At 67.4% G+C, this 56743-nt stretch carries 49 protein-coding genes and 2 pseudogenes (1 of these 51 cut by a window edge); 17 read left to right on the top strand and 34 right to left on the bottom strand.

Going from position 1 to position 56743, the window contains the following annotated elements; all coding sequences use genetic code 11:
- From U4Z64_RS13765 to lnt, 4 genes are all read left to right on the top strand, one after another.
- A protein-coding gene (locus U4Z64_RS13765) for a gamma-glutamylcyclotransferase (protein WP_044846805.1) crosses the window boundary here: on the top strand, positions 1–280 show its final stretch. Its footprint begins 353 nt before the window's first position; the window shows 280 of its 633 coding nt (coding positions 354–633); the start codon falls outside the window, past its left edge; it ends in the stop codon at positions 278–280.
- Positions 281–374: 94 nt separating this feature from the next.
- Positions 375–497, top strand: a complete 123-nt coding sequence (locus tag U4Z64_RS13760; protein WP_321820344.1) for a hypothetical protein — start codon at positions 375–377, stop codon at positions 495–497.
- A 287-nt stretch (positions 498–784) separates the two neighbouring features.
- Positions 785–1672 (top strand): HlyC/CorC family transporter, encoded by an 888-nt coding sequence (locus tag U4Z64_RS13755; RefSeq protein WP_044846806.1) that lies wholly within the window; start codon positions 785–787, stop codon positions 1670–1672.
- Positions 1673–1724: 52 nt separating this feature from the next.
- The gene (gene lnt / locus U4Z64_RS13750) at positions 1725–3416 is read left to right on the top strand and encodes an apolipoprotein N-acyltransferase (RefSeq protein ID WP_321820247.1); all 1692 of its coding nucleotides are present in this window, start codon (positions 1725–1727) and stop codon (positions 3414–3416) included.
- 165 nt (positions 3417–3581) lie between these two features.
- Here lnt and U4Z64_RS13745 read toward each other — a convergent pair whose 3' ends face one another.
- Positions 3582–5219, bottom strand: a complete 1638-nt coding sequence (locus U4Z64_RS13745; RefSeq protein ID WP_321820246.1) for a tetratricopeptide repeat protein — start codon at positions 5217–5219, stop codon at positions 3582–3584.
- A gap of 344 nt (positions 5220–5563) precedes the next feature.
- On the opposite strand from U4Z64_RS13745, the gene glyQ reads away from it, so the two are divergent.
- The 5 genes from glyQ to U4Z64_RS13720 are packed head-to-tail and all read left to right on the top strand — an operon-like array spanning position 5564 to position 11018.
- Complete coding sequence (gene glyQ, locus U4Z64_RS13740; RefSeq protein ID WP_080294533.1) at positions 5564–6568, top strand: glycine--tRNA ligase subunit alpha; 1005 nt, start codon at positions 5564–5566, stop codon at positions 6566–6568.
- Positions 6569–6590: 22 nt separating this feature from the next.
- Positions 6591–8690 carry a glycine--tRNA ligase subunit beta gene (glyS, locus tag U4Z64_RS13735; RefSeq protein WP_044846809.1) on the top strand — a complete coding sequence of 700 codons (2100 nt, stop codon included), beginning with the start codon at positions 6591–6593 and terminating at the stop codon, positions 8688–8690.
- 10 nt (positions 8691–8700) lie between these two features.
- A complete protein-coding gene (gene gmhB / locus U4Z64_RS13730; RefSeq protein WP_124488623.1) occupies positions 8701–9264 on the top strand; it encodes a D-glycero-beta-D-manno-heptose 1,7-bisphosphate 7-phosphatase in 564 nt (187 codons plus the stop codon).
- Positions 9265–9307: 43 nt separating this feature from the next.
- On the top strand, positions 9308–10072 hold the full coding sequence (locus U4Z64_RS13725; RefSeq protein ID WP_044846811.1) for a lysophospholipid acyltransferase family protein: 765 nt from the start codon (positions 9308–9310) through the stop codon (positions 10070–10072).
- A 46-nt stretch (positions 10073–10118) separates the two neighbouring features.
- Positions 10119–11018 (top strand): SprT family zinc-dependent metalloprotease, encoded by a 900-nt coding sequence (locus U4Z64_RS13720; protein ID WP_321809330.1) that lies wholly within the window; start codon positions 10119–10121, stop codon positions 11016–11018.
- Between the two features lie 100 nt (positions 11019–11118).
- Here the strand turns inward: U4Z64_RS13720 and gloA are convergent, their stop codons facing one another.
- Complete coding sequence (gloA, locus tag U4Z64_RS13715) at positions 11119–11508, bottom strand: lactoylglutathione lyase (protein WP_044846812.1); 390 nt, start codon at positions 11506–11508, stop codon at positions 11119–11121.
- Positions 11509–11892: 384 nt separating this feature from the next.
- Here gloA and U4Z64_RS13710 point away from each other — a divergent pair, with 384 nt between their 5' ends.
- Positions 11893–12828 carry a DMT family transporter gene (locus tag U4Z64_RS13710; protein WP_321820245.1) on the top strand — a complete coding sequence of 312 codons (936 nt, stop codon included), beginning with the start codon at positions 11893–11895 and terminating at the stop codon, positions 12826–12828.
- A gap of 115 nt (positions 12829–12943) precedes the next feature.
- Here the strand turns inward: U4Z64_RS13710 and rsmA are convergent, their stop codons facing one another.
- From rsmA to U4Z64_RS13690, 4 genes are read right to left on the bottom strand one after another with little or no spacing between them, the layout of a single operon-like run.
- Positions 12944–13774: a 16S rRNA (adenine(1518)-N(6)/adenine(1519)-N(6))-dimethyltransferase RsmA gene (gene rsmA / locus U4Z64_RS13705; RefSeq protein ID WP_257773849.1), complete on the bottom strand. Its 831-nt coding sequence runs from the start codon at positions 13772–13774 to the stop codon at positions 12944–12946.
- A 49-nt stretch (positions 13775–13823) separates the two neighbouring features.
- Complete coding sequence (gene pdxA / locus U4Z64_RS13700; RefSeq protein WP_321820244.1) at positions 13824–14813, bottom strand: 4-hydroxythreonine-4-phosphate dehydrogenase PdxA; 990 nt, start codon at positions 14811–14813, stop codon at positions 13824–13826.
- 11 nt (positions 14814–14824) lie between these two features.
- A complete protein-coding gene (locus tag U4Z64_RS13695) occupies positions 14825–16183 on the bottom strand; it encodes a peptidylprolyl isomerase (protein WP_124488618.1) in 1359 nt (452 codons plus the stop codon).
- Between the two features lie 51 nt (positions 16184–16234).
- The gene (locus U4Z64_RS13690; protein ID WP_124521052.1) at positions 16235–18595 is read right to left on the bottom strand and encodes an LPS-assembly protein LptD; all 2361 of its coding nucleotides are present in this window, start codon (positions 18593–18595) and stop codon (positions 16235–16237) included.
- A gap of 223 nt (positions 18596–18818) precedes the next feature.
- Between U4Z64_RS13690 and U4Z64_RS13685 the strand changes: the two genes are divergently transcribed.
- Entirely contained in the window at positions 18819–19868 is a 1050-nt protein-coding gene (locus U4Z64_RS13685; protein WP_044846818.1) for an aminoglycoside phosphotransferase family protein, read from the top strand.
- Between the two features lie 31 nt (positions 19869–19899).
- Positions 19900–20622: an N-acetylmuramate alpha-1-phosphate uridylyltransferase MurU gene (gene murU, locus U4Z64_RS13680; RefSeq protein ID WP_044846819.1), complete on the top strand. Its 723-nt coding sequence runs from the start codon at positions 19900–19902 to the stop codon at positions 20620–20622.
- Positions 20623–20670: 48 nt separating this feature from the next.
- On the opposite strand, the gene U4Z64_RS13675 is transcribed toward murU, so the two are convergent.
- Positions 20671–22542: an ABCB family ABC transporter ATP-binding protein/permease gene (locus tag U4Z64_RS13675; RefSeq protein ID WP_044846820.1), complete on the bottom strand. Its 1872-nt coding sequence runs from the start codon at positions 22540–22542 to the stop codon at positions 20671–20673.
- Positions 22543–22717: 175 nt separating this feature from the next.
- Here U4Z64_RS13675 and U4Z64_RS13670 point away from each other — a divergent pair, with 175 nt between their 5' ends.
- A complete protein-coding gene (locus U4Z64_RS13670) occupies positions 22718–23113 on the top strand; it encodes an acyl-CoA thioesterase (protein ID WP_027789162.1) in 396 nt (131 codons plus the stop codon).
- Positions 23114–23153: 40 nt separating this feature from the next.
- On the opposite strand, the gene U4Z64_RS13665 is transcribed toward U4Z64_RS13670, so the two are convergent.
- Positions 23154–23636 carry a nitrate reductase associated protein gene (locus U4Z64_RS13665; RefSeq protein WP_044846821.1) on the bottom strand — a complete coding sequence of 161 codons (483 nt, stop codon included), beginning with the start codon at positions 23634–23636 and terminating at the stop codon, positions 23154–23156.
- A 114-nt stretch (positions 23637–23750) separates the two neighbouring features.
- On the opposite strand from U4Z64_RS13665, the gene fdhD reads away from it, so the two are divergent.
- Positions 23751–24581: a formate dehydrogenase accessory sulfurtransferase FdhD gene (gene fdhD / locus U4Z64_RS13660; RefSeq protein ID WP_135801060.1), complete on the top strand. Its 831-nt coding sequence runs from the start codon at positions 23751–23753 to the stop codon at positions 24579–24581.
- Here the strand turns inward: fdhD and U4Z64_RS13655 are convergent.
- From U4Z64_RS13655 to U4Z64_RS13545, 23 genes are all read right to left on the bottom strand, one after another.
- Positions 24566–25741 (bottom strand): fatty acid desaturase, encoded by a 1176-nt coding sequence (locus U4Z64_RS13655; RefSeq protein ID WP_044846822.1) that lies wholly within the window; start codon positions 25739–25741, stop codon positions 24566–24568. The genes fdhD and U4Z64_RS13655 overlap by 16 nt on opposite strands.
- 95 nt (positions 25742–25836) lie before the next feature.
- Positions 25837–26169 carry a cytochrome o ubiquinol oxidase subunit IV gene (cyoD, locus tag U4Z64_RS13650; protein WP_124488612.1) on the bottom strand — a complete coding sequence of 111 codons (333 nt, stop codon included), beginning with the start codon at positions 26167–26169 and terminating at the stop codon, positions 25837–25839.
- Positions 26170–26781, bottom strand: coding sequence for a cytochrome o ubiquinol oxidase subunit III (cyoC, locus tag U4Z64_RS13645; RefSeq protein ID WP_321820243.1), 612 nt, complete (start codon positions 26779–26781; stop codon positions 26170–26172). It abuts the gene before it with no gap.
- On the bottom strand, positions 26781–28793 hold the full coding sequence (gene cyoB / locus U4Z64_RS13640; RefSeq protein WP_321809323.1) for a cytochrome o ubiquinol oxidase subunit I: 2013 nt from the start codon (positions 28791–28793) through the stop codon (positions 26781–26783). Before cyoB ends, cyoC begins: the two co-directional genes overlap by 1 nt.
- Positions 28794–28796: 3 nt before the next feature.
- Positions 28797–29687, bottom strand: a complete 891-nt coding sequence (gene cyoA / locus U4Z64_RS13635; RefSeq protein WP_044846826.1) for a ubiquinol oxidase subunit II — start codon at positions 29685–29687, stop codon at positions 28797–28799.
- A 662-nt stretch (positions 29688–30349) separates the two neighbouring features.
- A complete protein-coding gene (locus U4Z64_RS13630; protein ID WP_044846827.1) occupies positions 30350–31117 on the bottom strand; it encodes an enoyl-CoA hydratase in 768 nt (255 codons plus the stop codon).
- Between the two features lie 90 nt (positions 31118–31207).
- A complete protein-coding gene (locus tag U4Z64_RS13625; protein ID WP_321820242.1) occupies positions 31208–32407 on the bottom strand; it encodes an acetyl-CoA C-acyltransferase in 1200 nt (399 codons plus the stop codon).
- A gap of 25 nt (positions 32408–32432) precedes the next feature.
- On the bottom strand, positions 32433–34868 hold the full coding sequence (locus tag U4Z64_RS13620; RefSeq protein ID WP_044846829.1) for a 3-hydroxyacyl-CoA dehydrogenase/enoyl-CoA hydratase family protein: 2436 nt from the start codon (positions 34866–34868) through the stop codon (positions 32433–32435).
- A 113-nt stretch (positions 34869–34981) separates the two neighbouring features.
- Entirely contained in the window at positions 34982–36769 is a 1788-nt protein-coding gene (locus U4Z64_RS13615; RefSeq protein WP_044846830.1) for an acyl-CoA dehydrogenase C-terminal domain-containing protein, read from the bottom strand.
- A gap of 57 nt (positions 36770–36826) precedes the next feature.
- Positions 36827–37426: a TetR/AcrR family transcriptional regulator gene (locus tag U4Z64_RS13610; RefSeq protein ID WP_006751498.1), complete on the bottom strand. Its 600-nt coding sequence runs from the start codon at positions 37424–37426 to the stop codon at positions 36827–36829.
- Positions 37427–37626: 200 nt separating this feature from the next.
- The gene (clsB, locus tag U4Z64_RS13605; RefSeq protein ID WP_321820241.1) at positions 37627–38901 is read right to left on the bottom strand and encodes a cardiolipin synthase ClsB; all 1275 of its coding nucleotides are present in this window, start codon (positions 38899–38901) and stop codon (positions 37627–37629) included.
- Complete coding sequence (gene nudB / locus U4Z64_RS13600) at positions 38898–39392, bottom strand: dihydroneopterin triphosphate diphosphatase (protein ID WP_044846843.1); 495 nt, start codon at positions 39390–39392, stop codon at positions 38898–38900. The genes clsB and nudB overlap by 4 nt, the downstream gene beginning before the upstream one ends.
- Positions 39393–39547: 155 nt before the next feature.
- A complete protein-coding gene (gene aspS / locus U4Z64_RS13595; RefSeq protein WP_044846832.1) occupies positions 39548–41350 on the bottom strand; it encodes an aspartate--tRNA ligase in 1803 nt (600 codons plus the stop codon).
- 67 nt (positions 41351–41417) lie between these two features.
- Positions 41418–42068, bottom strand: coding sequence for a DUF502 domain-containing protein (locus U4Z64_RS13590; RefSeq protein WP_027785397.1), 651 nt, complete (start codon positions 42066–42068; stop codon positions 41418–41420).
- A gap of 61 nt (positions 42069–42129) precedes the next feature.
- Positions 42130–42474, bottom strand: a complete 345-nt coding sequence (locus U4Z64_RS13585) for an FmdB family zinc ribbon protein (RefSeq protein WP_044846833.1) — start codon at positions 42472–42474, stop codon at positions 42130–42132.
- 95 nt (positions 42475–42569) lie between these two features.
- Positions 42570–43196: an SAM-dependent methyltransferase gene (locus U4Z64_RS13580; protein WP_321820240.1), complete on the bottom strand. Its 627-nt coding sequence runs from the start codon at positions 43194–43196 to the stop codon at positions 42570–42572.
- A 17-nt stretch (positions 43197–43213) separates the two neighbouring features.
- Positions 43214–44791, bottom strand: a complete 1578-nt coding sequence (gene ubiB, locus U4Z64_RS13575; RefSeq protein WP_044846835.1) for a ubiquinone biosynthesis regulatory protein kinase UbiB — start codon at positions 44789–44791, stop codon at positions 43214–43216.
- A gap of 12 nt (positions 44792–44803) precedes the next feature.
- Positions 44804–45430 (bottom strand): SCP2 domain-containing protein, encoded by a 627-nt coding sequence (locus tag U4Z64_RS13570; RefSeq protein ID WP_044846836.1) that lies wholly within the window; start codon positions 45428–45430, stop codon positions 44804–44806.
- A gap of 163 nt (positions 45431–45593) precedes the next feature.
- Positions 45594–46628 (bottom strand): Tim44 domain-containing protein, encoded by a 1035-nt coding sequence (locus U4Z64_RS13565; protein WP_321820239.1) that lies wholly within the window; start codon positions 46626–46628, stop codon positions 45594–45596.
- Positions 46629–46669: 41 nt separating this feature from the next.
- Complete coding sequence (ubiE, locus tag U4Z64_RS13560) at positions 46670–47401, bottom strand: bifunctional demethylmenaquinone methyltransferase/2-methoxy-6-polyprenyl-1,4-benzoquinol methylase UbiE (protein WP_044846838.1); 732 nt, start codon at positions 47399–47401, stop codon at positions 46670–46672.
- A gap of 52 nt (positions 47402–47453) precedes the next feature.
- Positions 47454–47867 carry a gamma-butyrobetaine hydroxylase-like domain-containing protein gene (locus tag U4Z64_RS13555; RefSeq protein WP_124488601.1) on the bottom strand — a complete coding sequence of 138 codons (414 nt, stop codon included), beginning with the start codon at positions 47865–47867 and terminating at the stop codon, positions 47454–47456.
- A complete protein-coding gene (locus U4Z64_RS13550) occupies positions 47864–48307 on the bottom strand; it encodes an HIT family protein (RefSeq protein ID WP_044846840.1) in 444 nt (147 codons plus the stop codon). The genes U4Z64_RS13555 and U4Z64_RS13550 overlap by 4 nt, the downstream gene beginning before the upstream one ends.
- Before the next feature lie 85 nt (positions 48308–48392).
- Positions 48393–52418 (bottom strand): DUF3683 domain-containing protein, encoded by a 4026-nt coding sequence (locus U4Z64_RS13545; protein ID WP_321820238.1) that lies wholly within the window; start codon positions 52416–52418, stop codon positions 48393–48395.
- Between U4Z64_RS13545 and U4Z64_RS37620 the strand changes: the two are divergent.
- The 3 genes and pseudogenes from U4Z64_RS37620 (at position 52404) to queF (ending at position 55360) form a co-directional block, all read left to right on the top strand.
- Positions 52404–52853, top strand: a pseudogene (locus U4Z64_RS37620) (hypothetical protein). The gene U4Z64_RS13545 and the pseudogene U4Z64_RS37620 sit on opposite strands and share 15 nt — an antisense overlap.
- Before the next feature lie 140 nt (positions 52854–52993).
- Positions 52994–54517, top strand: a complete 1524-nt coding sequence (gene ilvA, locus U4Z64_RS13540) for a threonine ammonia-lyase, biosynthetic (protein ID WP_044848605.1) — start codon at positions 52994–52996, stop codon at positions 54515–54517.
- Between the two features lie 12 nt (positions 54518–54529).
- Complete coding sequence (gene queF, locus U4Z64_RS13535; RefSeq protein ID WP_044848604.1) at positions 54530–55360, top strand: NADPH-dependent 7-cyano-7-deazaguanine reductase QueF; 831 nt, start codon at positions 54530–54532, stop codon at positions 55358–55360.
- 72 nt (positions 55361–55432) lie between these two features.
- On the opposite strand, the gene U4Z64_RS13530 is transcribed toward queF, so the two are convergent.
- The 3 genes and pseudogenes from U4Z64_RS13530 to U4Z64_RS13520 all read right to left on the bottom strand — a co-directional run.
- On the bottom strand, positions 55433–55870 hold the full coding sequence (locus U4Z64_RS13530) for a hypothetical protein (RefSeq protein WP_321820237.1): 438 nt from the start codon (positions 55868–55870) through the stop codon (positions 55433–55435).
- Positions 55864–56466, bottom strand: a complete 603-nt coding sequence (locus tag U4Z64_RS13525) for a peptidoglycan recognition family protein (RefSeq protein ID WP_321820236.1) — start codon at positions 56464–56466, stop codon at positions 55864–55866. Before U4Z64_RS13525 ends, U4Z64_RS13530 begins: the two co-directional genes overlap by 7 nt.
- Before the next feature lie 47 nt (positions 56467–56513).
- Positions 56514–56743, bottom strand: a pseudogene (locus U4Z64_RS13520) (DUF1493 family protein); the annotation flags it as partial.

Raw genomic sequence — 56743 nt, 5'->3', positions numbered from 1 at the left:
GTTGTGGAAACGCGAGATGCCGATGGGGTCGTACCGACCCGCGTGGCTGCCGTGTACGCTCGAGACCGGCGAACGCGTGAACGCGCTGGCATTCGTGATGCGCCGCGACGTGCCCACCTACACCGGCAAGCTGACCGACCCCGTCGTGAAGGAAGTGTTCAGCTGCGCGGCCGGCCGCTACGGCACGACGCTCGACTACGTGAGCCGCACCGTGGACGCGCTGCGCGCGAGCGGCATCCCCGACCGCGCGCTGGAAGGGCTGCTCGCGCGATGCCGGTGATGCCCGACCGGCCGGCTTGCGCGACACCGGCCGCCGCCCCCGTGCATTCGAAGGAGAATCCGCGCCGATGAACCCGTCACGCAGATCGCGCGTCATGCTGGCCGCGCTGCTCGTCGCCACGAGCGTCGCGCTGTCCGGCTGCGGCATGTTCGGTTGCGGCGGCGCCGCGACCAACGGCGCGGCCGCCGGCGGCTGTTCCGCCGGCATGCGCTTCTGAGGGTCCGGGCGCCCGCCCGGCCCGCCCTGCACGCGACAAAATGCCGCCGACGCCGACCGGCCGGCCGGTCGCCTCCGCTTTTTTTGCCGCCGTGCCCCGCCGCCCCTTTCTGAGATAGGATGGATACACAGGACGGCGTCGCGCCCGGCGCGGCCGTTCCCGAGCGGGGCTCGCGTGCGCCGCCTGCCCCTGGCCGGACGGCCGGTGTGACACGGCCGCGCCATGCCCTTGGTGTATCCTTGCCTACTCCGTGACCGCGCGCCCCGGCATGACCCGGGCGCACCACCATGAACGATTCGTATCCCAGTCGTAAGCTCACCGACAAACCGCAAGAAAAGCGCTCGCTGCTCGAGCGCCTGACCGACTTCATCTCGCCCGAGCCGGAATCCCGGTCCGAGCTGCTGGAAATCCTCCAGGACGCCCACGAACGCAACCTGATCGACGCCGATTCGCTGTCGATGATCGAAGGCGTGTTCCAGGTGTCCGACCTGTGCGCCCGCGACATCATGGTGCCGCGCGCGCAGATGGACGCGATCAACATCGCCGACAAGCCTGAAGACTTCATCCCGTTCGTCCTCGAGAAGGCGCACTCGCGCTACCCCGTGTACGAGGAGAACCGCGACAACGTGATCGGCGTGCTGCTCGCGAAGGACCTGCTGCGCTTCTACGCCGAAGAGGAATTCGACGTGCGCGGGATGCTGCGCCCCGCCGTGTTCATTCCCGAATCGAAGCGCCTGAACGTGCTGCTGCACGACTTCCGCGTGAACCGCAACCACCTCGCGATCGTCGTCGACGAATACGGCGGCGTCGCGGGCCTGATCACGATCGAGGACGTGCTCGAACAGATCGTCGGCGACATCGAGGACGAATACGACTTCGACGAGGAAGCCGGCAACATCATCTCGGGGCCGGACGGCCGCTTCCGCGTGCGCGCGCTCACCGAGATCGAACAGTTCAACGAGGCGTTCGGCACCGACTTCCCCGACGACGAGGTCGACACGATCGGCGGGCTGATCACCCATCATTTCGGCCGCGTGCCGCACCGCGGCGAGAAGCTGCAGCTCGGCAACCTCGTGTTCGAGATCCAGCGCGGCGATGCGCGCCAGGTCCACGTGCTGCTGGTGCGCCGCAACCCCCTCGCGAGCCGCCGCGCCGAAACCTCGCACGAAGACTGACCGTCTCGCGCCGGCCGCGTCTCCTTCAACCGCTCGCCCTCTTTCGCTTCACATGGACGATCCGATCCCGTCCCGCCCGGCTGGCGGTCTTCTCGCGCCGGCGCCCGGCCGCACGCTGCCGCGCTGGCACTATCCGGCCGCGCTGCTCGCCGGCGCGGCCAATACGCTCAGCTTCGCACCGACCCCGCACGGCGGCTGGCTGCAGCTCGTCGTATTCGTCTGGTTTTTCGCGCAGCTGACGCGCACGTCGAGCTGGCGCGGCGCCGCGCTCACCGGCGGCGCGTTCGGCTTCGGCAACTTCATCAGCGGCATCTGGTGGCTCTACATCAGCATGCACGTGTACGGCGAGATGGCCGCACCGCTCGCGGGCGGCGCGCTGGTGCTGTTCTCGCTCTACCTGTCGCTGTACCCGGCGTTCTCGGCGGGGCTCTGGTCGTTTTGCGCGGGCCATGCATGGCATCGCCGCGAACCCGATCCGCGGCCGTTCTCGCCGACCTGGCACGGCGCGTTCGCGTTCGCGAGCGCCTGGGCGCTCGGCGAATGGCTGCGCGGCACCGTATTCACCGGCTTCCCGTGGCTCGCGAGCGGCTATCCGCAGGTCGACGGACCGTTCGCAGGCTTCGCGCCGGTCGTCGGCGTGTACGGCATCGCCTGGGTGCTCGCGCTGTTCGCCGCGCTGGTCGTGCAGGCGCTCGTCGCCGCGCGCCGGGCGCCCGCATCCGAACGCGGCGCCGCCGGCAACGCGCGCGTGCGCATCGCCGCGCCGACCGGCATCGCCGTCGCGCTCGTCGCGGCCGGCATCGCGCTGTCGCAGGCCGCGTGGACCGTGCCCGCGAACGCGCCGCTCACGGTGCGGCTGCTCCAGGGCAACGTGAAGCAGGACATCAAGTTCGAGCAGGAAGGCATCGACGCGGCGATCAAGATGTACACGCAGATGATCGTCGAGAAACCGGCCGACCTGATCGTCACGCCGGAGACCGCGATCGCGGTGATGATCCAGGAGCTGCCCGAACCGTTCGCCGTCGCGATCCGCAAGTTCAGCGACACGACCGGCTCGGCCGTGCTGTTCGGCGCGGTCGGCGCATCGGTCACGCCGGACGGCCACTACGTCGACTACACGAACAGCCTGTACGGCGTAACGCCGCACTCGCGCGACATCTATCACTACGACAAGCACCATCTCGTGCCCTTCGGCGAGTTCATCCCGTGGGGCTTCCGGTGGTTCGTCGACCTGATGAAGATGCCGCTCGGCGACTTCGCGCGCGGCGCGCCAGTGCAGAAGCCGTTCCTCGTGCACAACCAGCCGGTGATGGCCGACATCTGCTACGAGGACTTGTTCGGCGAGGAAATCGCCGCGACGATCCGCGACAATCCGCAGCCGCCCGGCGTGCTCGTCAACGTGACGAACCTCGCGTGGTTCGGCGACACGATCGCGCTCGACCAGCACCTGCAGATCGCGCGGATGCGCGCGCTCGAAACGGGCCGGCCGATGCTGCGCTCGACCAATACCGGGATGACCGCCGCGATCGATGCGCGCGGCCGCGTGCTCGGCCAGCTCAAGCCGTTTACGATCGGCTCGCTCGATGTGCGGATCGAAGGCACGAGCGGCTTCACGCCGTACGTGACGAGCGGCAACAACATCGTGCTCGCGGTGTCGCTGGTGCTGCTCGCGTTCGGCTTCACGTTCGGGCCGGGCCTGCGCCGCCGCAACGGCGCGAAGGCCGGCGGAGACCGGCACGCCTGACGCATCGGGCGGCCGGCGCGCGCGGCGCGGCGCAGCCGCCGCCGTCGATGCGGCATGCGGACCGCCCTGCCCGCCGACGTTCGGCGCACGAGGCCGAGTCCGCACGACACCCCGGCAAGCCGCATGCAGGAAGCAACGACGCGCGACGGCGCGCCGGCCAGCCGTTCAGGCCGGCCGCTGCGCGGCCGCGGCCAGCCCGCGCAGATCCCGCCCGAGCGCTTCCAGCACCGGCGCCCATGCGCCGAACGTCGGCTGCCGGTACAGCGTCGCGGTCGGATACCACGGGCTGTCGGTGCGCTCGAGCAGCCATGGCCAGTGCGGATTCACGTCGAGCAGCACCCAGGTGCGTGCGCCGAGCGCGCCCGACAGGTGCGCGACCGACGTGCAGACCGTGATCACCAGATCCAGCGCGCCGATGAACGCGGCCGTATCGTCGAAACTCTCGAGTTCGCCGGTGAAGTCCTCGATCGCGAAACCGGCCGCGCGCGCCGCGGCGACATCCGCGTCCGCGCCCGGCTGCAGCGAGTAAAACGCGACGCCGTCGACACCGCGCAACGCATCGGCATAACGCTCGAGCCCGACGCGCCGCAACGGATTGCGCTGGTGCCCCGCGCTGCCCGTCCATACGAGCCCGACCTTCAGCCGGCCATCGCCCGCGAGCCGCGCTCGCCATGCGTCGCGCGCACGCGGATCGGCATGCAGGTACGGCACCGCCGCGCCGAGCGTCGACGTCTCCATCCCGAGCATCAACGGCAGGCCGATCAGCGGCACTTCGTAGTCGAATGCCGGCAGCGCGTCGACGCCGCCGCCCGCGCTGAACGCATCCGCGTGTGCGCCGAGGCTGCGCCGCATCAGCGTGCCCACCTGCGGAAACGTGTTCCACGCGAGCCGGCCGCCCTCGCGGTGCACGCGCTCGGCGAGCGGCGCGACGAAGCGCGCGAACTGCAGCACGTCGCCGAGCCCCTGCTCGCCCCAGACGAGCAGCGTCTTGCCCGCGAGCGGCTCGCCCTGCCAGCGCGGGCCGGGCAGCACCGGCCGGCGGCCGCGCAGCTCGCCGGCGCCGTCCCAGCGCGCCTCGTGGCCGCGCCAGCCGGCCGCGTAGTTGCCGCGCACGAGCTGGATGATCGCGAGGTTGAAACGGAACGACGCATCGTCGGGCGCGAGCTCGCACGCGCGCGCCGCATGACGCTCGGCGTCGTCCCAGCGCTGCGCCTCCTTCATCGCCATCGCGATGTTGTTCTGCGCGAGCGCATTGTCGGGCGCGATCTCCGCGAGCCGCGCCGCGCACGCGAGCGCGCCGTCGAGGTCCTGCGTCGCGAGCCGCGCGACGACCAGGTTGGTCCACACCTGCACGTCGTGCGGGTCGGCCGCCACGGCCGCGTCGAGCAGCGCGATTTCTTCGTTGCGGTCGCCGCCCGACAGCCGCAGCGCGATCGCCAGGTTGTTGCGCAGCGACGGCCAGCCCGGATCGAGCGCATAGGCGGCGCGGTACGACGCGACGGCGTCGGCGTGACGCCCGAGCATCTGCAGCGCATAGCCATGATTGAAACTCGCGCCGGCGCCCGGATGCACGCGCAGCGCGCATTCGGCCAGCGCGAGCGCGTCGGCGCCACGCTGCCGTGCGACGAGCACCGCGGTAAGCTGCGCGAGCGCGGCCATGTCGACGGCGTGCAGATGGCCGGCGGCGGCGAGCCAGAGCGCATGCGAGTCGCGCTCGCCGCGCGCGTGCGCGTCGGCGGCCTGCCCGAGCAGCGCAAGCAGCGGCGGCATCAGCGGAATGAGGAGGTCGTTCGAATCGTCCATGCGGTCCGGAGTGGGCAATCGGTCGCGCGGCAGGCGTCGCGCGCGCCGCAATACGCGCATCTTAACGCCCGCGCAAAGCGGCGCGGCAGGCGGAGCGAGCAGCGCATCGCGACACCGCGCGCGAGCGCACCACGCGCATCGACGACCCGCGCACAGGCCGCGCACGGCTCGCCCGAAACACCGCCGACGCCCCCTTCGTCCGCGTTCCGGCCGCATCCGGCCGCCGATCCGGTAAAATTGCACGTTTCAGCACACTAACAAGCCGCGCCGCCGCGCGAGCCGACCCTCCGGGCCCCGCCCGGAGCGCCGCCCGCAACGGAGCGCCAGCGCCACGAAGGCTCTTCATGCTTACGTTTCAGCAAATCATCCTGACGCTGCAGTCCTACTGGGACAAGCAGGGTTGCGCCCTGCTCCAGCCCATCGACATGGAAGTCGGCGCGGGCACGTCGCACGTCCACACGTTCCTGCGCGCGGTCGGCCCCGAGCCGTGGCGCGCCGCCTACGTGCAGCCGTCGCGCCGCCCGAAGGACGGCCGCTACGGCGAGAACCCGAACCGCCTGCAGCATTACTACCAGTACCAGGTCGTGCTCAAGCCGGCGCCGGAAAACATCCTCGACCTGTATCTCGGTTCGCTGGAAGCGCTCGGCTTCGACCTGAAGCAGAACGACGTGCGCTTCGTGGAAGACGACTGGGAGAACCCGACGCTCGGCGCGTGGGGCCTCGGCTGGGAAGTGTGGCTGAACGGCATGGAAGTCACGCAGTTCACGTATTTCCAGCAGGTCGGCGGCCTCGACTGCAAGCCCGTGCTCGGCGAGATCACGTACGGCCTCGAGCGCCTCGCGATGTACCTGCAGAAGGTCGAGAACGTGTACGACCTCGTGTGGACCGAATGGGAAGAGCAAGGCCCGAACGGCCCCGAGCTGCGCCGCCTGTCGTACGGCGACGTCTACCACCAGAACGAGGTCGAGCAGTCGACCTACAACTTCGAGCACGCGAACGTCGACCTGCTGTTCACGTTCTTCAACAGCTACGAAGCGGAAGCGAAGAAGATGATCGACGCGCAGCTCGCGCTGCCCGCGTACGAGCTCGTGCTGAAGGCCGGCCACACGTTCAACCTGCTCGACGCGCGCGGCGCGATCTCGGTCACGGAACGCGCGGCGTACATCGGCCGCATCCGCGCGCTGTCGCGTCTCGTCGCGCAGGCTTACTACGACTCGCGCGAGAAGCTCGGCTTCCCGATGCTCGGCAACCCGCCGGGCGTGCCGGGCCTCACCACCGACGCCCAGGACGCCGCCCAGCCGGCATGGGCGCCGCCGCTCAAGGTCGAACGCAAGATCGATCAGGACTGACGAGACGAGATTCAATCCACACATGACGCACAATCATCCCGCCCCCCTGCTCGTCGAACTGCTGACCGAAGAGCTGCCGCCGAAGGCCCTCGCGCGCCTCGGCGACGCATTCGCCGAAGGCCTCGCGCAACGCCTCGCGGCGCGCGATCTCATCGAAGGCGAACTCGTATTCGAACGCTACGCCACGCCGCGCCGCCTCGCGGTCGTCGTGCAGAACGTGCGCGCCGTCGCGCCTGAAAAGCAGGTCCGCGAAAAGGTCCTGCCGGTGTCCGTCGCGCTCGACGCCGAAGGCCGGCCGACCGCCCCGCTCGCGAAGAAGCTCGCGGCGCTCGGCCATCCGAACCTGTCGATCGCCGATCTCGAGCGCGCGCAGGACGGCAAGGCCGAAGCGTTCTTCGTCAACTACTCGGCGGCCGGCGCGACACTCGCCGACGGGCTGCAGGCCGCGCTCGACGAAACGCTCGAGAAGCTGCCGATCCCGAAGGTCATGACCTACCAGCGCCCGGACGGCTCCGACGTGAAGTTCGTGCGTCCGGTGCACCGCCTGACCGTGCTGCACGACGACCGCATCGTGCCCGTCACCGCGTTCGGCGTCGATGCCGGCGACACCACGCTCGGCCACCGCTTCCTGTCCGACGGCCTCGTCGCGATCCAGCATGCGCGCGCGTATGCCGACACGCTGCGCGACAAGGGCCGCGTGATCGCGCACTTCGCCGATCGCCGCGAAACGATCCGCACGCAGCTGAACGAACACGCGAACGGCGACACGGTCGTGATGCCCGAGTCGCTGCTCGACGAAGTGACGTCGCTGGTCGAATGGCCGGTCGTCTATCCGTGCCGCTTCGAGGACGAATTCCTGCAGGTTCCGCAGGAATGCCTGATCCTCACGATGCAGACGAACCAGAAGTACTTCGCGCTCACCGACGTCGCCGGCAAGCTGCGCTCGCGCTTCCTGATTGTGTCGAACATCGAGACGAAGACGCCGGGCGAGATCATCGAAGGCAACGAGCGCGTCGTGCGCCCGCGCCTCGCCGACGCGAAGTTCTTCTTCGAACAGGACAAGAAGAAGCCGCTGGCCGAGCGCGTGCCGCTGCTCGCGAACGTCGTCTATCACAACAAGCTCGGCTCGGCGCTCGCACGCGTCGAGCGCCTCGAGGCGCTCGCCGGCGAGATCGCGCCCGCGATCGGTGCCGACGCCGCGCACGCGAAGCGCGCCGCGCGCCTCGCGAAGGCCGACCTGCTGACCGACATGGTCGGCGAGTTCCCGGAACTGCAGGGCACGATGGGCACGTACTACGCGCGCCACGACGGTGAGCCCGACGACGTCGCGCTCGCCTGCGCCGAGCATTACCAGCCGCGCTTCTCCGGCGACGCGCTGCCGACCACGCCGGTGTCCACCGCCGTCGCGCTGGCCGACAAGCTCGAGACGATCGTCGGCATCTGGGGCATCGGCCTCGCGCCGACCGGCGAGAAGGATCCGTTCGCACTGCGCCGTCACGCGCTCGGCGTGCTGCGCCTGCTGCTCGAGAAACAGCTGCCGCTCGATCTCGTGTCGCTGCTGCGCACGGCCCATGCGCGCTTCGAAGGCGTGCCGGGCGTCGCCGAATCGACCGACGCGATCTTCGCGTTCTTCATCGACCGCCTGCGCGGCCTGTTGCGCGAGCGCGGCTACTCGGCCGGCGAAGTCGACGCGGTGCTGAGCCTGAACCCGACGCGTGTCGACGATCTCGTCGCGCGCCTCGACGCGGTGCGCGAATTCACGCGCCTCGCGGAAGCCGAAGCGCTCGCGGCGGCGAACAAGCGGATCTCGAACATCCTGAAGAAGTCGGAAGGCGGCGCGAACGGCACGGTGCAGCCGACGCTGCTCGTCGAGGCCGCCGAGAAGGCGCTGCACGAGCAGCTCGCGGCCGTGACGCCGCACGTACAGTCGCAGCTCGAGGCGCGTGCGTACACGGGCGCGCTGTCGGCGCTCGCCGCGCTGCGCGCGCCGGTCGACACGTTCTTCAACGACGTGATGGTCAACGCCGAGGATCCCGCGCTGCGCGCGAACCGTCTCGCGCTGCTGTCGGCGCTGCATCAGCAGATGAACTGCGTCGCCGACATCTCGAAGCTCGCCGCGTAAAGGCCGAACGATGCCGACCAGCCCCAACCGCAAGCTCGTCGTCCTCGACCGGGACGGCGTGATCAACGTCGATTCGGACGCGTTCATCAAGACGCCCGACGAGTGGATCGCGCTGCCCGGCAGCCTCGAGGCGATCGCACGACTCAACCACGCCGGCTATCGCGTGGTCGTCGCGACCAACCAGTCCGGCATCGGTCGCGGGCTGTTCGACATGGCCACGCTCAACGCGATGCATCTGAAGATGCATCGCGCGGCGGCCGCGGTCGGCGCGCGCATCGACGCGGTGTTCTTCTGCCCGCATACGTCGGAAGACCACTGCGACTGCCGCAAGCCGAAACCCGGCATGATGCAGATGATCGCCGAGCGCTTCGAGATCGATCCCGGTCACACGCCGGCCGTCGGCGATTCGCTGCGCGACCTGCAGGCCGGCGTCGCGGTCGGCTTCCGGCCGCACCTCGTGCTGACCGGCAAGGGCAAGAAGACGCTCGCCGCGGGCAACCTGCCGGACGGCACGCAGGTCCATGACGACCTGCGCGCGTTCGCACTCGACTTCCTTTCACACGAACACGAGTGATGCGGCCGCCGCGCGCATCCTCCCTACTGTCAGACCCACGCCGATGCGCTTCGTCCGCTCCCTGCTGCTGCTGATCTATTTCATCCTGTACACGGTGCCGTACGCCACCGCGTGCTTCATCGCCTTTCCGTTCATGCGCCCCGACGCCCGCTACTGGATGGCGGCCGGCTGGTGCAAGTCGACGCTGTGGGTCGTGCGCTGGCTGAACGGCATCCGCTACCGGATCGAAGGCTACGAGAACCTGCCCGACGGCCCGGCCGTGCTGCTGTCGAAGCACCAGTCCGCGTGGGAGACGCTCGCGTTTCCGGCGCTGATGCCGAAGCCGCTCTGCTACGTGTTCAAGCGCGAGCTGCTGTACGTGCCGTTCTTCGGCTGGGCGCTCGGGCTGCTGCACATGGTCAACATCAACCGCAAGGAAGGCAAGAATGCCTTCGTGTCGGTGATCCGCCAGGGCAAGAAGCGCCTGTCGGAAGGCGCGTGGATGATCATGTTCCCGGAAGGCACGCGCACGCCGGTCGGCAAGCAGGGCAAGTACAAGACGGGCGGCGCGCGCTTCGCGATCGAAACCGGCGCGCCGGTCGTGCCGATCGCGCACAATGCAGGTCGGGTGTGGCCGCGCAATTCGTTCACGAAGTTCCCGGGCGTCGTCACCGTGTCGATCGGCAAGCCGATTCCGGTCGAAGGCAAGACGCCCGACGTATTGAACTCGCAGGTCGAAGCATGGATCGAAGCGGAAATGCGCCGCATCGATCCCGATGCGTATCGCCAGCCGGGCAATGCCGGCACGCGCGATGCCGCACGCGTCTGAATCACCCGGATTGCAGCCGTTGCGTACGACGAAACGAAGCGAACTGATGAAAAAGCGTCCGCGGCCACGGCCTGCCATCGTGGCACTCGATCATCGCCAGATGGACCTGCCGCTCTTCGACGGGCCGGCAGCATCGCCGCCACCGTCGGCGCCCGCCGCGCTGCCGTCGCCGCCTGAAGCGGCTGTGGCTCCCGCGGTGCCGCTCGATCCGGGTCCCGCACCCGATCGCTCCCGCGTCCGCACGTTCGCACTCGACAGCCGCGTGCTCGAATATCGGTTGAAGCGCTCCGCGCGCCGCACGATCGGCTTCACGATCGACGGCAGCGGGCTGTCGATCACCGCGCCGCGCTGGGTCACGCTCGCCGACATCGAAGCGGCGATCGCCGAGAAGCAGCGCTGGATCTTCGCGAAGCTCGCGGAGTGGAAGACCCGCACCGAGCAGCGCGCGCTGCCGCAGATCGACTGGCGCGACGGCGCGCAACTCCCTTATCTCGGCAAGACGATCACGGTCGCGCTCGGCGCGGGCGCCGTCGCATTCGACGCCGATGCGCAACGGCTGTCGCTGCCGCTGCCCGCGCAGGCCGACATGCAGCAGATCAAGGATCGCGTGCAGGGCTGGCTGCAGGGCGAAGCGAAGCGGATCTTCGGCGAACGCCTGGCGGTCTACGCGGAACGGCTCGGCGTCACGTATTCGATGTATGCGCTGTCGTCGGCGGCGACGCGCTGGGGCAGCTGCTCGAGCGACGGCAAGATCCGGCTGAACTGGCGGCTGATCCACTTCCCGATGTCGATCGTCGACTACGTCGTCGCGCACGAGCTGTCGCACCTGCGCGAGATGAACCACAGCCCGGCCTTCTGGCAGACCGTCGAATCGATCTTCCCGGAATTCCGCGAAGCGCGGCACACGCTCAAGCATCACCCGCCCGAACTGCTGCCGGCGCTTTGACGCGATCGGCCGCACCAAAATACAAACGGGCGATGCGGATTCCACCACATCGCCCGTTTTTCCTGCCCGCGACGCACGTCGTGCGCCGCGCGCCCGGCGCTCAGTGCGCCTTCTTCTGAATGAACTCGATCTTGTAGCCGTCCGGATCCTCGACGAACGCGATCACGGTCGTGCCGTGCTTCATCGGGCCGGCTTCGCGGGTCACCTTGCCGCCTTGCGCCTTGATCTTGTCGCAGGCCGCGTACGCGTCGTCGACTTCCACCGCCAGATGGCCGAAGCCGTTGCCGAGATCGTAGGACGGCGTATCCCAGTTGTGGGTCAGCTCGAGCACGGTGCCCGCGCTTTCCGCTTCGTAGCCGACGAACGCGAGCGTGAACTTGCCTTCCGGATAATCCTCGCGACGCAGCAGCTTCATGCCGAGCAATTCGGTGTAGAACTTGATCGAGCGGTCGAGATCGCCGACTCGCAGCATCGTATGCAGCAAACGCATGTGTTGTACTCCTGTGGGGACTTTCCAGAAGCGGAAATTCTACCGGAGTCAGGTAAATCCCGCCGCCGGCGCCCCGTGCGCCGCCGGCCGATACCAGGCATCTGCACGGCGAGCGCGAAGCCCGTGCGGCGGTGGAAATCACCGCGCCCGACGGCCCCCGGCAAGTCCATCGATCGGGTAACATCCTCCCACTTCGCACCAAAAACGGGCATGCCGCCCGCAGCCAGAACGCGACCACCGCCTCATTCCAGCCACACAGCCTGCCGTGAGAAATCGCCGATTCGAGCGCGCCGGACGCGCCGTCCGTCCGCCGCTGACCATGTCTTTGCCCAAGTCTCTGCCCATGCCCCAGCCCGCTTCCCGCCGCATCGGCGAGGTGCGCCGATGACCGCGCTCGCCGGCACGCCGGTGCGACGCGCGCTCGACACGCGCGCCGTCGGCGTGATGCTGCTGCTGTGCGCGATCTGGGGCTTCCAGCAGGTCGCGATCAAGAGCACCAACGCGGCGATCCCGCCGATGTTCCAGGCCGGGCTGCGCTCGGTGATCGCCGCGCTGCTGCTGTGGGGCTGGGCACGCTCGCGCGGCACGCCGCTGTTCCGCGCGGACGGCACGCTCGGCGCGGGCATCGCGGCCGGTGCGCTGTTCGCCGGCGAGTTCATCTGCGTGTTCTTCGGGCTCACGCTGACGAGCGCATCGCACATGGCAATCTTCCTGTACACCGCACCGTGCTTCACGGCGCTCGGCCTGCACCTGTTCGCGCCGGGCGAACGGCTGCAGCGCGCCCAGTGGGCCGGTGTCGGCCTCGCGTTCGCCGGCATCGCGCTCGCATTCGCGGACGGCTTCCTGACGCCGCGCGCGCCCGGCGCATCGGTGCTGGCCGGGCTCGCCGGCGACGCGCTCGGGATCCTCGGCGGCGCGATGTGGGCCGCGACGACGGTCGTCGTGCGCTCGACGTCGCTCGCGCGCGCCAGCGCGAGCAAGACGCTGTTCTACCAGCTCGCGGTGTCGGCCGTCGTGCTGGTCGCGCTCGCCGCGCTGCTCGGCCAGACGTCGTTCGCGCGGGTCACGCCGATCGCGCTCGCGAGCCTCGCGTACCAGTCGGTGATCGTCGCGTTCGTCAGCTACCTGTCGTGGTTCTGGCTGCTGACGCGCTACAGCGCGTCGCGGCTGTCGGTGTTCACGTTCCTGTCGCCGCTGTTCGGCGTCGCGTTCGGCGTGCTGCTGCTCGGCGAATCGGTCGGCTGGCGCTTCATGTCCGCCGCCGCGCTGGTGCTGACGGGAATCGCGCTCGTCAACGCGCCGCCGCGCCGGCGCGCGTAACGCGACGCGGACGCGGTCCGGCAGCGACGAAAGCGGCGCGAAAAAAAAGCTGCCCGCTCAGGGCAGCCTCGTCGATCTTGTTCGGGCAGGCGCCAGGTGCGACGCCCGCATGCCGCTACTCCGCGGCCTTGCGCACCGCTGCAAGCGCCTGCGCGACGCCGACATATTCGGCCACGCTGACATCCTCCGCGCGTCGCGCGAGATCGAAGCCGAGCCCGTCGAAATCGATCGTCTCGCGGTAGTCGCCGAGCGTATTGCGCAGCATCTTGCGGCGCTGCGAGAACGCGGCGGTGACGACTTCGCCGAGCAGCGCGGGATCGACGTCCGGCAGTTCGTGCGGCTCGTACGGAATCATCCGGACGATCGCCGAATCGACCTTCGGCGGCGGCTGGAACGATTCCGGCGGCACGTCGAGCATCTTCTCCATCACATAGCGGTACTGCAGCATCACCGACAGTCGCGAGAACGCCTTCGTGCCGGGCTCCGCGACCATCCGTTCGACCACTTCGTTCTGCAGCATGAAATGCTGGTCGATGACCGCGTCGGCGAACGTCATCAGGTGAAACAGCAGCGGGCTGGAAATGTTGTACGGCAGGTTGCCGACGATCCGCAGCGACGGCTTGTCGCCGGGTGCCGCGAGCGAGCGGAAGTCGAACGCGAGCGCGTCGCCCGCGTGCAGCTCCAGCAGCGCGCCGAAGCGCTGCTGCAGGCGCCCGATCAGGTCGCGGTCGAGCTCGACCGCATGCAGCGGCGACTCGGGCGTCGCGAGACGCGCGATCAGCGGCTCGGTCAGCGCGCCGAGGCCGGGGCCGATCTCGACCATCCGCTGGCCGCGCGCGGGGCCGATCGTCGCGACGATCGAGTCGATCACGCCGTGATCGACGAGGAAGTTCTGCCCGAAGCGCTTGCGCGCGAAGTGGCCTTGGTGCTGTCTGCTGTTCGACATCGACTGAGAAAAACGAAAAATACGACGAATGAGGTCAGGCTCGTGCGTGTCAGGACGCGCGGCGATGGCGCGCCATCGTGACGGCCGTGTCGAGCGCGGCGACCATGCTGCCCGGATCCGCGCGGCCCGTGCCGGCCAGATCCAGCGCCGTGCCGTGATCGACCGACGTGCGGATGATCGGCAGCCCGAGCGTGACGTTGATGCCCTCGCCGAAGGTCGCATACTTCAGCACGGGCAAGCCCTGATCGTGGAACATCGCGAGCACGCAATCGGCGCCCTCGAGATGGCGCGGCTGGAACAGCGTGTCGGCCGGATACGGGCCGCGCGCGTCGATGCCCTGCGCTTGCGCGCGTGCGAGCGCCGGCGAGATCACGTCGATCTCCTCGCGCCCGAGATAGCCGTTCTCGCCCGCGTGCGGGTTCAGCCCCGTCACGAGGATGCGCGGCGCCGCGAGACCGAAGTCGCGCCGCAGGTCGCGATCGACGATCGCCAGCGTCTCGACGAGCCCGTCGATCGTCAGCGCGGCCGACACGTCTTTCAGCGGCAGGTGCGTGGTCGCGAGCGCGACGCGCAGCGGCCGCTCGCCCGTGCCTGCCAGCATCATCACGACGCGCGGCGTGTGCGTGCGTTCCGCAAGGTATTCGGTATGGCCGGTAAACGGCACGCCGGCATCGTTGATCGTGCTCTTCTGCAGCGGTGCGGTGACGATCGCGTCGAACCGGCCCGCCACCGCGCCGTCGATCGCGGCATCGAGCAGCCCGAGCACGTAGCGGCCGTTGGCCGCGTCGAGCTTGCCCGCCTGCGCGGGCACGGCGAGCGGATGATGCTCGACCGACACCGGCTCGCCGCCGGCGAGCACCGCCCGGTCGGCACCGACGGCCGCCGCGCGGGCGTCGAGCAGCGCGGCATCGCCTAGCACGGTGAAATGCGCGCCGGGCCAGCGCCGCGCGGCATCCTGCAATGCCTGCACGGTCAGCTCCGGGCCGACACCCGCGGGTTCGCCGGTCGTGATCGCGATCTGCAGCGCGGATGCCGTCATGCGAAGCTCGCTCAGTTCGCCGGGCCGACGCCGCCGATCTTGTACTGCACGTACGACGAATCGCGCAGTTCACGCAGCCAGTCGGCGTACGCCTGCTCGGCCTTGCGCTGGCCGATCGCCTGGCGCGCGATATCCATCTGCTGCTGCACCGAGCCTTCCGCCTCGCGGCGCTCGACCACCTGGATCAGGTGGTAGCCGTACTCGGTACGAATCGGCTGGCTGATCTGGCCGGCCTGCAGGTTGTTCATCGCGCGCTCGAATTCCGGCACGGTCTCGCCCGGGCTGATCCAGCCGAGATCGCCGCCCTGCGACGCCGAACCGTCCTGCGAGTAGGTGCGCGCGAACTTCTCGAAATCGCCGCCGGCCTCGACCTGCTTGCGGATGTCCTGCAGTTGCTGGCGTGCCTGGCCCTCCGACTTGCCTTCGCCGACGCGCAACAGGATGTGGCGCACGTGCGTCTGGACGATCTTCGGTGCCGCGGCGGTCGCGCCCTGGCTCTGGCGGCGGTCGACGAGACGCACGATCTCGAAGCCGTCCGGCACGCGGATCAGCGTCGGGTTGACCTGGCCGGGGCGGAGCTTCGACGCGGCTTCGACGACGTCGGCCGGCAGCGCGGACGGCGCCTTGAAGCCGAGGTCGCCGCCCTTCTTCGCGTCGTTCGCTTCCGAGTTGTTCTTCGCGAGCTTCTCGAAATCGGCGCCCGACGTGGCCTGCTGCAGCAGCGCGTCGGCCTTCTTCTGCGCGGCTTCGATGTCGGCTTGCGGCGCGTTGGTCGGCGCCTTGATGAAGATGTGCTGGAAGCGCAGGTCCTGCTGCTGCGATGCGCTCGGCCCGCGCTGGCTCGCGATGTAGTTCGCGACCTCGGCGTCCGACACGGTGATCTTGCCGTCGACCTCGCGCTCGCGCAGCTTCGACAGCATCAGCTCGGTGCGGGCGTCGCTCGTGAACACGCTCCAGGGCACGCCTTGCGCGACGATGCGCGCGCGGTACTGCTCGAGCGTCATCCCGTTCGCCTGCGCGAGGCGCTGCAGCGTGGACTGCACGGTGGCATCGTCGATGCGGATCCCGTCGTCCTTGGCCTTCTGCACCTGGATGCGTTCGAGCACCATCTGGTTCAGCACCTGCGCGCGCAGCTGGTCGGCCGGCGGCACGGGCGCGTTCTGCTGCTGCAGCCGGCGCGAGATCAGGCCGACGCGCTGGTCGAGTTCGCGGCCCGTGATCACGTCGTTGTTGACGACCGCGACGACTTCGTCGGCAAGCTGCGCGCCATGCGAACCAAGCGCCTGCGCCGCGGCCGGCGCAGCGGCGAGCAGCGCGGCGGCGGCGGCGAGGCTGGACACGACTGCCGCGAAACGAAGGGTTTTCTTCATTGCCACTGATACTCCATTGAAATCGTGCTGACCGGTGCAGACAAGCCGGCGTTACTCGTAGTTGCTGAAGCGGGACATCGGCGGCGGCGCGGACGGCAGCGGCGTGTAGCCCGGCACCCCGGCGCGGAATGCGGCCACGAGACCGTTGTCGACGCTCGACAGCCCCTTCAACGTCAGCTGCATCATGAAGCGCGTCGACGAATTCTGCTGCCCCGACGTGTTCACGCCGTTCGCGTACCGCTGGACCCCGACCCCGAGCGCCCAGCAATCCGCGTCGTATTGTAAGCCGAGCAGACCGTCGACGACCCGGTCGGCGGCCAGGTCGTAGTTGAAGCGGCCGATCGCATACAGGCGGCGCGTGAGCGGCCACTGCGCGGACACCAGGAACTGGTTGATCGGCTGGTTGTCGAGCGTCGTGTTCGCACGCGTATAGCGGTAGCCGACGTTGATCACGCGGCGCTCGCCCGGGCTGAAACCGAAACCGATGCTCGACTTCACGAGCTGGTTGTTGTTCTGGTTGTACTGGAACGCCGTCTCCGACATGAAGCCTGAGCCGAGTTTCAGCGCGGCGCCGACGATCAGGTCGGAGTGGCGCGCCAGCACGGCGCTCTGGCCGGAGTTCAGCGTGACGCGCTGGTCGGCGAAATAGTACTGCTGCGCGACCACGAAGCGCGCGCGCTCGTCGCCGGTGCGCGGATCGATGAAGCGCGACGTCAGGCCGGCCGTGATCCGGTTCGCATCGGCGATCCGGTCGTTGCCGACGAACGTGTTCGGCTGGTAGATCTCCGCGAGGCCGAAGTCCGATTCCGCGGTGTCGAACAGCGGCGCGTTCGACTGGTCGCGATACGGCGTGTACACGTAGTACAGGCGCGGCTCGAGGGTCTGGATGAAGTCCTGGCCGAACAGGCGCACCGAGCGGTCGAAGATCAGGCCCGAGTCGAAGCTCACGGTCGGGATCGACTCGGTGAAGTGCTTCGGGCTGTTCGGCGTACTCGACGACAGGTGGTTCAGGTCGTAAGACGCGAAGTGGTACTGGACCTTCGGCACGGCGAAGTAGCCGGGGCCGTACACACCGTACGCGATATACGGGTTGAAGACGATCCGGTCGCCTTCGGTCATGTCGGCGGTCGTGATGCGGAACCGCGAATAGTCGGCTTCCGCGCCGAAGTCGAAGCCGCCGACGTTGTACTTCGTGTACTTCACGTTCAACTGCGGCTCGCGGCTGTACGGCGCGATCGACGGCGGCAGCGTCTGCCAGTGCTGGTAGCGCGCGAGCACCGACCACGGGCCGTTGTTGTACGTGAGGCCGGCTTCCTGCTGGTACAGCGTCTGCGTCCCGTTGATGAACTGGTTCATCGACCCAAGGTCTTCGGGATACGTGTTGTCCGAGACCTTGTTGTAGTAGACGTAGCCGCCGAAACCGCCGCCGAAGTTCTGCTGGTGCTGCCAGTAGATCGCGTAGCGGTTGCGGTGCGCGAGCCGGTCGTCCGGCAGGTAATTGGCCGTAAACGTGCCCGAATACGACGGCGACAGGTAGCGGAACGTCGCTTCGGTCTGCACGCCGCGCCGCGAGATGATGCGCGGCGTGATCGTCAGGTCGCGGTTCGGCGCGATGTTGAAGTAGTACGGCAGCGACAGCTCGAACCCGTTGTTCGAGTTCATCGAGAACGTCGGCGGCAAGAGGCCGCTGCGCCGCTCGCCCGACAGCGGGAACGTCATCCACGGGCTCGCGAAGATCGGCACGCCCTGGAAGAACAGCACGCCGTTGCGCGCGGTGCCTTCGTCGGCGCCGGTATCGAAGTCGAAGCGGCTGCCCTTGATGTACCACGCGGGGTTCGTCGCGCACTGGCACGCGGTGTAGGTGCCGTTGACGAACACCGAGCGCTCGCTGTCGAGCAGGTCGACGCGCTCCGCGCTGCCGGAGCCGCCCGTCACGTTGAAGTGGTACTTCGGCGCCGTCATGAAGCCCTGGTTCGCCTCGACCTTCAGATGCGCCTCGGGGCCCGCGAACGACGTGCCGCCGTTGACCACCTTGACCTGGCCGTACGCGTCGGCCATGTCGGTATCCTGATCGTAGTGGAGCGCGTCGGCCTTCACGACCGCGTCGCCGCGGCGCAGCTCGGCCGAGCCCTTCGCGGCGAGGTCCTGATCGGCCGTGCCGCTCGTATGGTCGGCAATCACGAAGGTGGCCGGCTTCGCGCCGTCCTTCAGCGGATGATCCTCGAGCTGCGGGGCGAGACGCAGGTCCCACGGCGAGTCGAGCGGCTGCGGCTGCGCGGCCGCGCCCGACAGCTGCGCGTGCGACACGGCCGGCACGAGGCCGGGCACGGCCAGGAGCGCGAGCGCGAGCCGCCGTTTGCGCGGCGCCCCGTCACCGGGGAAGACATTCGGGAATAGCGGTTTGGGCGGCATCTATCGTTTGGCGAATCGCCCCTTGTCAACCGCAGCTGCACGGCACATTCGCGCGCGGCGGGCCGCACCGTCGCACCGCGACTGCGGCTGAGCGCAAACCGGGGAGGCGATCGGGCGGACGGCGCGACAGGCGGCGGGCCTGCACGGCGGAAGCTGACGCGGGGCGCGTCAAAAAAGTCGTGGGGTATTATATGGCAAGACGTTCCCCCCTCCGCCGAGTTTCATGACGCCCCCATCCGCCGCATCCCAGCCCGACGCCCGCCTCGAAGCCCTGACCGCGTGGCTGCGCCCGCTCGCCGAGCGCTTCGCCCTCGACCTGACGACCGTCGCGCCCGCGTCGTCGGACGCCAGTTTCCGCCGCTATTTCCGTGTCGCGTCGGCCACGAGCCCCGGCGGCACGCTGGTCGCGGTCGACGCGCCGCCGCCCGAGAAGTGCCGCGAATTCGTCCAGGTCGCGCAGCTGCTCGCCGCGGCCGGCGACCATGTGCCGGACGTGCTGGCCCACGATTTCGACGCCGGCTTCATGCTCGTGACCGACCTCGGCCGCACGTCGTACATCTCGGTGCTCGATCCGGCCGACCCGGTCGCCGCGCGGCCGCTGATGCGCGACGCGCTCGACGCGCTGATCCGCTTCCAGCTCAGCTCGAAGCCGGACGTGCTGCCCCCGTTCGACGAGGCGTTCCTGCGCCGCGAGATGGAGCTGCTGCCCGAGTGGTTCGTCGGCCGCCATCTCGGCAAGCCGGTCACCGACGCGATGCGCGGCACGCTCGACCGTACCTTCGCGCTGCTGGTCGCGAGCGCCCATGCGCAGCCGCAGGGCTTCATGCTGCGCGATTTCATGCCGCGCAACCTGATGGTGTGCGAGCCGAACCCGGGCGTGCTCGACTTCCAGGACGCCGTGTACGGGCCGCTGACGTACGACGTCGTGTCGCTGCTGCGCGACGCGTTCATCAGCTGGGACGAGGAGTTCGAGCTCGACTGCTTCGCGTACTACTGGGAAAAGGCGAAGAAGGCCGGCCTGCCGGTCGATCCGGACTTCGGCGAGTTCTACCGCCAGCTCGAATGGATGGGGCTGCAGCGCCACATCAAGATCCTGGGGCTGTTCGCGCGCATCAACTACCGCGACGGCAAGCCGCACTACCTGAACGACCTGCCGCGCTTCCTGAATTACGCGCGCAAGGTCGCGCTGCGCTACCGCCCGCTCGTGCCGTTCGCGAAGCTGCTCGACGAGCTCGAGGGCAAGGGCGCGGCCGACGTCGGCTATACGTTCTGACCGCCCTCACCGTCCTTCCCCTCAGCCGAACATGAGCACTACCCTGACCACGGCGATGATCTTCGCCGCCGGCCGCGGCGACCGGATGCGCCCGCTGACCGACACCCGCCCGAAACCGCTGCTCGAAGCCGGCGGCAAGCCGCTGATCGTCTGGCAGATCGAGGCGCTCGCGCGTGCGGGCATCGAGACGATCGTGATCAACCACGCGTGGCTCGGCGAACAGCTCGAGGCAACGCTCGGCGACGGTTCGCGCTGGGGCGTGCGGCTCGCGTACTCGGCCGAAGGCGACGCGCTGGAAACCGCCGGCGGGATCGCGCAGGCGCTGCCGCTGCTCGAACGCGACGGCCGGCCGACGGTGTTCGCGGCAGTCGCGGGCGACGTGTACTGCGCGTTCGACTACCGGACGCTCGCGCCGCGCGCCGCGCAGATGGCCGCGCTCGACGCGCCCGCGATGCATCTCGTGATGGTGCCGAACCCGCCGTTCCATCCGGACGGCGATTTCGTGCTCCGCGACGACGGCCGGCTGGCGCTCGCCGGCGCCCCGCGCGTCACGTTCGGCAGCATCGGCGTGTACGACACGCGGATGTTCCGCGACATCGTGCCCGGCACGCACCGGCCGCTCACGCCCTACTTCAAGGCGACCATCGAGGCCGGCCGCGCGAGCGGCGAATTGTATGAAGGAATCTGGGAGAACGTCGGCACGCCCGCCCAGCTCGGCGAACTCGACGCGCGGCTGCGCGCCGCCGCGGGCTGATCGTTTCGCGGCTGACCGCGCCCGGGCCACCCGGCGCGGCAGCCACGCTCACGCGGCCTCGGCTGCTTCCCCGCCCGCCGCCGCGCGCTGCTGCTGCAGCGCCCACATCTGCGCATACAACCCGTCCGCGCGCACGAGTTCGTCGTGCGTGCCGCGCTCGACGATCCGCCCGTGATCCATCACGAGAATCTGCTGCGCGTGCACGACCGTCGACAGCCGGTGCGCGATCACGAGCGTCGTGCGGTGCCGCGCGATCTGGTCGAGCTCGTGCTGGATCGCGCGCTCCGAGCGCGAATCGAGCGCCGACGTCGCCTCGTCGAACAGCAGCACCGGCGGATCCTTCAGCAGCGTGCGCGCGATCGCGACGCGCTGCTTCTCGCCGCCCGACAGTTTCAGCCCGCGCTCGCCGACCGGCGTGTCATAGCCCTTCGGCAAGGTCTCGATGAAGTCGTGGATGTGCGCGGCGCGCGCGGCCGCGATCACTTCGTCGCGGCTCGCGGTCGGCCGGCCGTACGCGATGTTGTAGTAGATCGAGTCGTTGAACAGCACGGTGTCCTGCGGCACGATCCCGATCGACGCGCGCAGCGAGTCCTGCGTGACGTCGCGAATGTCCTGGCCGTCGATCCGGATCGCGCCGCCCGCCTGCCGGTCGAGATCGTAGAAGCGGAACAGCAGCCGCGACAGTGTCGACTTGCCGGACCCGCTGTGGCCGACCACCGCGGTCGTCGTGCCCGCGTCGATCGTAAACGTCACGTCGTGCAGGATCTGCCGCGACGCTTCGTACGAGAAGTTCACGTGCTCGAAGCGCACCTGCGCGCCGGCCACCGCAAGCGGCCGCGCGTCGGGCGCATCCGCGACTTCCTTCGCCGCCGACAGCAACCCGAACATCCGGTCCATGTCGGTGAGGCTCTGCTTCAGCTCGCGATACACGACGCCGAGAAAATTCAGCGGAATGTAGAGCTGCAGCATGAACGTGTTGATCAGCACGAGATCGCCGAGCGTCAGCTTGCCGGCCAGCACGCCCTGCGTCGCGCGCCACAGGATGAACACGAGCCCGGTGCCGATGATCGCCTGCTGGCCGAAGTTCAGCACCGACAGCGAGTTCTGCGAACGGATCGCCGCCTTGCGGTAACGCTTCAGGTTCTCGTCGTAGCGCTGCGCCTCCCACTCCTCGTTGCCGAAGTACTTCACCGTCTCGTAGTTGATCAGCGAATCGATCGCCCGCGAGTTCGCGCGCGAATCGAGTTCGTTCATCGTGCGGCGAAAGTGCGTGCGCCAGTTGGTGACCTTCACGGTGAACACGATGTACGTGACCAGCGCCGCGAACGTCACGTACGCGTAGTACGCCTCGTACTTGACCACGAAGAAGCCGAGCACGAGCCCGACCTCGACGAGCGTCGGCAGGATGCTGTACAGCGAATAGGAAATCAGTTGCTGGATGCCGCGCGTGCCGCGCTCGATGTCGCGCGACATGCCGCCCGTCTGGCGTTCGAGATGGAAGCGCAGCGACAGCCCGTGCAGATGCCGGAACACCTGCAGCGCGAGCTGGCGCACCGCGCTCTCGGTGACCTTCGAGAACAGGATCTCGCGCAGCTCGGTGAACAGCGACGTCGACAGCCGCACGAGCGCATAGGCGATGACCAGCAAACCGACGCCGCCCGCGAGCACGATGCCGGCCGACTGCTCCGCGCGGCCGAGCGCGGTGAGCTGCTGCACGGCGGACAGGTGATCGACGATGCGCTTCATCACGACCGGCACGCCGAGGTTCGCGACCTTCGCGCCGATCAGGCAGCCGAGCGCGAGCGCGACGCGCCATTTGTAGGTGGCCAGGTACGGCAGCAGCGACCGGATGGTCTGCCAGTCGTTGCGGGGCCCGGTCGGAGCCGGCGCGGGCTCGCCGGAAGCGGAATATCGGCGCATGGGGATCAGGATCGGCGGCGGTGCCGGACGCGTGCCACGGCGGCCGACTCGCCCGCTTTCTCGTACAATTTGCGAACGTTGTATTGTCGCAGAAGCCGCTACGCGCCGCTGCCGGCGCCCTCGCCGGCCGGCCTGCGCGCGGCGGCGCATTTATTACAGGATGAAAGCCCCCGCCATGACCGATTCGACCCTCGAACTCCCGCAAAAGCAGCCCGCGCTGCGCGTCGTCCCGCAACCGCACGACGCGAACGTCCACGGCGACGTGTTCGGCGGCTGGATCATGTCGCAGGTCGACATCGCCGGCTCGATCCCCGCGAGCCAGCGCGCGAACGGCCGCGTCGCGACGGTCGCGGTCAATTCGTTCGTATTCAAGCAGCCGGTGTTCGTCGGCGATCTGCTGAGCTTCTACGCGACCATCATGCGCACCGGCAACACGTCGATCACGGTCGACGTCGAGGTGTACGCGCAGCGCATGCGCCTGATGGGCGAAATCGTGAAGGTCACCGAAGCGACGCTCACCTACGTCGCGACCGGCCCCGACCGCAAGCCGCGTCAGCTGCCGCCGCTGTAACGACGCATGCGCGCCGCGCGGCGGCGCCGCATCCGGCCCGTCAGTGCGTGGCCGTCAGCCCGAACTCCCGCATCGCGGGCACGAAGTCGTGATTGAGCTTCGGCTTGCGCGACAGCTTCACCAGCACGTAGCGCTGGAACGGCGCGAGCCGCTGCCACTGCGCGAGCGCGGGCGCCGGCAGCCCGGCCAGCGCGCTCTGCTGCACGAGCGCGTCCGGCACCGAGTCGGTCGCGCGCCAGCTCGGCTGCTCGTCCGGCTGAAACCACGACGGCTCGAGGTCGGCATGCGTGCGCAGCATTTCGAACAGCGCGTGATCGAAATTGGGCTCGATCGCGGTGTCGTCGTCGGCCGGAAAGCGCGCGAGCAGCTTGCGGTCCTCGAGCGGCAGCAGTTGCCACTGCTCCAGCGAAATCCGCAGACCGAAACGGTCGAGATTGAAACGCACGATCATCGGGATGTACGTGAGGTTTTCCGACGAATCGTGTTCGAAATTGAATAGCAGCGGAGCGTCGCTGAGTCCCATGGTCGTTACCTGAGTGGCGGATGCCGGCGCGGCCGGCCTGCCTGAGGTATTTTAGAACCTCTGCGCGCGAGCGGCGGACCCGATCGCCGCCGCCCCTGCCTCGAATCAACGGGAGTGCTCGTGAATCCGACCGAAACAGAAGAGCCGCGCGGCGCGATCGAGCTGTCCGTGCGCCGCACGCGCGGCGGCGCCGTCGAAACCGCGCACGACTACGTCGGCCAGGAATGGCCGGTCGCGCTGGTCTTCAACGGCATCTCGCACGCGGTGATGATGTGCACGCCGCGCGACCTCGAGGCGTTCGCGGTCGGCTTCGCGATCTCGGAAGGGATCGTCGAGCGCGGCAGCGACATCAAGGACATCGACGTGATCCTGCACGCCGACGCGCCGCTGCCGCACGCGGAGGTGCATCTGGAAGTCGTCCAGCAGGCGTTCGCCGCGCTGAAGGACCGGCGCCGCGCGCTCGCGGGACGTACCGGCTGCGGCGTGTGCGGCATCGAAAGCATCGACCTGCTCGACCTCGCGCCCGAACGCGTACCCGACACCGGTTTTCTCGCGCGCCTCGCGCCCGACGCGCTCGCGCGCGCGGCCCACGGGCTGCCGGCGCACCAGGCGCTCACGCAGCTCACCGGCGGCCTGCATGCGGCCGCGTGGTGCGACGCAACAGGCGCGATCCGGATGGCGTTCGAGGACGTCGGCCGCCACAACGCGCTCGACAAGCTGATCGGCGCGCTCGTGCTGGCGCGCGCCGATGCGACCGACGGATTCGTGTTCCTGTCGAGCCGCGCGAGCTACGAGCTCGTGCGCAAGTCGGCGCGGGTCGGCATTCCGATGGTCGCGACGATCTCCGCGCCGTCGTCGCTCGCGATCGAGATCGCGAAGGCGGCCGGCCTGCGGCTCGTCAGCTTCTGCCGCGAAACCGGCCACGTCGATTACGGCACCGCCTGAGCGGTCGCGGCGGGCGCGTTGCCCGCGGCTTCGGGAACCGCCCCCTGCCGCGCGCCCGCCGCGGCCGGCGCGCGCACCTCGGGTGCCGCCTCGCTCGTCACGTTTCCGCGATAGTCGGTCCAGAGCTTGCGGTCGGTGTCGTAGAGCTTGCAGCGGCGGGCCGTGTCGAAGTACCAGCGCCAGCCGAAGCGCTGCACGACGATCCGCCCGGGCAGCATGTCCTCCAGCTTCGCCTGCGCCGGCTTGAGCCGGTACAGCGGCACGCTCATGTCGACGTGATGCGCCGTGTGCTCCATGATGTGGTGTAGCAGGCCGCCGATACCGAACGGAAACGTCAGGTGCAGCGTGGTCGACACGAACGGTGCGGCATTCGACCATTCGGCGCGGTTCGCGTGCCATGCGATGCGCGGGTCGGTATGGTGGACATACACGACGAAGCCGATCATCGAGCACCAGAACAGGAACGGCACGAGCACGCCGGTCGCGAGCAGCAGCGCGACGGATTGCTGCGTCTCGATCGCCACCCCGACGACGGCGGCGATCCACACGGCCGCGAAGCCCGTCACCAGCAGGCAGTCGCGCCGGAATACCGGCCGCGACGCACCGATATAGCCCCGGGTCGGGAAATACATCCGCAGCCACCAGATTTCGACGAGATAGTAGAGGCCCGGCGCCCATCCGCTCCGGTAGACGCGATCCAGCCACCGCCGCGCCGGCGACAGCGCGGCGAATTCCGCCGGCGTATGCGGCGCCCACACGAAATCGAAGCCCTTCAGGTTCGTATAGCCGTGATGCACGACGTTGTGCCCGACTTCCCACAGGCTGTAAGGCGTCAGCGACGGCAGGAAGGCGATGCGGCCGAGCCAGCGGTTCAGCCGGCGGTCGGGCGTCAGGCTCTGATGGCACGCATCGTGCCCGATGATGAACAGTCGCCCGGTGATGAACCCGGCGGCCATCCCGCAGGCGATCTTGCCGACCGTCGACGGAATCAGCAGCGCGCCGGCGAACGCCGCGAACAGCAACAGGTAGTCGAGCACGAGCAGCAGGATCGGGCGCACGATCTCGCGCGTGGCGAACGGCACGAGCCATGCGCGGATGACCTTGCGGTGCGGGATCGGCTCGTCGGCGCGAACCGGTGTCTGGGAATCGTTGTTGACCATGATGCAGAAAGGCATGCGATTCGCACGCCCGAAAGAAAAGGAGCCGTGCGGCACGCACGGCGCAGCGGGACGGGACGGACCGCGCCCCGGGCCGGTTATCGCGACATCATGTTCATGCTGACGTTGTGCATCACCCACAGCGTCCCGACGATCAGGATCAGCGCGGTCAGCACCGTATAGCTGAACGCCATCACGTTCCAGCGCTGGCTGGACGACGCGTTCATGTGCAGGAAGCAGACGAGATGCACGACGATCTGCACGAATGCGAGCCCCGCGAGCGCGATGATCGCCGCCTTCGGCGCCAGCATGCCGCCCATCACGAGGCCGAACGACGCGGCCGTCAGCAGCACCGACAGCACGAAACCGACGAGGTAGCCGCCGGCCGTGCCGTGCGCGTCATCGTGGTGGATGAGTTCCGAATGGGCCATTTAGATCACGCTCGCGAGATAGACGAAGGAGAACACGCAGATCCAGACGATGTCGAGGAAGTGCCAGAAGAGGCTCAGGCAAGTGAGGCGCCGGAAGTCGCGCTCCGTCATGCCGGGGCCGCGGGCGATCTGCACGACGAGCACGACCATCCACAACAGGCCGACCGCCACGTGCAGCCCGTGCGTGCCGACGAGCGCGAAGAACGCCGACAGGAATGCGCTGCGCTGCGGACCCGCACCCTCCGCGATCAGGTGCGAGAACTCCCGCAGCTCCATCGCGAGAAACGCGGCGCCCAGCACGAACGTCACCGCGAGCCACACGAACACCGTGCCGCGCCGGCGGCGCTGCGCGCCGAGCATCGCGAACCCGTACGTGATGCTCGACAGCAGCAGCGCCGCCGTCTCGAGCGCGACACCCGGAATGTCGAACAGGTCCTTCGCGGTCGGACCGCCGGCGAACTGATTGCCGAGCACCGCGAACGTCGCGAACAGCGACGCGAAGATCACGCAGTCGGTCATCAGGTACAGCCAGAAGCCGAACACCGAATGCGACGGCGGATGATGGTGCGCGGCCGGATGACGGGCGGCGCCCGCGAGAGATTGATACGACATCAGTTCGTCTCCAGTTCGACTTCCGGCGCCGGCGTGCCGATCCGCACGCCCGCGCGTTGTTCCTCGATCTTGCGGACGGTATCCGCCGGAATGTAATAGCCGTCGTTGTCCTGTGCGCTGTACAGCACCACCGTCGCGACGATGCCGACGAGCGCGGCGATCGCGAGCCACCAGATGTGCCAGACGAGCGCGAAACCGAGCAGCAGGCTGAAGATGCCGACGAAGAAACCCGCGCTCGTGTTCGACGGCATGTGGATGTCCTCGTACCTGACGTTCTTGCCGAGGCCGAGCCCGAGGCCCTTCGCCTTGCGATAAGCGAGTTCGTCGAGTTCGTGCACGTTCGGGAGCACCGCGAAGTTGTAGACGGCAGGCGGCGACGACGTCGCCCATTCGAGCGTGCGGCCGTTCCACGGGTCGCCCGTCGCGTCGCGATACTGCGGTTGGTTGCGATTGCGCCAGCCGACCCACACCGATGCGACCTGGCACAGCACGCCGATCGCGATCAGCGCGACGCCGCACGCGGCGGCCACCAGCCACGGATGCCATGCCGGGTTGTCGTAGTGGTTCAGGCGGCGCGTCATGCCCATGAAGCCGAGCACGTACAGCGGCACGAACGACGCGTAGAAGCCGAGGAACCAGCACCAGAACGCGCGCTTGCCGAACTTCTCGTCGAGCCGGAAGCCGAACACCTTCGGGAACCAGTAGTGAACGCCCGCGAAGTAGCCGAACACGACGCCGCCGATGATCGCGTTGTGGAAGTGCGCGATCAGGAACAGGCTGTTGTGCAGCACGAAATCCGCGCCCGGAATCGCCATCATCACGCCGGTCATCCCGCCGAGCGTGAACGTGACCATGAAACCGATCGTCCACAGCACCGGCGCCGTGAATTCGATGCGGCCGCGATACATCGTGAACAGCCAGTTGAAGATCTTCACGCCGGTCGGGATCGCGATGACCATCGTCATGATCCCGAAAAACGCGTTGACGTCGGCCCCCGAGCCCATCGTGAAGAAGTGATGCAGCCACACGAGGAACGCGAGCACCATGATCACGCACGATGCATAGACCATCGTCCGGTAGCCGAACAGCGGCTTCTTCGCGAACGTCGCGATGACTTCCGAATAGATGCCGAACGCGGGCAGCACGAGGATGTATACCTCCGGATGCCCCCACGCCCAGATCAGGTTCAGGTACAGCATCGCGTTGCCGCCGGCTTCGTTGGTGAAGAAATGCATGTCGAGGTAGCGATCGAGGCCGAGCAGCGCGAGCGCGACGGTCAGGATCGGGAACGTCGCCATGATCAGCACGTTCGAGCAGAGCGCGGTCCACGTGAACACCGGCATCTTCATCAGCGTCATGCCCGGCGCGCGCATCTTGATGATCGTCACGAAGAAGTTGATCGACGTGATCAGCGTCCCGACGCCCGAGATCTGCAGTGCCCACAGGTAGTAGTCGACCCCGACGCCCGGGCTGAACTGCAGCTCCGACAGCGGCGGATACGCGAGCCAGCCCGTCTGCGCGAATTCGCCGATCACGAGCGAAACGTTCATCAGGATCGCGGCGACCGCCGTCATCCAGAAGGAGAGCGAATTCAGGAACGGGAACGCGACGTCGCGCGCGCCGATCTGCAGCGGCACGATCAGGTTGAAGAACGCGACCAGCAGCGCCATCGCCATGAAGAAGATCATGATCACGCCGTGCGCGGTGAAGACCTGGTCGTAGTGATGCGGCGGCAGGTAGCCGGGGCCGTTGTACGCGAGCGCGAGCTGCAGGCGCATCATCACGGCGTCCGCGAAGCCGCGCAGCAGCATTAGCACCGCGACGACCAGGTACATCACGCCGATCTTCTTGTGATCGACGGACGTCAGCCATTCGCTCCACAGCCATTTCCACCGGCCCGCGACCGTCAGCGCGGCGACGATGCCCAGCACGACGAGCCCCATGAAGGCGCTCGCCCCCATGATGATGGGCTGATCGAACGGGATCGCCGAAAGAGTCAGTTTTCCGAACATGCGTTACCCCTTCGTCGTGCAGGCGGCGTCCTTCGGGTCGAGGACGTGGCCGTTGTTGTATTTCGCGATGATGTTGTGGAACAGCTTCGGGTCGACCGACGAGAAATAGCGCACGGGCGCCTTCTCGCCCGGCTGCGCGACCGTGCCGTACGCGGTCATGTCGAGCCGGTCGGACGACGCCTTCACCTTCCGCACCCACGCGTCGAACTGCTCGCGCGGCTCGGCGAGCGTGCGGAACTTCATGTCGGAGAAGCCGCGGCCGCTGTAGTTGGCGGACACGCCTGCGTAGTCGCCCGCCTCGTCGGCGATCAGGTGCAGGCGCGTCTGCATGCCGGCCATCGCATAGACCTGGCTGCCAAGCTGCGGGATGAAGAACGAGTTCATCACCGAGTCGGACGTGATGCGGAAATTCACCGGCGTGCCGACCGGAATCGCGAGCTGGTTCACCGACGCGATGCCGAGTTCCGGATAGATGAACAGCCACTTCCAGTCGAGCGCGACGACCTCGACATTGATCGGCTTGACCGACGATTCGATCGGCTTGTACGGGTCGAGCTCGTGCGTCGTCCGCCACGTGAGCACGCCGAGGAACAGGATGATCAGCGTAGGCACCGTCCAGATCACGACCTCGATCGCGGTCGAGTGCGACCAGTTCGGCGCGTAGGCGGCGTTGCGGTTCGATGCGCGGTAGCGCCATGCGAACCACAGCGTGAGCAGGATCACCGGAATGACGACGATCAGCATCGCCCACGTCGCTGTCGCGATCAGCGATTTTTCCGCGACGCCCACCGCGCCCTTCGGATCGAGCACGTGAAGGTCGCTGCATCCGGCGAGTCCAGCCAGCAGCCCGATGACGGGTGCCGCACGCGCCCCGCCGGTGATTCGTCCGATCATTGTTCGTTCGCCTGATTGTCGTTGAGAAGAACCGCTGGCCGCACGCCGCCATCGCGCGACGCATCCGGCCGCGGCGACCTGTGCGCGAACTGTACGGAAAATTGCCGCAGTGCAACTTGACGGGGGACAAGGTTTGCCGAGGTGAGTCGGAACTGCCCTGAGGGGGTGGGCGCTGAGGCTAGGCTGGGCTAGGCTGAGGCTGAGGCTGAGGCTGAGGCTGAGGCTGAGGCTGAGGCTGAGGCTGAGGCTGGGGCTGGGGCTGGGGCTGGGGCTGGGGCTGGGGCTGGGGCTGGGGCTGGGGCTGGGGCTGGGGCTGGGGCTGGGGCTGGGGCTGGCCTGCGGCAAAACGGCCACCGGGCCTTCGCTCAGGCGTCGCGGATAGCAGGCACTAACGGGCCGGAAAGCGGGACGGCGCTGCGCCGCAACATGAGGAGCGCCGGCGCGAATTGCGCGGCTGTCTCGGCGGCGGATGCGGGGAACGCGGAACGCCACGCGAACGCATGGCGATTCAGGATCGAGCCGACCCGCCGGTTGATGCGTCGGCCACGAGGACCGAACGCACGCCACGCGACGAGCGACGAGCGACGAGCGGCGTGCGGACGCAAGCGTTGCCGCCCCGGCCAACGAAGGAACCGGGCGCGACGAAGCGCCTGCGCCCCGTATCAGTCGAACTGACGGAAATCCGGCTTGCGCTTCTCGAAGAACGCCGTCATCGCCTCGCGCGCTTCCGGCGCGCGCAGCATCGCGGAGAAATGGCCGGCTTCCTCGCTCATCCGCGCGGCCACGGCCACCCCGCCCGTCTCCTTCAGCAGCGCCTTCGTCACGCGCAGCGACGACGCCGGCAGTGCCGCGAGCTTCGCGGCCTGCTTCGCCGCGAATGCGTCGAGTTCGGCGGCCGGCAGCACGCGATTGACGATGCCGATGCGATGCGCTTCCAGCGCGTCGAACGCTTCGCCGAGCAGCAGCTTTTCAGCAGCGACCTGATGGCCGGCCAGCCGCGGCAGCAGCACGCTCGATGCGGCTTCCGGGCACAGCCCGAGCTGCGCGAACGGCAGCGAGAACGTCGCGGTGTCGGCCGCGTAGACGAGATCGCAGTGCAGCAGCATCGTCACGCCGACGCCGACCGCGACGCCCGGCACCGCGGCCACGATCGGCTTGGTCGCGCCGCTGATCCGCGCGAGGAACTGGAACACCGACGCGTTCTCGTCCTTCGGCGGCGTCTTCAGGAAATCCTCGAGATCGTTCCCCGCGCTGAAGTTGCCGTCGCTGCCGCGCAGCAGGATCACGCGGATCGCCTTGTCTTCCTGCGCGTCGGCGAGCGCATCGGCCATCGTCTGGTACATCGCCGCCGTCAGCGCGTTCTTCTTCGCCGGGCGCGCGATCGTGATCGTCAGCACGCCGTCGGCGCGTTCCACTTGAATTTCGGCCACAACCGTCTCCTTTGACTTTCCTCTTCCGGAATGAAAAACGGTGCGCAAGCTCGTGGCTCGCGCACCGTGATTGCTACTGTCCCGCTCCGCTTACAGGCGTTCGATGATGCCCGCCGCACCCATGCCGGTGCCGACGCACATCGTGACCATCCCGTACTTCAGGTTGCGGCGGCGCAGGCCGTGCACGACGGTCGCCGCGCGGATCGCGCCGGTCGCGCCGAGCGGATGGCCGAGCGCGATCGCACCGCCGACCGGGTTGACCTTCGACGGGTCGAGGCCGAGATCGCGGATCACCGCCAGCGACTGCGCGGCGAATGCCTCGTTCAGCTCGATCCAGTCGAGATCGTCCTGCTTCAGGCCCGCGGCCTTCAGCGCGGCCGGAATCGCTTCCTTCGGCCCGATGCCCATGATTTCCGGCGGCACGCCGCGCACCGCGAAGCTCACGAAGCGCGCGAGCGGCGTCAGGTTGAATTCCTTCAGCACCTTCTCCGACACGACGAGCAGCGCGCCCGCGCCGTCCGACGTCTGCGAGCTGTTGCCGGCCGTGACCGAGCCCTTGTTCGCGAACACCGTGCGCAGCTTCGCAAGGCCTTCGAGCGTCGTATCCGCGCGCGGACCTTCGTCGAGCCTGATCTCGCGCGTCTTCACGTCGATTTCACCGGTCGCGAGGTTCGGGAAACGCTCGGTGATCGTGTACGCGGCGATTTCGTCGCCGAACTCGCCGGCCTGCTGCGCGGCGAGCGCCTTGCGGTGCGATTCGACCGAGAACGCGTCCTGGTCTTCGCGGCTCACCTTCCACTGCTCGGCGACGCGCTCGGCGGTCAGGCCCATCCCGTAGGCGATACCGAAGTCTTCGCTGCGATCGAAGATGTGCGGCGACATCGACGGCTTGTTGCCCATCATCGGCACCATGCTCATCGATTCGCAGCCACCTGCGAAGATCGCGTCCGATTCGCCGACGCGGATGCGGTCGGCCGCCATCGCCAGCGCGGTGATGCCCGACGCGCAGAAGCGGTTGACCGTCACGCCGCCGACCGTCTGCGGCAGGCCGGCGAGCAGCGCGCCCATGCGGGCGACGTTCAGGCCCTGCTCGGCTTCCGGAATCGCGCAGCCGATGATCGCGTCCTCGATCAGCTTCGTGTCGAAGCCGGGCACCTGCGCGACCGCCGACTTGATCGCGTGAACCAGCAGCTCGTCGGGGCGCGTGTTCTTGAAGACACCGCGCGGGGCCTTGCCGATCGGGGTGCGGCTGGCGGCGACGATGTATGCGTCTTGCAGTTGTTTGCTCATTTCAGACTCCTTGTCGTCTGCTCGCTCAGTTACGCACCGGCTTGCCGGTCTGCAACATGCCCATGATCCGTTCCTGCGTCTTCTGCGTGCCGAGCAGCTCGACGAACGCGCGACGCTCGAGCGCGAGCAGCCACTCTTCGTCGACGAGGCTGCCGGCTTCGACGTCGCCGCCGCACACGGCTTCGGCGATGCGGCTCGCGATCAGGTAGTCGTGGTCGCTGATGAAGCGGCCGTCACGCATGTTGACGAGCGATGCCTTGATCGTCGCGATCGCCGAGCGGCCTGCGACCGGCACGTCCTTCGCGCGCAGCGGTGCGCGGTAGCCGACGGCGGCCAGCGCACGCGCTTCCTTCTTCGCGGTGTCGAGCAGTTCGAACACGTTGAAGACGATCGTGTCGGACGGCTTCAGATACCCCATCGCGCGCGCATCGTGCGCCGACGACGACACCTTCGCCATCGCCGCGTTCTCGAACGACTTCGTGACGAACTTCAGGATGTCGGTGGTCGCGTTCGCGGCCGTGGCCGCCTCCGCCGCGCGCAGCGCCGCTTCCTTCAGGCCGCCGCCCGCGGGCACGAGGCCGACGCCCACTTCGACGAGACCGATGTAGCTCTCGACGTGCACGACGCGCTTCGCGCTGTGCAGCATCAGCTCGCAGCCGCCGCCGAGCGCGATGCCCGATACGGCCGCGACGACCGGCACGTTCGCGTACTTCACGCGCAGCATGCCTTCCTGGAACTTCTTCACGAACGGCTCGATACCCTTCGCGCCGCCCATCATGAACGCGGGCATCGCCTCTTCGAGGTTCGCGCCGGCCGAGAACGGGCCGCCCGGCGTGCCGAGCTTCAGCGACGTCGGCTGCCAGATCACCACGCCCTTGTAATCCTTCTCCGCGAGTTCGATCGCCTGCACGAGGCCGTCGATCACGCTCGGTCCGATCGTGTTCATCTTCGACTTGAACGACACGATCACGACGTCGTCTTCACCGGCACGATCGTCGACCCATGCGCGCACCGCGTCGGTTTCGAACAGCGTCTTGCCGTACGTCTTCGGATCGGCGCCGGCTTCGCCGACGAGCGGCGCGCGGAACACCTGCTTGCCGTAGACGGCCAGGTCCGAGCGCGGCACAAAGCGCTTCGACGCCGGCGCCCACGAGCCTTCGGCCGTGTGCACGCCGCCCTTCTCCGCAACCGCGCCTTCGAGCACCCACGACGGCAGCGGCACGTTTGCGAGCGCCTTGCCGGCCGCGATGTCTTCCTGCACCCACTCGGCGACCTGTTTCCAGCCGGCGGCCTGCCAGCCTTCGAACGGGCCTTCGTTCCAGCCGAAGCCCCAGCGGATCGCGAGGTCGACGTCGCGCGCGTTGTCGGCGATCGACTCGAGATGCACGCCGATGTAGTGGAACACGTCGCGGAAGATCGACCACAGGAACTGCGCATGCGGATGGTCCGTCTCGCGCAGCAGCTTCAGGCGTTCCGCCGGCGGGCGCTTCAGGATGCGGCCGACGGTTTCGTCCGCCTTCGCGCCCGAATCCACGTAGGTGCCCGTCTTCGCGTCGAGCACCTTGATCGCCTTGCCTTCCTTCTTGTAGAAGCCGCCGCCCGTCTTCTGGCCGAGCGCGCCCTGCTTCACCAGTTCGGCGAGCACGGCAGGCGTCTGGTAGACCGGGAAGAACGGATCGTCGGCGAGGTTGTCCTGCATCGTCTTGATCACGTGCGCCATCGTGTCGAGGCCGACCACGTCCGCGGTGCGGAACGTCGCCGACTTCGCGCGGCCGAGGCGGCTGCCCGTCAGGTCGTCGACTTCGTCGAAACGCAGGCCGAACTTCGCGGCCTCGGTGATCACCGCGAGGATCGAGAAGATGCCGACGCGGTTCGCGATGAAGTTCGGCGTGTCCTTCGCGCGCACGACGCCCTTGCCGACGATGCTCGTCAGGAAGGTTTCGAGCTGGTCGAGGATCTCCGGACGCGTATGCGCGGTCGGGATCAGCTCGACGAGGTGCATGTAGCGCGGCGGGTTGAAGAAGTGCACGCCGCAGAAGCGCGACTTCAGCTCGTCCGAGAATCCTTCGGACAGCTTGGTGATCGACAGGCCCGACGTGTTGGTCGCGAAGATCGCGTTCGGTGCGATGTGCGGCGCGACCTTCTTGTACAGGTCGTGCTTCCAGTCCATCCGCTCGGCGATCGCCTCGATCACGACGTCGCACTCGGCGAGCTTCGCGATGTCGTCCTCGTAGTTCGCGGCTTCGAGGTATTTCGCGTCGTCCTTCACGCCGAACGGCGCGGGCGACAGCTTCTTCAGGTTCTCGATCGCCTTCAGCGCGATCGCGTTTTTCGGGCCTTCCTTGGCGGGCAGGTCGAACAGCAGCACCGGCACGCGCGCGTTGACGAGGTGCGCGGCGATCTGCGCGCCCATCACGCCGGCGCCCAGCACGGCGACCTTGCGAATCAGGAAATTGCTCACGGGATGTCTCCGGATAGTGTCGTGCAGCGCGGGTTGTGAGGGCTGCACGGCGAAGTGAGTACCAGGAACCGTTGGGTTCGGGCAGTGCGCGGCGCGCACCGCCCGGACTCGCGTCAGAACAGCGATTCGTCGACTTCCATCAGCGTCTTCGAACCGGCGCGCGCGGCGCGGATCGTCGCGGCCGTTTCAGGCAGCAGACGCGCGAAATAGAAGCGGGCCGTCGCGAGCTTCGACTTGTAGAACGGGTCGCCCGACGCTTCCTTGTCGAGCGCGAGACGCGCCATGCGCGCCCAGAAGTACGAGAACACCAGGTGGCCGACGGTGCGCAGGTACGGCACGGCGGCGGCGCCGACTTCGTCCGGGTTCTGCATCGCCTTCATGCCGATTTCCATCGTCAGCTTCTGCACCTTGTCGCCGATGTCGGCGAGCGGGTTGATGAACTCGGCCATCTCCGGCTTCACGCCTTCGGCTTCCGCGAATTCGGTGACGAGCTTGCCGAACTTCTTCAGCTTCGCGCCCATGTCGCCGAGCACCTTGCGGCCCAGCAGGTCGAGCGACTGGATCGAGTTCGTGCCTTCGTAGATCATGTTGATCCGCGCGTCGCGCACGTACTGCTCCATGCCCCACTCGGAGATGAAGCCGTGGCCGCCGTAGATCTGCATCGCGTGGTTGGTCGACTCGAACGCGTTGTCGGTCAGGAACGCCTTGATGATCGGCGTGAGCAGCGCGACGAGGTCGGCCGCTTCCTTGCGCACCGCTTCGTCACCGTGCGACAGCTCCTTGTCGATCTGCAGCGCGGACCAGTACGTGAACGCGCGCGCGCCTTCCGCGTAGGCCTTCTGCGTGAGCAGCATGCGGCGCACGTCCGGGTGCACGATGATCGGGTCGGCCGGCTTGTCCGGTGCCTTCGGGCCCGTCAGCGAGCGCATCTGCAGGCGCTCCTTCGCGTACGTCAGCGAGTTCTGGTACGCGACTTCCGTGAGGCCGAGGCCCTGCATGCCGACGCCCAGACGCGCGGCGTTCATCATCACGAACATTGCGTTCAAGCCCTTGTTCGGCTCGCCGACCATCCAGCCCTTCGCGTTGTCGAGGTTCATCACGCACGTCGAGTTGCCGTGGATGCCCATCTTGTGTTCGATCGAGCCGCACTTGATGCCGTTGCGCTCGCCCGGCTCGCCCGCGGCGTCCGGAATGAACTTCGGCACGATGAACAGCGAGATCCCCTTCGTGCCTTGCGGCGCGTCCGGCAGGCGCGCGAGCACGAGGTGGACGATGTTCTTCGACATGTCGTGCTCGCCGCTCGAGATGAAGATCTTCGTGCCGCTGATCGAGTACGAGCCGTCGCCGTTCGGTTCGGCCTTGGTGCGCAGGATGCCGAGGTCGGTGCCGCAGTGCGGCTCGGTCAGGCACATCGTGCCCGTCCATTCGCCCGACACGAGCTTCGGCAGATACTGTTTCTGGAGCTCCGGCGCGCCGTGCGCGTGCAGGCATTCGTACGCGCCGTGCGACAGGCCCGGATACATCGTCCATGCCTGGTTCGCCGAGTTCAGCATTTCGTAGAGCGCGTTGTTCACGAACGCGGGCAGGCCCTGGCCGCCGTAGTCCGGATCGCAGCCGAGCGCCGGCCAGCCGGCCTCGACGTACTGCCGATACGCTTCCTTGAAGCCGGTCGGGGTCTTCACGACGCCGTCGCCTTCATACGTGCAGCCTTCGCGGTCGCCGACCTGGTTCAGCGGGAACAGTACCTCGGAGCAGAACTTGCCCGCCTCCTCGAGGACCTGGTTGATCGTGTCGGCGTCGAGGTCCGCATGCCGCGGCATTTGCTTGACCTCGGCCTCGACATTCAGAAGCTCGTGCAACACGAATTGCATGTCGCGCAGCGGCGCGGCGTACTGTCCCATGACTCTCTCCAAAGGTGGGCAAACGGCTCGAGCTCCTGGCGGGCGGATCACGCGCCGCTAACGGCTCTCGCTCTGATACGAAACGATCGTCTTTTCCAGCGCGGCCCACGTGAGGCGCACGGCATCCGGCGAATGCAGGAATCGTGCGTCGTGATGCAGGCCGAGCGTGAAGCTGTACAGCTCGAAGAGCATCAGGTCCGGATCGGTATCCGCACGCAGATGGCCTTCTTCCTTCGCCTGCGAAATGGCACGCAGCATCGCGGCACGCCAGGCCGTCACGCTCGCGATCAACTGCTCGCGCACGGGGCTGTCAGGCCGGTCGTCGTACTCGACCGCACCGCTGATGTAGATGCATCCGGTCGTCACCTCCTGGATGCGCTTCTCCGTCCAGCGGGCCAGCATCGCCCGAAGGCGCGGCAAGCCTCGCGGCTCGCGCAGGCTCGGAAAGAACACCTCGTTCTCGAAACGATGGTGATACTCGCGGACGACCTCGACCTGCAGGTCCTCGCGCGATCCGAAGTGCGCGAACACACCGCTCTTGCTCATCTGCATGCGCTCGGCCAGCAGGCCGATCGTCAGCCCCTCCAGCCCGTCACGGCTGGCGAGGTCCAAAGCAGCTTCGAGTATCGCGGCACGCGTCTGTTCGCCTTTTCGCATAGCTATTTCTGTAACCGTTCGGGGGTTCGAATAAAATCGAACGGCCGTACTATTATTGAGTGCGGCCGCTCGCGAAAACAAGGAAATTATTAGAAACCGGTGTCTAACCGAGCCGCTATTTTGCGCGATTCCGGCGGGGCCGGAGCGGCTTTTCCGCACGAACGTGCGGACAGATTGATGAAGCGAATGCTGAATCCGTGTCAGTCGTAACCGCCGACCGTCAGCGCCTTCATCACGAGGCGGTACGTGTTGTATGCGAGCCAGCTCAGCATACGCTCGATGCGCGGCCGTGCGGCGTACCGGGTGGCATCGATTTCGCGGCCTTCGGAGAAGGCGGCCGCGATCGCGTCGCGCAGCTGGTTCGTGACCGCATCGTAGCGCACCAGCACGACGTTCGCCTCATTGTTCAGCATCAGGCTCAGCGCGTCCAGGTTCGACGAGCCGACGGTCGCCCAGTTGTCGTCGATCACGGCCACCTTGCCGTGCAGCATCGTCTTGTCGTATTCCGCCACGCGCACGCCCGCGCGCAGCAGCGCGTGATACAGGAACGGCACGGCCGTATCGAGCGCCGCGAATTCCTTGCGGCCGATCAGGATCCGCACGTCGACGCCGCGACGTGCCGCGCCGGTCAGCGCGCGGCGCAGCTTGCGGCCCGGCATGAAGTACGGATTCGCGAGCAGGATCCGCTGGCGCGCCTGGCCGATCGCGGCGAGATAGGCCTTTTCGATCGCGCGGCGGTTGACGACGTTGTCGCGCGCGACGAACGCGACGCTCGGCTCGGTCACGACCCGCAGCGCACCGGCCTTGATCCAGCGGTGGCTGCGCATCCAGCGCCGGAACATGTCCGGAAACGCCTCGCCGCCGTGCAGCCCCGCCGCGTACTGAGCGTACGGCTTGTGGCCGAACTGGATCCGGTGCCACTGCAGCTCGAACGCGGCGCGCACGTCCGACACCGCCGGCCCCGCCATCTCGACCGCGAAATCCCAGCGCGGAAACGGCAGCGTCGCGCTGCCCTGCGTGAAGTCGTCTACGATGTTGATGCCGCCGCAGAACGCGACCGCATGATCGATCACCGCGAGCTTGCGGTGCGTGCGCGAGAAGCCGAAGCGGCCGAACAGGTAGCGGTTGTAAATACAGTGCTCGATGCCGGCGTCGGCCCACGTGTCGAACAGCGGCAGGCGCGCGGTGCCGATGCCGTCGGTGATCACGCGCACGCGCACGCCGCGCTGCGCGGCGCGGATCAGCGCGTCCGACACCGGCCGGCCGGCCGCATCGTCGCAGAAGATGTAGGTTTCGAGCATCACCTGCTCGCGCGCCGCATCGATCCGTTCGATCAGCGCGAGGAAGAATTCGTTGCCGGTCTCGCAGAGCCGTACCGTGTTGCCGGCCGTGAACGCGAGCCGCGACGCGGAGCCGCGCTCCTGCAGGAACATCTGCCGCAATTGCGCGAAGCGCTTGCGGGTTTCCGCATTCATGCGGACGAGCCGTGCGGTGCCCGCGCGAGCGACACGCGCACGGGCAATTGCAGGATCGCTTCGGCATTCGACGGCGAGAAGCAGCGCGCGGCCGCTTCGCGGAACGGCAGCCACGCGTAGTCGACGTGCTCGCGCGGCGACAGCGTCACGTCGACGCGATGCGGCACGCACAGGCCGAACCAGTGCTCGACGTTGCGCGTGACGCCCGGCGCATAGCGATGCAGGTATTGCGGATAGATCGCGTATTCGATCCGGTGGTGCCAGTCGACCAGCGCGGTGGCCGGCACGTCGTGCGACCCGACCGCGATGCCGGTTTCCTCGGCGACTTCGCGTGCGGCCGTGAGCGCGAGCGGCTCGTCGGGCGCGTCCTTCGACCCGGTCACCGATTGCCAGAAATCGGGCTGGTCGGCACGCTTGATCACCAGCACGTCGAGTTCGGGCGTGTAGATCACGACGAGAACGGATTCGGGGATTTTCGGCGGCTTCGTCATCTTGGTTTCATGCGGCACAGGGCCGTGCGTCGGGCCTGTGCCCGAACGTGCGGCAAGTGCTGCGACTGTACCGCAAAAAACGAAAAAGGCGCACCAGGCGCCTTCTTCGTTGGGCGTCGTGCGCGCGTCGCCGCGCACACGATCGTTGACAAGCGTTACGCCTTCGGCTGTTCCGGCTGACGCAGACGGATGTGCAGTTCGCGCAGCTGACGCTCGTCGACCGGGCTCGGCGCCTGCGTGAGCAGATCCTGCGCACGCTGCGTCTTCGGGAACGCGATCACGTCGCGGATCGAGTCGGCACCGGCCATCATCGTGACGATGCGGTCGAGACCGAACGCGATACCGCCGTGCGGCGGCGCGCCGTACTGCAGCGCGTCGAGCAGGAAGCCGAACTTCAGTTGCGCTTCTTCCGCGCCGATCTTCAGCGCGCGGAACACCTTGCTCTGCACTTCCTCGCGGTGGATACGCACCGAGCCGCCGCCGATTTCCCAGCCGTTCAGCACCATGTCGTAGGCCTTCGCGAGGCAACGGCCCGGGTCGGTCTCGAGGTACTCGAGGTGTTCGTCCTTCGGGCTGGTGAACGGGTGGTGTGCCGCGACGTAGCGCGCGTCTTCGTCGTCGTATTCGAACATCGGGAAGTCGACGACCCACAGCGGCTTCCAGCCGGCCTGGACGAGACCGTTCGCCTTGCCGAATTCCGAATGGCCGATCTTCAGGCGCAGCGCGCCGAGGCTGTCGTTGACGACCTTCGCGCGGTCGGCCGCGAAGAAGATGATGTCGCCGTCTTCAGCGCCGGTGCGCTCGAGGATCGCCGCGATCGAGGCGTCGTGCAGGTTCTTGACGATCGGGCTTTGCAGGCCGTCGCGGCCCTTCGCCTTCTCGTTGACCTTGATCCACGCGAGGCCCTTCGCGCCGTAGATGCGCACGAATTCCGTGTAGCCGTCGATGTCGCCGCGCGACAGCTCGCCGCCCTTCGGAACGCGCAGCGCCGCGACACGGCCGTCCTTCGCGTTGGCCGGCGTGCTGAACACCTTGAAGTCGACGTCCTTCATCGCGTCGGTCAGCTCGGTGAATTCGAGCTGCACGCGCAGGTCCGGCTTGTCCGAACCGAAACGCGCCATCGCTTCCGAGTACGGCATCACCGGGAATTTCGCGTCGAGTTCGACGTCGATCGTCGTCTTGAAGATGTGACGGATCATGTCTTCGAACAGGTCACGAATTTCCTGCTCGCCGAGGAACGACGTCTCGCAGTCGATCTGCGTGAATTCCGGCTGACGATCGGCGCGGAGGTCCTCGTCGCGGAAGCACTTGGTGATCTGGTAGTAACGGTCGAAGTTCGCGACCATCAGCAGCTGCTTGAACAGCTGCGGCGACTGCGGCAGCGCGAAGAACTGGCCCGCGTTCACGCGCGACGGCACGAGGTAGTCGCGCGCGCCTTCCGGCGTGCTCTTTGTCAGCATCGGCGTTTCGATGTCGATGAAGCCCTGCTCGTCGAGGTACTTGCGCGCTTCGATTGCGACACGGTAGCGCAGGCGCAGGTTGTGCTGCATCTGCGGACGGCGCAGGTCAAGCACGCGGTGCGTGAGGCGCGTCGTTTCCGACAGGTTGTCGTCGTCGAGCTGGAACGGCGGCGTGACCGACGCGTTCAGCACGATCAGCTCATGACACAGCACTTCGATCTTGCCGCTCTTCAGGCCGGCGTTGACCGTGCCTTCCGGACGGTTGCGCACGAGACCCTTGATCTGCACGCAGAACTCGTTGCGCACGCCTTCGGCGGTCGCGAACATTTCCGCGCGATCGGGGTCGCACACCACCTGCACGAGGCCTTCACGATCGCGCAGGTCGATGAAGATCACACCGCCGTGATCGCGGCGGCGCTGCACCCAGCCGCACAGCGACACGGTTTGGCCCAGCAGGTGTTCGGTCACGAGACCGCAGTATTCAGTACGCATCGACATGATGTTTGCTTTCGTTCGGTTTGATCAACGGGCGCCGCAACGCGCGGCCCGGGCGATGATTCTTTACTTACAGCGGCGGCTCGACGGGACGGCGGGCGGGCGCCGGAGCCGGCGCCGAAGGCGCCACGACGCCCATCGAGACGATGTACTTGAGCGCGGCATCGACCGACATGTCGAGTTCGATGACTTCGCTCTTCGGCAGCATCAGGAAGAAGCCCGACGTCGGGTTCGGCGTCGTGGGCACGTACACGCTCACGTACTCTTCCGTCAGATGGTTGACCACGTCGCCGCCGGGCGCGCCGGTCAGAAACGCGATCGTATACGAGCCGCGGCGCGGGTATTCGATCAGGAGCGCCTTGCGGAACGCATTGCCGCTGCTCGACAGCAGCGTGTCCGACACCTGCTTGACGCTCGTGTAGATCGGCCCGACGACCGGGATGTGACGCACGACCGCGTTCCACCACGTGACGAGCTTCTGGCCGATGAAGTTCTGCGTGGCCAGCCCGACGACGAAGATGAACGCGAGCGTCAGCACCGCGCCGATCCCCGGCAGATGGAAGCCGAGCATCCGCTCCGGCTGCCACGATTCGGGCAGGAGCAGCAGCGTCTGATCCATCGTACCGATGATGAGGCCGAGCACCCACAGCGTGATCGCGAGCGGGACGAGAACCAGCAGGCCGGTCAGAAACACCGTTTTCAGGGTCGTCTTTTTCATCATCTGCCGTCAATGAACCGCGCCGGAAGCGCGGGTTGGTCGCGACCCGGCCGGGCCGCGACGGTCAACTGCCGGCGGCGGGCGCTGCGGCCGGGGCCGGCGCGGCGCTCGTCGTCGTACTTTCGGAACCCGACGCAGCGGGCGCGGCTGCCGCCGGCGCCGCGGCGGCCGGTGCTGCCGTGCCCGTGTCGCCGGACGCCGTCGCCGGCGCGCTGGTGCCGCCCGAGCCACCGCGGAAATCGGTGACATACCAGCCGGAGCCCTTCAGCTGGAAGCCGGCGGCGGTAACCTGCTTGCGAAAAGCATCCTTCCCGCATTCGGGGCACTGCGACAGCGGCGCGTCGCTCATCTTCTGGAGCACGTCCTTCGCGAAACCGCACGCTTCGCATCGATAGGCGTAGATCGGCATGATATTTTTCCCGCAGAAACTGGAAACGGCTTGCAAAACCTTGAATTATATCCGAAACCCCGGCGCACTCCGGCAACGGCCGCGACGCGCGGGCTTCAGCGACGGCGCCATGTGAGCCAGCGCTCGTTTCCGTCGAACACGGCCAGCGAATCGGTCACCGGCAGATCCTCGATCAGCTCGAAGTGCGGCGCGAGCAGCGCATCCAGTTCGGCCCGCTCGATGCCGAACGGCGGCCCCTTCGGTTTCTTCGTCACGAAGAAATACCCGGCCAGCAGCGCACCGGCGGGCAGCAGTTCGGCCATCCGCGTCGCGTAACGGGCGCGCAGGCTCGGCGGCAGCGCGCACAGGAACGCGCGCTCGTACACCCACTGCACGTCGAACGGCGGCCGGTACGTGAAGAAATCGGCCTGTTCGACGACGTCCGCGTGCGCGCCGAGCTGCGCCTTCGCGGCCGCCACCGCCTGCGCGGCGAAATCGATCGCGCGCACGGGCCAGCCGGCCTGCGCGAGCCAGCCGGCCTCCTGCGCACTGCCGCAGCCGGGGATCAGCACCGCGCACGGCTCGTGCCGCTGCGCAAACGCGCGAAACCCGTCCGGCACGCCGCCGAATTCCCACGGCGTCACGCCGCGTGCGAAACGCTCGTCCCAGAACGCGGCATTGCCGGGGTCGCGCGTCGCGAAATCGGCGGCGCTCGGCGCGGACGGTTGTTTCGGTTCGGACATCGCTCCGGCCCCTTCGGTCACGCGCCGTACGCGAGCGCAAGCAGCACGCGCGCGACGAGCGCCCCGACGCCGACGGCAAGACCGAAGATCAGCAATGCCTGCATCAGCCGGTTGGTCCGTTTCTGCTCGATGAGGATCTGGCGCATCAGGTCCTCGCTCGCCGCGCGCGGCGCATCGTGGCGCGCCGCCATCGCGTGGTGGATCAGCCGCGGCAGTTGCGGCAGCGTCTTGCTCCACTGCGGCGCCTCGACCTTGAAGCGCTCGTACCAGCCGCGCAGGCCGATCTGCTCGGTCATCCAGCGCTCGAGATACGGCTTCGCGGTCTTCCACAGGTCGAGTTCGGGATCGAGCGAACGGCCGAGCCCCTCGACATTCAGCATCGTCTTCTGCAGCAGCACGAGCTGCGGCTGGATCTCGACGTTGAAGCGGCGCGACGTCGAGAACAGGCGCATCAGCACCTGGCCGAGCGAGATGTCCTTCAGCGCGCGGTCGAAATACGGCTCGCACACCGCGCGGATCGCGCTTTCGAGCTCCTCGACGCGCGTCTCCGGCGGCACCCAGCCCGATTCGAGGTGCAGCGTCGCGACGCGGTGGTAATCGCGCTTGAAGAACGCGAGGAAGTTCTGCGCGAGGTAGTTCTTGTCGAAATCGGACAACGCGCCGACGATCCCGAAATCGAGCGCGATATAGCGGCCGAACGTGTTCGGATCGAGGCTCACCTGGATGTTGCCCGGGTGCATGTCCGCGTGAAAGAAACCGTCGCGGAACACCTGCGTGAAGAAGATCTCGACGCCTTCGCGCGCGAGCTTCTTGATGTCGACGCCGGCCGCGCGCAGCGTCTCGACCTGGCTGATCGGCACGCCGGTCATGCGCTCCATCACGAGCACCTGCGACGTCGAGAAATCCCAGAACATCTCGGGCACGAGCAGCAGGTCGAGGCCCGCGAAGTTGCGGCGCAGCTGGCTGCCGTTCGCGGCCTCGCGCATCAGGTCGAGCTCGTCGTGCAGGTACTTGTCGAATTCGGCGACGACTTCGCGCGGCTTCAGGCGCCGGCCGTCGGCCCACATGCGTTCCGTCCACGTCGCGATGTCGCGCATCAGCGCGAGGTCGGAATCGATCACCGGCAGCATGTTCGGGCGCAGCACCTTGACGGCGACGGCCTTGCCCGCGTGCACGCCCTGCTTCAGCTTCGCGAAGTGCACCTGCGCGATCGACGCGCTCGCGACCGGCTCGCGCTCGAATTCGTCGAACAGCTCGTCGACCGGCGCGCCGAGCGACTTCTCGATGATCGCGATCGCCACCGCGGAATCGAACGGCGGCACCTGGTCCTGCAGCTTCGCGAGTTCGTTCGCGAAATCGACCGACAGCAGGTCACGGCGCGTCGACAGCACCTGGCCGAACTTCACGAAGATCGGACCGAGGCTTTCGAGCGCGTGACGCAGCCGCACGGCGGGCGGATCGGAAAAGCGGCGGCCGATCGTCGTGATCCGCAGCAGCAGCTTCACGCGCCGGTCGTCGATCCGGGACAGCATCACTTCGTCGAGGCCAAAGCGGATGACGGTGTAGACAATCTTGATGAAACGGAAAATGCGCATGCCCTGCGGCCCTCAGTGCGCGCCGCGCGGGCCGGAGCCCGTGCGCGCGCCGATTTTTTGTTCGAGTCGCTCGACCCGCTTTTCGACCCGCGCGAGCGCATCGCGCGCCCGCGCCAGTTCGGCGTCGAAGCCGCCGAGCACCGTGCGTCGGACGACTTGCGGATTCTCGTCGAGCAAGTACTCGGCGACGGAATCGAGCACGTTGCGGCCGGTGCGGCGCGCGCGCGCGCCGGCGTCGCGCACGACCGTCGCGATCCGGTACGCCGCCGCGTCGCCGACCAGCTTCGCGAGATCTTCCTCAGGTTCCCAGCGCAGGTGCTCGGCCAGCTTCGCGATCTGGGTCGCGAACTCGGCGTCGCCCTCGATCTTCACGTGCTTCATCACGGCCGCCTGGCCGCCCTGCAGGAATGCGGCGACCGTGTCGCCCGCGAGCGCGATCGACACGTCGACGTGTTGCGCATCGTGCGCTTCCACCGCGGACAGGTAGCCGTCGGGCTGCACGAGCAGCGTGAGCGTGACGGGCGGCACGTCGAGCCGGGCGGTCTTGCCCGCGTAGGGGATCAGGCGATCGCGCGCCCACGATTCGCGCGCGAGCAGGTGATTGACAGCAGCAGCAAAAGGCTTGGCGGCAAAGGTCATCGGGCTGGGAAAGAAAAAACCCGCGCAGGCCGGGCGCCCACGCGGGTTTCTATTGTAACGTCGGATCGTCGGCAGCCCGCGGCCAACCGCACACCCGGGCGGCAAGCGGTCGCAGTGCGGCGGCCGTCGCCCGGCCAGCCGGCAAGCCGGCCGCCGGTCACGCTCAGTGCGTGTTGATCTGCTGGATACCCGCGAGCAGCCAGCCCTGGCTGCCCGACTTCGACAGGTTCCACACCTCGTCGAACGGCGCCGCCGACGCATTCACCGATTCGCGGATCAGCCCGTGGAAACGCACGCTCGCCGACTGCTCGATGCCGCGATCCTCGATCGCGACCAGTTCCGCGTCGAGCTGCACGACATCGGTCTGGTTCGCCTCGTTGCCGCGCGAATCGAGGTCGATCTTGATCTCGGCGAACATTTCCGGCGTCGTGAACTCGCGGATGTCGGCCAGGTTGCCCTGGTCCCACGCCGCCTGCAGGCGCACGAAGTAGACCTTCGCGCTGCGCAGGAACGCTTCGGTGTCGAAGCCGGCCGGCACCTGCAGCGGTGCGGCCGCCATCGCGCCCGCCGCGCCCGCGGCCGCTGCGCCGCCGCCGAACACGCCCTGCGCTTCGTTCGCATAGCTGCTGCCGCTGCCGGCATAGTTGCCGCCGGTGCTGCCTTGCTGGAACGACGGGCTCTGCGAGTAGCCGCCCGACGACGAGGCCGAGCCGCCCACCGAGTACGCCGGTTCCTGCGGGCGGCGACGGTTCATGAACTTGCGGATCAGCCAGATGCCGACCATCGCCAGCAGCGCGATCACGATGACGTTCGCCATCATGCTCGCGAACGCGCCGCCGAGGCCGAAGTGCGACAGCAGCGCCGCGATGCCGAGGCCGGCCGCGAGGCCGGCGATCGGCCCGAGCCAGCGCGAGCGGTTCGGCTGCGCGGCCGGTGCCGGTGCGGCCGGGTTCGCGCGCTGCGCCTGCGCCGGCGCGGCCTGCTGCATCGGCTGCTGCGCGGGCGGCGTGGCCTGGCGCTGCGTGACGGTGGAACTCTGGCGGCCGATGCTGCGCCCGCCGCCCATACGCCTGGCTTCGGCGTCGAGCGATGCGAACGTGCCGGCCGTGAGCAGGCCGACCATCAGCAGCGCGCCGACCCGTCGAGCCCACGGCTTCGACGGCTTGCTACGGTTGAACAACGAACGCGATTCGGACATCAGCTTCTCCAGATGTAAGGCGAATGTATGGGAAGAACCCCTTAGTACTTGGTTCCTAGGTGTAAAGCTACCACGCCACCTGACAAATTGTAATATTTGACGGCGTCGAGGCCCGCTTGTTCCATCATCGTCTTCAGCGTGTCCTGATCGGGGTGCATCCGGATAGATTCAGCAAGATACCGATAACTTTCAGCATCTTTCGCGAACTTGTCGCCAAGCCACGGTAATACTTTGAAAGAATACAGATCGTACGCTTTTTTCAGCGGATCCCAGACTTTCGAGAATTCCAGCACCATCACGCGGCCGCCCGGCTTCGCGACGCGGCGCATCTCGGCCAGCGCCGCATCCTTGTGCGTCATGTTGCGCAGCCCGAACGCGACCGTGACCACATCGAAGTAGTTGTCCGGAAAGGGGATTTTCTCGGCGTCGCACAGCAGCGACGGCGTCACGATGCCCTTGTCGAGCAGCCGGTCGCGGCCCACGCGCAGCATCGATTCGTTGATGTCGGTGTGCCAGACTTCGCCGGTCGGCCCGGCCGCCTTCGCGAACGCCTTGGTCAGGTCGCCGGTGCCGGCCGCGATGTCGAGCACCTTGAAGCCGGGGCGCACGTTCGCCTGCGCGATCGTGAACGCCTTCCACGCGCGGTGCATGCCGGCCGACATCAGGTCGTTCATCAGATCGTAGTTGCTCGCGACCGAATGGAACACGCCCGCCACTTTCTTCGCTTTTTCGGTTTCCTCGACGCTTTCGAAGCCGAAGTGGGTTTTGCTCATCGCGTTGATCCTCAGTAAATGGCAAGACGGCGCCGAGCGGGCGCCGTCGATTTCAGTGGCAGTGGCCGTGCGGCGCGGGGGCCGCCGGCATCGGCGCGTCACGCTCGACGCCCGCCGCCTGCAGTTTGTCGAAATAGTCGCGCCACAGCGCGTCCTGCTGCGTCGCCAGTTCGTACAGCAGATCCCACGAGTAGATGCCGGTCGAATGACCGTCCGAGAACGTCGGCTGCAGCGCGTAGTTGCCCACGCCCTCGAGCGCGGTGATCGTCACCTCGCGCTTGCCGGTCTGCAGCGTCTCCTGACCCGGCCCGTGGCCGCGCACCTCGGCCGACGGCGAATAGACGCGCATCAGCTCGAACGGAATCCGGTAATTTTCGCCGTTCGGGTACTGCAATTCGAGCACGCGCGACACCGCGTGCACGACGACGCCGGACGGAATCGGCGTCGTGGAAGTCAAACCGCTCATGGCTGCCTCGAATCGGTCATGCGTTGAATTTCCTCGCGCACCGCATTGTGCAGCAGCGAGGCCTGCGCCGCGCGCGTGCGCAGCAGCGCCTCGGACACGCTGCGCTGGCGCGGCGCCCACACGGGCTGCGGAAAATGGGCGTCGTTGGAGAAGCGCGGGATCACGTGCCAGTGCACGTGCGGCACCATGTTGCCGAGGCTCGCGAGATTCACCTTGTTCGGCTGCATCACGCGGCGCACGGCGCGCTCCACCGCGTACACCACGCGCATCAGATGTGCCCGCTCGGGCTCGCCGAGATCGGAAAACTCGGCCACGTGCGTGCCCCAGATCACCCGGCAGAAGCCAGGGTAATCGTGCTCGCCCGTCGCGAGCACGACGCGCAGCGCATCGTCCTGCCAGAGCACCTCGCCGCCGTCTTCACGGCAAAACACGCATTCCATCGTCGCTCCCATGTGGACGGGCGCCGGCGCATCTGCGCCGGCGCCCGCTCATTCCTGGCCCGCCCGGGCGGTCGTCATGCCCGCATTAGACCAGCACGCGCTCGATCCCGCCATTGTTCGCGTGTGCGACATAGTCGGCCATCCAGTTCTCGCCGAGCACCTGGCGCGCGATCTCGACCACGATGTAGTCGGCCTCGAGGTTCGCATCCTCGTTGTAGCGCGACAGGCCCTGCAGGCACGACGGGCAGCTCGTCAGGATCTTCACGTCCGGGCCGTTCGCGCTCGCGGCGGCCGGCGCCGGCGCGTTGCCGGCCACGACCGGGATGCTGCGCAGCTTCGCGGCGCCCTTGCGGATTTCCTCTTCCTTGCGGAAGCGGACCTGCGTCGAGATGTCCGGACGCGTGACCGCCAGCGTGCCCGACTCACCGCAGCAGCGCTCGTTCTTCTCGATCTTGTAGCCGTCCTTCTCCGCGCCCATCAGCTCGTTGACGAGCTTCACCGGGTCCATCGTCTTGATCGGCGTGTGGCACGGGTCGTGATACATGTAGCGCGTGCCCGTCACGCCGTCGAGCTTCATCCCCTTCTCGAGCAGGAACTCGTGGATGTCGATGATCCGGCAGCCCGGGAAGATCTTGTCGAATTCGTAGCCTGCGAGCTGGTCGTAGCAGGTGCCGCACGACACGACCACCGTCTTGATGTCGAGGTAGTTCAGCGTGTTCGCGACCCGGTGGAACAGCACGCGGTTGTCGGTGACGATCTTCTCGGCCTTGTCGTACTGGCCCGAGCCGCGCTGCGGATAACCGCAGCACAGGTAGCCCGGCGGCAGCACGGTCTGCACGCCCGCTTCCCACAGCATCGCCTGCGTCGCGAGGCCGACCTGCGAGAACAGGCGCTCCGAGCCGCAGCCGGGGAAGTAGAACACCGCTTCCGAATCGACGGTCGTCGACTTCGGGTTGCGGATGATCGGCACGATCTTGTTGTCCTCGATGTCGAGCAGCGCGCGCGCCGTCTTCTTCGGCAGGTTGCCCGGCATCTTCTTGTTGACGAAGTGGATCACCTGCTCGACCACGGGCGGCTTGCCGACCGTCGCCGGCGGGTGCTGCGTCTGCTTCGTCACGACCTTCTTCAGCATGTCGTTCGCGAAGCGCTGCACCTTGTAGCCGACGCCCATCATCACGCCGCGCGCGGCGTTGATCGTCTGCGGATTGGTCGCGTTCAGGAAGAACATGCCCGCCGCGTTGCCGGCGTTGAACTTCTTCTTGCCCATCTTGCGCAACAGGTTGCGCATGTTCATCGTGACGTCGCCGAAGTCGATCTTCACCGGGCACGGCGTCGCGCACTTGTGGCACACCGTGCAGTGGTCGGCCACGTCGTTGAACTCGTCCCAGTGCTTGATCGACACGCCGCGGCGCGTCTGCTCCTCGTACAGGAACGCCTCGACCAGCAGCGAGGTCGCGAGGATCTTGTTGCGCGGGCTGTACAGCAGGTTCGCGCGCGGCACGTGGGTCGCGCACACCGGCTTGCACTTGCCGCAGCGCAGGCAGTCCTTCACCGAATCGGCGATCGCGCCGATGTCGGACTGCTGCATGATCAGCGACTCGTAGCCCATCAGCCCGAAGCTCGGCGTGTACGCGTTGCGCAGGTCGGCGCCGTCGAGCAGCTTGCCCTTGTTGAAGCGGCCGTTCGGGTCGACGCGCTGCTTGTACGCGCGGAATTCGGCGATCTCGTCGTCGGTCAGGAACTCGAGCTTCGTGATGCCGATCCCGTGTTCGCCGGAGATCACGCCGTCGAGCGAGCGCGCCAGCGTCATGATGCGTGCGACCGACGCGTGCGCGTCCTGCAGCATCTCGTAGTTGTCGGAGTTGACCGGGATGTTGGTGTGGACGTTGCCGTCGCCCGCATGCATGTGCAGCGCGACGAACACGCGACCGCGCAGCACCTGCTTGTGGATCGCCTGCGCTTCGTCGAGGATCTGCTTGAACGCGCCGCCGTTGAAGATCGCGCGCAGCTCCGCGCGAATCTCCTGCTTCCACGAGATGCGCACCGTGCGGTCCTGCGTGACGTGGAATACGGTCGCGCCCGGCTGCTCGTCCGCGCGATCGGCGAACTTCTCGGCAAGCGCCTCGTAGCCGAGCTGCACGAGGTAGTGCTGCGCCTCGCGCAGCGGCTGGTCGAGCCGGTCGCGCACGAATTCCCAGCGTGCGCGCACGCGCTTGAGCAGCTCCAGCGCCTGCTGCACGCGATCCTCGAGCAGCTCGGCGCTCGGGATCTCGTTCGCGTCGTCGGTCTTGCCGAGCGGCAGGTTGCCGGCGCGGAAGAACGCCTCCAGCGCGTCGACCAGCTGCAGCTTGTTCTTCAGCGACAGCTCGATGTTGATCCGCTCGATGCCGTCGGTGTACTCGCCCATCCGGTTCAGCGGGATCACGACGTCTTCGTTGATCTTGAACGCGTTGGTGTGCTTCGCGATCGCGGCCGTGCGGCTGCGGTCGAGCCAGAAGCGCTTGCGCGCCTCCGCGCTGATCGCGACGAAGCCTTCGCCGCTCTTGCCGTTCGCCATCCGGATCACTTCGGACGTCGCGTGCGCGACCGCGTCGGCGTCATCGCCGACGATGTCGCCGATCAGCACCATCTTGGGGAATGCGTTGCGCTTGCTCTTGGTCGCGTAGCCGACCGCGCGCAGGTAGCGCTCGTCGAGGTGCTCGAGGCCCGCGAGGATCGCGCCGCCCTGCTTCGACGTTTCGAACAGGTAGTCCTTGATCTCGACGATGCTCGGGATCGCCTCGCGCGCCTGGCCGAAGAATTCGAGACAGACGGTGCGCGTGTGCGCGGGCATCTTGTGCAGCACCCAGCGCGCGGACGTGATCAGCCCGTCGCAGCCTTCCTTCTGCACGCCCGGCAGGCCGGCGAGGAACTTGTCGGTCACGTCCTTGCCGAGGCCTTCCTTGCGGAACCGGCGGCCTTCGATCTCGAGCATCTCGGTCTTCAGCAGCTTCTCGCCCGGCGCGTACGCGCCGTCGAACCACTTCAGCTCGAACCGCGCGACCGCGATGTCGTGGATCTTGCCCTGGTTGTGCTCGTGGCGCGTGACTTCGAGCCAGTTGCCGTCCGGGTCGACCATCCGCCACCAGGCCAGGTTGTCGAGCGCGGTGCCCCACAGCACGGCCTTCTTGCCGCCGGCGTTCATCGCGACGTTGCCGCCGATGCACGATGCGTCGAGCGAGGTCGGGTCGACCGCGAACACGTAGCCGGCCGCCTCCGCCGCTTCCGTCACGCGACGCGTGACGACGCCCGCGCCGGAGAAGATCGTCGGCACCTTGTGCGCGACGCCCGGCAGTTCGGTCAGCTCGACCGCGCCGAGCTGTTCGAGCTTCTCGGTGTTGATCACCGCGGAGAACGGCGTGAGCGGCACCGCGCCGCCCGTGTAGCCGGTGCCGCCGCCACGCGGGATCACAGTCAGGCCAAGCTCGAAGCAGGCCTTGATCAGGCCCGCGATCTCGGCTTCGGTATCGGGGGTCAGCACGACGAACGGGTATTCGACGCGCCAGTCGGTCGCGTCGGTCACGTGCGACACGCGCGACAGCCCGTCGAAACGGATGTTGTCCTTCTGCGTGCAGCGGCCGAGCGCCTTGGTCGCGCGGCGGCGCAGGTCGGCCATCTTGTCGAATTCGTCGGCGAACTCGTCGACCGCGCGCTGCGCGGCGGCCTCGAGCATCTCGACGCGCTCGGCGCGTTCGCGGCCCGCGTCGTCGTGGTGCGCGGTCAGGTCGGCGCGGCGGCGCTTGCCGATCTCGGTCAGGCGGTGGTTCAGCGCCTCGATCAGCAGCGCGCGGCGCTTCGGGTTGTCGAGCAGGTCGTCCTGCAGGTACGGGTTGCGGCGCACGACCCAGATATCGCCGAGCACCTCATACAGCATCCGTGCCGAGCGGCCCGTGCGGCGTTCGGCGCGCAGTTCGTCGAGCACCGACCACGCCTCCGCGCCGAGCAGGCGGATCACGATCTCGCGGTCGGAGAAGGACGTGTAGTTGTAGGGAATCTCGCGCAGACGGGGCGCGGGGTCGGCGGCGACGGCGGCGGCCGCGCCATGCGGATCGAAAACTTGTGGTGCGTTCATGTTCGGACGACTCGGAGGGCCGATACACCGTGCAGGGGCGTCGGCAAGCGCGTGGGCGCAATCTTGGGGAAATCTGTTCTGTTGCCAGGCGTGCGACTAACTCGCATGGGGCCGGAACGGGACTGAACTCACCGTTCCCGACGGGTGGGGCCTGGCGGCACTCGGAGCCATCAGCACGATCGCGCGCGGCGCGCATGCCGCTCCGCCGCGGGGCTGGCTGCGCGCGGCGTCGGCTTCAACGGGGCGATCCGAGGGTGCCTCTGCATCTTCCGATCCTTGATTCAAAACGGAATTCTAACCCATGATCGGGCCACGCGTGACACGCCGGACAGGTCGTGGGGCTATCGCCGCAAGCCGCGCCGGGCTTGGCTCGGCACGTTTTCGCGCCGGAATTCGCCGTCCGTCCGGTCGGTAACCATGCGGTTAAACCGGTAAAAAGGGACGCCTCATGCGGCCAACACGCCCGCCGGCGCGGTTCCGCGACCGTGCGCTCGGCATGCCGCTTGCGTGCGGACCGACCCTTGGCGCTATCATTGATCCTTTACCGTCTGCTTCCGCACTGCACGCGAGCGCCCATGGCATCCCACGATTACCTGAAGAAAATCCTCACCGCGCGCGTCTACGACGTCGCGCTCGAGACGGAACTCGAACCTGCCCGCAACCTGTCGGCCCGGCTGCACAACCCCGTTTACCTGAAGCGCGAGGACAACCAGCCGGTGTTCTCGTTCAAGCTGCGCGGCGCGTACAACAAGATGGCGCACATTCCGGCCGACGCGCTCGCGCGCGGCGTGATCACGGCATCGGCCGGCAATCATGCGCAGGGCGTCGCGTTCTCGGCGGCCCGGATGGGCGTGAAGGCCGTGATCGTCGTGCCGGTCACGACGCCGCAGGTGAAAGTCGATGCGGTACGCGCGCACGGCGGCCCGAGCGTCGAGGTGATCCAGGCGGGCGAGTCGTACAGCGATGCATACGCGCACGCGGTCAAGGTGCAGGCGGAGCGCGACCTCACGTTCGTCCACCCGTTCGACGATCCGTACGTGATCGCCGGCCAGGGCACGATCGCGATGGAAATCCTGCGTCAGCACCAGGGTCCGATTCACGCGATCTTCGTGCCGATCGGCGGCGGCGGGCTCGCGTCCGGCGTGGCGGCCTACGTCAAGGCGGTGCGGCCGGAGATCAAGGTGTTCGGCGTGCAGGCCGAGGATTCGTGCGCGATGGCGCAGTCGCTGCAGAAGGGCGAGCGCGTCGAACTGAGCGAGGTCGGCCTGTTCGCGGACGGCACGGCGGTAAAGCTCGTCGGCGAGGAAACCTTCCGGCTGTGCCGCGAATTCCTCGACGGCGTGCTGACGGTCGACACCGACGCGCTGTGCGCGGCGATCAAGGACGTATTCCAGGATACGCGCAGCGTGCTCGAGCCGTCCGGCGCGCTCGCGGTCGCGGGCGCGAAACAGTATGCGGAGCGCGAAGGCATCGAGAACCAGACGCTCGTCGCGGTCACGTCCGGCGCGAACATGAACTTCGACCGGATGCGCTTCGTCGCCGAACGCGCGGAAGTCGGCGAGGCGCGCGAAGCCGTGTTCGCCGTCACGATCCCCGAGGAGCGCGGCAGCTTCAAGCGCTTCTGCTCGCTCGTCGGCGATCGCAACGTGACCGAGTTCAACTACCGGATCGCCGATGCGCAGTCCGCGCACATCTTCGTCGGCGTGCAGATCAAGCGGCGCGGCGAGTCGGAGGAGATCGCCGCGAACTTCGAGTCGCACGGCTTCAAGACCGTCGACCTCACGCACGACGAGCTGTCGAAGGAACATATCCGCTACATGGTGGGCGGCCGCTCGCCGCTCGCGCTCGAAGAGCGCCTGTTCCGCTTCGAATTCCCGGAACGGCCGGGCGCGCTGATGAAGTTCCTGTCGTCGATGGCGCCGGACTGGAACATCAGCCTGTTCCACTACCGCAACCAGGGCGCGGACTACAGCTCGATCCTCGTCGGCCTGCAGGTGCCGCAGGCCGATCGCGCCGAGTTCGAACGCTTCCTCGCGGCGCTCGGCTATCCGTATGTCGAGGAGAGCGCCAATCCGGCGTACCGCCTCTTCCTGTCGTAAAGGCTTCGTGCAATGAATCCCGAACATTCCCCGCTCGGCAAGGCGACCGTCTACGCAGCGCAGTACGACGCGTCGCTGCTGTTCCCGATCCCGCGCGCCGGGGCGCGCGAGCAGCTCGGCATCACGTCGGCGCTGCCGTTCTTCGGCACCGACATCTGGAACGCGTACGAACTGTCGTGGCTCAACGCGCGCGGCAAGCCGCAGCTCGCGGTCGCGACGTTCTACGTGCCGGCCGAATCGCCGAACATCGTCGAATCGAAGTCGTTCAAGCTGTATCTCGGCTCGTTCGCGCAATCGAAATTCGACTCGCTCGACGCGGTGCGCGACGTGCTGAAGCGCGACGTGTCGGCCGCGTGCGGCGCGAGCGTGTCGGTGCAGCTGGTGTCGCCGCACGATTTCGGCAAGCTCGAGATGGAGGAGCTCGACGGACTGTCGCTCGACCGGCTCGACCTCGACACCGACGTGTACGAACCCGATCCGTCGCTGCTGTCGGCCGCCGACGCCGAGGACGAAGCGCCGGTCGAGGAAACGCTCGTGTCCGACCTGCTGCGCTCGAACTGCCCGGTCACCGGCCAGCCCGACTGGGGCAGCGTGCAGATTCACTACGTCGGGCCGCAGATCGATCACGCAGGGCTGCTGCGCTACATCATCTCGTTCCGCAATCACACGGGCTTTCACGAGCAGTGCGTCGAGCGGATCTTCCTCGACATCCTGCATGCGTGCAAACCGGTGAAGCTCGCGGTGTATGCGCGCTACACGCGGCGCGGCGGGCTCGACATCAATCCGTTCCGCACGAATTACAACCAGCCGATGCCGGACAACGCGCGGACGGCGCGGCAGTGAATCGGTGAATGAGTGGCGTTGGCGGGCATTCGCGGAGCGCCAACATCGCCTGCTTGCGGGACAAGCACCTCTCTAATTCGGTGTGAACACGTTGGCTCGGCACTTCGGACAATACAGGTAGATGGTTCGACCGTCGGGCATGGAAATGAAGCCGCGTCTTGCCTGGTCTATCTGCCATTTCGCCGTGCCACCCTCCGCGAGACGTGCGTTGCCTTCGGCATAGCAATTCGCGGCGTCCAGATCATGGCCGTACGTCCGTTCCGTTACACGGCGCGCACGCTTGAAAAACGCGCTGACATCCGCCGGCTGAAGCACGAACGTACGACACATGTCTGCCGTTTCGTCCCCGCTGATGTCGGCCGACCACGCGCCGTTCCTCACGATTTCGACCGACCCTGGCCCGACAACGGGTACAGCCCCGCGGGGCGCCCCTCTATCGGACAGCGCGCCCGCAACCGCACCGTGGCTCAGCAACAGCGCCCACATCAGAATTGCGATCCGAATCACCATTGCACCCTCGCCGCCTCCGTCCGGTTCTTCCGCGATACTGTCGGGTGGCGAAAAACCTCTGTCATCGGAACGTTCAGCGTGACCGAAAGTTCATGGATGAGCCATCGAAGCGAGTCATTCTGCGCTTCCGGCGCCGCGTCGTAGGTTCGTCGGTCGGGGTTGGGTTCATTGAGCGGTAGCGCTTCGCCGACCAATTCCACGCCGATGCTGTCTGTATTGGAAGGGTAACGGTCCGGGACCGCCTTGCGCATCTCCCGCTGGTTTTCGCCACGTGGGTCAAAACGGCGAAGTTGCTCCAGTTCGACTGGCGTGCAACGCATTTCGGCAACACAACGCGCCTTGATTCGGCCAACATGCCAAGTCTGCTTCTTCAAAGATGCCGTCTGGTAAATCGTTCCATCTTTTTCTATCAAGAAATGCGCGCCGTTGGCAGACGCAGTCTGATAGCTATTGAGCGCGGAAGCCGCCGTTGGACCACCCGTTTGATGGACGATAATCCCGCTAATCCGCTGCATCGCACCGCGCTCGATCTGAACTTTTCTGGCCCGCACAACGTGCGGACTAACCACCATCCCATTGGCATCAATCGACAACATCCAATACCCCGCTGTTTGATTACGTCAGATCGCCGCAAACTTTCCACCTACCCCAGCCATGCTCGACTGCTCGCTCGGCTCAGTCGCCCGGCATCCCATTTTCGTTCAAGCGCTGCGCGGTGCAGCATCGCCAGCGTGATCGATTCCCGTTTGAGATCGTGCGGTTTCCGAAGCACCCATCGCCGGAACAACGAATAGAGCCCCGCCTCGCCTTCCATCAGGAAATACCGGTGAAAATCGAAGTTGCCGGCATCGATGGAAAAGCGCTCAAAAAAAT

Source organism: Burkholderia sp. BCC1996 (assembly GCF_905339955.1).
Taxonomy (GTDB): domain Bacteria; phylum Pseudomonadota; class Gammaproteobacteria; order Burkholderiales; family Burkholderiaceae; genus Burkholderia.
Note: the sequence above shows the minus strand (reverse complement) of the source record. Positions and strands in the feature narration are given on the sequence as shown.

Bases quoted from the DNA above. Each gene is read 5' to 3' on its own strand.
- pdxA (WP_321820244.1), bottom strand. From the start codon at position 14,813: ATGACGGCATCCGCGCTGCAGATCGCGATCACGACCGGCGAACCCGCG.
- gloA (WP_044846812.1), bottom strand. From the start codon at position 11,508: ATGCGTTTGCTGCATACGATGCTGCGAGTCGGCGATCTCGACCGCTCG.
- ubiB (WP_044846835.1), bottom strand. From the start codon at position 44,791: ATGCGCATTTTCCGTTTCATCAAGATTGTCTACACCGTCATCCGCTTT.
- U4Z64_RS13555 (WP_124488601.1), bottom strand. From the start codon at position 47,867: ATGAGCGGTTTGACTTCCACGACGCCGATTCCGTCCGGCGTCGTCGTG.
- U4Z64_RS13760 (WP_321820344.1), top strand. From the start codon at position 375: ATGCTGGCCGCGCTGCTCGTCGCCACGAGCGTCGCGCTGTCCGGCTGC.
- cyoA (WP_044846826.1), bottom strand. From the start codon at position 29,687: ATGATCGGACGAATCACCGGCGGGGCGCGTGCGGCACCCGTCATCGGG.
- cyoB (WP_321809323.1), bottom strand. From the start codon at position 28,793: ATGTTCGGAAAACTGACTCTTTCGGCGATCCCGTTCGATCAGCCCATC.
- glyS (WP_044846809.1), top strand. From the start codon at position 6,591: ATGACGCACAATCATCCCGCCCCCCTGCTCGTCGAACTGCTGACCGAA.
- U4Z64_RS13745 (WP_321820246.1), bottom strand. From the start codon at position 5,219: ATGGACGATTCGAACGACCTCCTCATTCCGCTGATGCCGCCGCTGCTT.
- ubiE (WP_044846838.1), bottom strand. From the start codon at position 47,401: ATGAGCAAAACCCACTTCGGCTTCGAAAGCGTCGAGGAAACCGAAAAA.
- U4Z64_RS13610 (WP_006751498.1), bottom strand. From the start codon at position 37,426: ATGCGAAAAGGCGAACAGACGCGTGCCGCGATACTCGAAGCTGCTTTG.
- U4Z64_RS13525 (WP_321820236.1), bottom strand. From the start codon at position 56,466: ATGTTGTCGATTGATGCCAATGGGATGGTGGTTAGTCCGCACGTTGTG.
- U4Z64_RS13755 (WP_044846806.1), top strand. From the start codon at position 785: ATGAACGATTCGTATCCCAGTCGTAAGCTCACCGACAAACCGCAAGAA.
- queF (WP_044848604.1), top strand. From the start codon at position 54,530: ATGAATCCCGAACATTCCCCGCTCGGCAAGGCGACCGTCTACGCAGCG.
- aspS (WP_044846832.1), bottom strand. From the start codon at position 41,350: ATGTCGATGCGTACTGAATACTGCGGTCTCGTGACCGAACACCTGCTG.
- U4Z64_RS13665 (WP_044846821.1), bottom strand. From the start codon at position 23,636: ATGGGACTCAGCGACGCTCCGCTGCTATTCAATTTCGAACACGATTCG.
- U4Z64_RS13675 (WP_044846820.1), bottom strand. From the start codon at position 22,542: ATGCGCCGATATTCCGCTTCCGGCGAGCCCGCGCCGGCTCCGACCGGG.
- murU (WP_044846819.1), top strand. From the start codon at position 19,900: ATGAGCACTACCCTGACCACGGCGATGATCTTCGCCGCCGGCCGCGGC.
- rsmA (WP_257773849.1), bottom strand. From the start codon at position 13,774: ATGTCGAACAGCAGACAGCACCAAGGCCACTTCGCGCGCAAGCGCTTC.
- ilvA (WP_044848605.1), top strand. From the start codon at position 52,994: ATGGCATCCCACGATTACCTGAAGAAAATCCTCACCGCGCGCGTCTAC.
- cyoD (WP_124488612.1), bottom strand. From the start codon at position 26,169: ATGGCCCATTCGGAACTCATCCACCACGATGACGCGCACGGCACGGCC.
- U4Z64_RS13585 (WP_044846833.1), bottom strand. From the start codon at position 42,474: ATGCCGATCTACGCCTATCGATGCGAAGCGTGCGGTTTCGCGAAGGAC.
- U4Z64_RS13695 (WP_124488618.1), bottom strand. From the start codon at position 16,183: ATGAAGAAAACCCTTCGTTTCGCGGCAGTCGTGTCCAGCCTCGCCGCC.
- U4Z64_RS13670 (WP_027789162.1), top strand. From the start codon at position 22,718: ATGACCGATTCGACCCTCGAACTCCCGCAAAAGCAGCCCGCGCTGCGC.
- U4Z64_RS13685 (WP_044846818.1), top strand. From the start codon at position 18,819: ATGACGCCCCCATCCGCCGCATCCCAGCCCGACGCCCGCCTCGAAGCC.
- cyoC (WP_321820243.1), bottom strand. From the start codon at position 26,781: ATGTCGTATCAATCTCTCGCGGGCGCCGCCCGTCATCCGGCCGCGCAC.
- U4Z64_RS13725 (WP_044846811.1), top strand. From the start codon at position 9,308: ATGCGCTTCGTCCGCTCCCTGCTGCTGCTGATCTATTTCATCCTGTAC.
- U4Z64_RS13545 (WP_321820238.1), bottom strand. From the start codon at position 52,418: ATGAACGCACCACAAGTTTTCGATCCGCATGGCGCGGCCGCCGCCGTC.
- U4Z64_RS13570 (WP_044846836.1), bottom strand. From the start codon at position 45,430: ATGACCTTTGCCGCCAAGCCTTTTGCTGCTGCTGTCAATCACCTGCTC.
- U4Z64_RS13625 (WP_321820242.1), bottom strand. From the start codon at position 32,407: ATGAGCAAACAACTGCAAGACGCATACATCGTCGCCGCCAGCCGCACC.
- U4Z64_RS13530 (WP_321820237.1), bottom strand. From the start codon at position 55,870: ATGGTGATTCGGATCGCAATTCTGATGTGGGCGCTGTTGCTGAGCCAC.
- U4Z64_RS13615 (WP_044846830.1), bottom strand. From the start codon at position 36,769: ATGGGACAGTACGCCGCGCCGCTGCGCGACATGCAATTCGTGTTGCAC.
- U4Z64_RS13580 (WP_321820240.1), bottom strand. From the start codon at position 43,196: ATGTCCGAACCGAAACAACCGTCCGCGCCGAGCGCCGCCGATTTCGCG.
- U4Z64_RS13720 (WP_321809330.1), top strand. From the start codon at position 10,119: ATGAAAAAGCGTCCGCGGCCACGGCCTGCCATCGTGGCACTCGATCAT.
- U4Z64_RS13690 (WP_124521052.1), bottom strand. From the start codon at position 18,595: ATGCCGCCCAAACCGCTATTCCCGAATGTCTTCCCCGGTGACGGGGCG.
- lnt (WP_321820247.1), top strand. From the start codon at position 1,725: ATGGACGATCCGATCCCGTCCCGCCCGGCTGGCGGTCTTCTCGCGCCG.
- glyQ (WP_080294533.1), top strand. From the start codon at position 5,564: ATGCTTACGTTTCAGCAAATCATCCTGACGCTGCAGTCCTACTGGGAC.
- U4Z64_RS13710 (WP_321820245.1), top strand. From the start codon at position 11,893: ATGACCGCGCTCGCCGGCACGCCGGTGCGACGCGCGCTCGACACGCGC.
- nudB (WP_044846843.1), bottom strand. From the start codon at position 39,392: ATGACGAAGCCGCCGAAAATCCCCGAATCCGTTCTCGTCGTGATCTAC.
- U4Z64_RS13590 (WP_027785397.1), bottom strand. From the start codon at position 42,068: ATGATGAAAAAGACGACCCTGAAAACGGTGTTTCTGACCGGCCTGCTG.
- U4Z64_RS13565 (WP_321820239.1), bottom strand. From the start codon at position 46,628: ATGTCCGAATCGCGTTCGTTGTTCAACCGTAGCAAGCCGTCGAAGCCG.
- U4Z64_RS13550 (WP_044846840.1), bottom strand. From the start codon at position 48,307: ATGGAATGCGTGTTTTGCCGTGAAGACGGCGGCGAGGTGCTCTGGCAG.
- U4Z64_RS13655 (WP_044846822.1), bottom strand. From the start codon at position 25,741: ATGGTCAACAACGATTCCCAGACACCGGTTCGCGCCGACGAGCCGATC.
- gmhB (WP_124488623.1), top strand. From the start codon at position 8,701: ATGCCGACCAGCCCCAACCGCAAGCTCGTCGTCCTCGACCGGGACGGC.
- clsB (WP_321820241.1), bottom strand. From the start codon at position 38,901: ATGAATGCGGAAACCCGCAAGCGCTTCGCGCAATTGCGGCAGATGTTC.